A 44,168-nucleotide genomic window follows, 5' to 3' on the forward strand; every position below is an offset into this window, starting at 1 on the left:
AGTAAAACATAGATTCATTGTTTTCTAGGAAGATTTACAAATAAAACGTTCATATCACATGAACTGATGAAACCGGTGTCATTACAATGATTGAAAATATAGTAAACAGGAAAACCCCCATTTACCTCTCTCGTCACTCGAGAAGAGAAGTAAATGGGGGTTACTTGTTTCTTTATCCCGCTATTAGTGCGCGGCCATACTCAGCTGGGAATAGCCCCACTGATTACAGTTTAACTTTATTATTTCATCATCTGCTTGATCAATTCACGATTTCTCTTCTTAAATACTTCATTATGCGAAGAAACCATTCCGTACTCACTTGCATCAGGTTGAATAAATTGTTTCGCTTTATTTACAGCATTTCCAGCATCTTGGAATGCTCCCGCAATTAAGTGTAATTTCCCTTCGTGCTTTAAAATATCTCCCGCAGCATATAATCCATCTACAGAGGACTCACTATTCGCATTACCTGCAATATAATAATTATCTATAATTGCAACGTCTAACTCACTATTTTCTAATAACGTAATGTCACGTTCATATCCATGGTTAATAATCACTTCATCAATAGGTAAATGTGAAATTTCACTTGTTTCATGATTCGTTAATTCTACATATTCGATCGCTTCATGATTATCACCAGCAATGAGTTTTGTAATCGATGTATTAAAGAAACACTCCGCCGAGCTGTTCAGCAGTTGTTTTACTTGTGCTTCATGACCAGATAATTCTTCTTTTCTATATGTTACATACACTTTTTTCGCAATTGGTTCTAATTCATTTGCCCAATCAACAGCAGAATTTCCTCCGCCGGAAATAATGACCGTCTTACCTTTGAAACGCTTTAAAGATTTCACTGTATAATTTAAATTAGATACTTCAAATCGCTCAGCACCTTCAATTGATAACTTTTGAGGCTTCAATATACCACTTCCAGTTGCGACGATAACTGTTTTTGAAAAATGTTCTTCTCCAGTGCTTGCTTTTAACGTAAAAGTGCCATCTTCGTTACGAATAATCGATTCTACTTTTGTATTTAATACCACTTCTGGCTTAAATGTTAGCCCTTGCTGTACAAGTTGTTCAATTAATTTATCACCTGTAACTGGCAGCAGCCCTCCTACATCCCAAATCATCTTCTCTGGATAAACATGTATTTTTCCACCTAACTGTGGTTGAAATTCTATTATTTTCGTTTTCATCTCTCTGAGTCCACTATAAAAAGCTGAATAAAGCCCTGCAGGCCCTCCGCCTATCACAGTTACATCAAACAATTCTTCTTGATTCATTCGTGTCACTCCTCAGCTACTAGTCATTGATTATCATTCTCAATAAAATATAACCTGTTTCCGCAAAATTTACAATCAAAATTACTATTGACAATACACCTATATAAAATTATATTATTTAAAGAATCAATAGTGATAATCATTATCATTTTGTTAATAATTAGTAAATTTGAGATTACATCTTCTTTTATTAATATGGTTAATACTATATTGTAGAATCTCATATTCAAGATTTTTAATAAGCATTTTGCATTACCACTACTCTTTCAAAAAGATTGCAGTTAAACAAATTATTATATACAAATATCATCTATGTTAAAGGAGAAAGACAATGAAAAAGTTATTTATTTCACTAACAGTTCTTTTCGTTCTTGTTATGAGCGCTTGTAGCAATGGCTCTACAGACAAAAAGAACGATGCAAAAGGTAGTAAATCAGAAACAATTACATACCAATCTGAAAATGGTAAAGTAGAAGTTCCTGCAAATCCAAAACGTGTTGTTGTTTTATCATCATTCGCTGGTAACGTGATGTCATTAGATGTAAATCTTGTTGGGGTAGATTCATGGTCTAAACAAAACCCACGCTTTGATAGCAAACTTAAAGATGTTGCTGAAGTATCAGATGAAAACGTTGAAAAAATCGCTGAACTAAATCCAGATTTAATCATTGGTTTATCAAATATTAAAAATGTTGATAAGTTAAAGAAGATCGCTCCTACTGTAACGTACACTTACGGAAAAGTTGATTACTTAACACAGCATTTAGAAATCGGTAAATTATTAAACAAAGAAAAAGAAGCAAAAACTTGGGTTGATGACTTCAAGAAACGTGCACAGGACGCTGGTAAAGAAATTAAAGCAAAAATCGGTGAAGATGCAACAGTTTCTGTTGTAGAAAACTTCAACAAACAGCTTTATGTATACGGCGAAAACTGGGGCCGTGGAACAGAAATTCTATACCAAGAAATGAAATTAAAAATGCCTGAAAAAGTAAAAGAAAAAGCATTAAAAGAAGGTTACTACGCATTATCTACTGAAGTATTACCTGAGTTTGCTGGTGATTACTTAATCGTAAGTAAAAACAAAGATACTGATAACTCATTCCAAGAGACAGAATCATATAAAAACATCCCAGCAGTAAAAAATAATCGCGTATACGAAGCAAACATGATGGAATTCTATTTCAATGATCCACTTACATTAGATTTCCAACTAGACTTCTTCAAGAAAAGCTTTCTTGGTAAATAATACAAACATGAGGAATTCTTAATTTAAGAATTCCTCTTCCTTTATTCTATGAACAGAAAAGATGTGAAACGAATGACAAAAGATCACGACAATCCACGTTCTATAGCTTTTACATACAAACTAATTTTGAGCATAATTGCATTCTTTCTTATTTTTATGGTAGCAATGGTATTAGGTGCTGCAGATACTTCAATAAAAGACGTATGGTTAGCACTTACTTCCTCCGCTAAAGGGGACAAAATATCTATTATTCGCGAAATACGTTTGCCACGTGAAGTTGCTGCTATTTTTGTAGGAGCTGGACTTGCTGTTTCTGGAGCAATTATGCAAGGATTAACACGAAATCCACTTGCAGATCCTGGATTATTAGGGCTATCTGGTGGAGCAAATGCTGCGCTTGCACTGACACTTGCTTTCAATCCTTCCATCAGCTATCTTTACTTAACATTTGCTTGCTTTATTGGTGCTGCAATTGGCGCAATTATGGTATTTGGAATTGGTATGGTGAAAAAAGGCGGGCTATCCCCTCTTCGAATTGTATTAGCCGGTGCTGCCGTTTCAGCATTTCTACTCGCAATTTCAGAAGGAGTCGGCATTTACTTCAAAATTTCACAAGATGTATCACTTTGGACTGCTGGGGGCGTAATTGGAACTACTTGGAGCCAATTAAAAATTATTATTCCAGTCATTTCAATTAGTATCTTTATCGCTATCTTACTAGCAAAAAAATTGACAATTCTTAGTTTCAGTGAAGAAGTGGCTATTGGACTAGGTCAAAAAATTATTGTTATTAAAACCATTCTATTTATCATTATTATCTTACTTGCTGGTGCTTCTGTAGCGCTTGTCGGAAATATGGCATTTATCGGTTTAATGGTACCTCACATGGTACGCCCAATTGTCGGTCCAGATTACCGATTTGTTATACCGATGTCAGCAATTGCTGGAGCTTCCTTTATGCTACTTGCAGATACAATCGGACGTACTATTAACGCTCCATACGAAACACCAGTTGCCGCTATTGTCGCAATTGTAGGGCTGCCATTCTTCCTATTCGTTGTACGTAAAGGAGGAAAAACATTCTCATGATGCAATCTATTCTAAGAAAACAACGTCTTATTATACTCGCTTTACTAATACTGACCATCACCACCATTGTAGTTGGAATGGGACTTGGTTCAGCATCTTTATCTTATGATCGACTACTCCCAACATTAATGGGACAGGGGACTTTTAAAGAGGAGTTTGTTTTATACTCTTTAAGACTACCTAGAATTGTTATTACATTATTAGCTGGTATGGCTCTCGCTTTATCAGGGGCTATTCTGCAAGGAATTACTCGAAATGATTTAGCTGAACCTGGTATTCTCGGAATCAACTCTGGGGCCGGTGTTGCTGTTGCTATTTTCTTTTTATACTTTCCAATAGATGTAGGTTCATTCCTTTATTTACTACCTGTCGTTGGATTTATCGGGGCTTTTCTGACAGCTGTTCTAATTTACGTATTTTCATATAGTAAATCAACTGGACTTCAGCCAATACGATTAACATTAACTGGTATCGGTTTTGCATTTGCACTATCTGGAATGATGATTGTCCTTATTTCATCCGCTGATCGTATGAAAGTGGACTTTATTTCAAAATGGATTGCCGGAAATATTTGGGGAGATGACTGGATCTTCGTTTTAGCAATGCTCCCATGGTTAATCGTATTAATTCCGTTCGTTTTCTATAAAGCAAATCGATTAAACATTCTAGCATTAAACGAGCCAGTCGCAATCGGTGTTGGAATTGAAATTGAAAAAGAACGCAGATACTTATTAGTTGCAGCCGTTGCGCTTGCAGCTGCAGCTGTTTCCGTAACAGGAGGAATTAGCTTTATCGGACTAATGGCTCCTCATATCGCGAAATCTTTAGTAGGTCCAAGACATCAAATTTTCATGCCTATCGCCGTTTTAATCGGCGGATGGCTATTGCTATTAGCAGACACAATCGGACGAAACATCGTTGATCCTAATGGCATCCCAGCAGGTATTGTCGTTGCTTTAATTGGTGCTCCTTACTTTATGTATTTGTTGCTTAAGAAGGCATAGAAACACCCTCAAGAGTGAAATCTTGAGGGTGTTTCTTCATTTACTGCTGCCCATACCCTTCAAACTTCTTCGCCAAATTCGCCATCTCATCTTCTGGCAATAGCTTCGGCTCTCCGACGCTTTTCGTTTGATAATAAATTTGCGCACAAAACTCAATTTCTTCTGCAACAGTAAACGCCATTTTTATGTTATTTGCACCTGCAATTAAACCGTGGTTCTCAAGTAAAACGGCACGGCGATCAATCATGCCTTCAAAAGCAGCATCCGCTAATTGCTTCGTACCAAATGTTTCATACGGTGCACAGCGTACATTCGGGCCTGCGAAAGCAATTAAATATGATACAGCAGGAAGCTCCCACCCTAATGATGCAATTGTCTTCGCATAAGGTGAATGTGTATGCACAAGCGCATTTATATCTTCACGATTTCTATAATATATAAGGTGCATATCGAGCTCGCTTGACGGTTTTCTCTCTCCCTCTACCACTTCACCATCTAAGTTTAATATAACTACATCTTCAGGTTTTGTTTCATAATACTCTAAACCACTTGGGCTAATCGCAACAAGACCTTGTTCACGATTGAAAATACTAATATTGCCGCCTGTCCCCTTTGTTAAACCGCTAGAAATCATTTTCTTTCCATACGCTACAATTTCTTCTCTTTCTTTTTGTAATAACATATACATCCCCCTAAGTATGAAGCTTATGATGACTGACTTTTTAAATCTATCTACTTATTGAAATAGCTTTTTTAAGTTCTCCGTAAACGGTGCTTTTACAATCCCTTTTTCCGTAATAATCGCTGTTACATTTTCATGTGGTGTGACATCAAATGCCGGATTATATACTTTACTTTCTTTCGGAGCAGAATATTGTCCGAAGCGATTAATCACTTCAGAAGCATCTCTTTCCTCGATTGGAATTTCTTTTCCTGTCGGTGTTTTTAAGTCGATTGTCGGTGTTGGTGCTGCTACATAAAACGGAATGTTGTAGTATTTTGCTAAAATAGATACGCCTAATGTCCCAATTTTATTTGCTACATCACCGTTTGCTGCCACACGGTCGCACCCAACGATTACCGCCTCAATCTTCCCTTGTGACATGACCATAGCTGCCATATTATCCGTAATGACAGTAACATCAATCCCCGCTCGCTGTAGTTCTAATGCTGTTAACGTTGAACCTTGTAATCTAGGACGTGTTTCATCCGAAAAGATTTTTAAGTCCCATCCTTTTTCTTTCGCTAAGTACATTGGAGCTGTCGCAGTCCCATACTTAGTCGTCGCTAACGCACCAGCATTACAATGTGTTAACACTCCCATTCCATCATGGAATAACGTTAATGCATGTTCTCCGATTTGACGGTTAATTTCTTCATCTTCTCTATGAATCTCTTTTGCCTCTTCTAGTAATCTATCTTTCAACTGGCCGATTGATAAATGTGAGTTCTCTGTCGCGACTGTCTCCATTCTTTCAAGTGCCCAAAATAAATTTACTGCTGTTGGCCTTGATGTTGCCAAATATGCACATACCTTTTTGACTTCCTCTATAAAGTCTTCCATCTTACTTTGAATAACTTCCTTTATTCCTAAACACACACCATACGCTGCCGAAACACCAATCGCTGGTGCTCCTCTTACTTTCATTACTTGAATGGCATCCCACACGCTTTCAGCTGTCTTGAAAGATTCATAGACAACCTCATTCGGTAATAATGTTTGATCTAATAAAATTAAAGAATCATCTTTCCACTGAATGGGTATTAATTGCTCTTCCATCATCTTCTCCCCTTACTTCGCGTAGTGCATTGACTGTTCTTTTAACGTTTCTACAAAACTTGTGCCTGTTTTATATTGATTAGCCCGTAAAATAAATTTCTTCGCTACTTGAAGACAAATACGTTCTGCTCTGGCACGTGCTTCCTCATTCTCGATACAAGTAATATCCTTTACTTTCGCTAGCCCAACAATACGACGAATTAACTCAAGACCCGTCACTGCAGCTGTATCCTCTAATACAGATTGTAAATATACTTCGTTAAAGCCTTCTTCCTTCGCCATAATCTCGGTCACATGAATATTCCAAGCATTTAAAAACTTCTTCTTAAATAAATCAATTACCTCTACCATTGTCGATTGTAGCCAACCCATATGCGCATCTTTCTCAGCCCCAGGCTTCATAGTCGCATCTGCATTCACCCAAGCAAACATTAAATTCGCCATTACATTCCCAACGTCATATCCCATCGGTCCATAAAAGGCAAACTCAGGATCAATAATCTTCGTGGAATCATTTTTCACAAAAACGGAACCAGTATGCAGATCACCATGAATAAGTGCCTGTGCATTCGTCATAAAAGAAAACTTACGTTTTGCTACTTCCATACGAAGCTCTTTATCACTATAAATATGCTCTCTAATCCATCCTTCATTTAGCGGAAATAACTCGTTACGCTTATTATGATTTGTAAATGGCTCAGCGTATACGAGGTCTTCTGTAATCTCACATAATTCAGGATTTATATAGTTTTTTACAAGCTCCTTCTTCTCTTTATGATTCATTACAACATCCGATGTTAATAAAAGTGTGTTTACCAAAAAAGTCGTTACATCGTCAGCAAGCCTCGGAAATATTTGATGATTTATAAGTGCTGTACGTAATATTGTGTGGTCTGATAAATCTTCCATTACGCAACAATTCATCACACTATCAAACAAATATACCTTTGGAACAAGCCCAGGTGCTAACTCCTCCTCTAACTGCAAAACATCTGATTCTATACGAATACGATTCGTCGACAACTTAAACTCATCTGAAATCCTTGCTGTATCCCCAGCTTGCTTTACAATGACAGAAATATTCTTCTGTTCATCCCAAACGCGGAATACATAATTTAAATTACCATCGCCTATTTCTTTACACTGTAACCCCTTTGCATCCTCAAACTTACATAATTTCTCTTTCACATATACAATCACATCATTAGCTTCCATTAAAAAATACTTTGTGAACTTAGACATGGTTTCCCCTCCACACTAATTGTAAGCGTTTTCTAAAGGTCATAAAAAATAATAGGGTGAAATTTTTTCATCCTATATTATATCTTCTTTTTGAAAGGTATATCTAGATTTTATTATATCTTGTTAGCACCTTGAGTCAATCTTTCTATATCACTGCAATATGCTTCCTAATTATATATTTGAGATGACAAAAAATGTTCAAAAAGATTCTAATTCATTTTATTTTATTTATCGCACAATTCTTTGTAAAATAGAAATAAGCAATCCCTTTTCAAATCCACAACTTCTAAGAAATATTCCCTTCCTAACAATTTATACTTACACCATGTCTCTAACATACGCACTACTCTTTTACATACTCGTTGAAAATCGATTACATGAAAACTACCTTTTAATTCTCTAACAACCTTAATTGAGAATAAATATTAATTAAATTGATATAAAGTTGGTTTATTCTCTTGACAAAATAACCACTTCTATATGATAATTAATATCGAATTAGAATTATTATAGTTAATTAAAAAATATATTTTATGAGCACACTATTTTTTGATGCTCAAAACCAACATTTAGGAGGAATTTTAATATGTTATTAATCGGCACAGAAGTAAAACCGTTTAAAGCTAATGCTTACCATAATGGAGAATTTATCCAAGTTACTGACGAAAGTTTAAAAGGAAAATGGAGTGTAGTTTGTTTCTACCCAGCTGACTTCACATTCGTTTGCCCAACTGAACTTGAAGACTTACAAAACCAATATGCAACTCTTAAAGACTTAGGCGTTGAAGTATACTCTGTATCTACAGACACTCACTTCACTCACAAAGCATGGCATGATAGCTCAGAAACTATCGGCAAAATCGAATACATTATGATTGGTGACCCAACTCGCACAATCACTACAAACTTCAACGTTTTAATGGAAGAAGAAGGTCTTGCTGCTCGTGGTACATTCATCATCGATCCAGACGGCGTTATCCAATCTATGGAAATCAATGCTGACGGTATCGGCCGTGACGCAAGCATTCTTGTTAACAAAATTAAAGCAGCTCAATACGTACGTAACAACCCAGGTGAAGTTTGCCCAGCTAAATGGCAAGAGGGTTCTGCAACACTTAAACCAAGCCTTGACCTTGTAGGCAAAATCTAAGGAGTTCGATCAAAATGATACTAGATGCAGATATAAAAACACAACTATCCCAATACCTTCAGTTAATGGAGAACGATATTTTACTTAAAGTAAGCGCTGGAGACGACGACGTATCTAAAGATATGTTAGCTCTAGTAGACGAATTAGCTACTATGTCATCTAAGATTACAGTAGAAAAAGTTGAATTAGAGAGAACACCAAGCTTTAGCGTAAATCGCCCTGGTGAAGACACTGGTGTCGTATTCGCTGGTATTCCATTAGGACACGAATTTACTTCATTAGTGTTAGCTTTACTACAAGTAAGTGGACGCGCTCCAAAAGTTGAACAAAAATTAATCGATCAAATTAAAAACATTCAAGGCGAATATCATTTTGAATCTTATATCAGCCTAAGTTGTCATAACTGTCCTGATGTTGTACAAGCTCTTAACGTAATGAGCGTTCTAAACTCTGGTATTACACATACTATGATTGATGGCGCTGCATTCAAAGAGGAAGTAGAAAGCAAAGACATCATGGCAGTACCAACAGTTTTCCTAAACGGCGAATCTTTCGGAAGCGGTCGTATGACACTTGAAGAAATTTTAGCTAAAATGGGTAACGGTCCAGATGCATCAGAGCTTTCTGATAAAGATCCATACGATGTTCTTGTTGTTGGTGGCGGCCCTGCTGGTGCAAGTGCAGCAATTTATGCAGCACGTAAAGGCATCCGCACTGGTATCGTTGCTGAGCGCTTCGGTGGTCAAGTAATGGATACTATGGGCATTGAGAACTTCATCAGCGTAAAACGCACTGAAGGTCCTAAGCTAGTAGCAAGCCTTGAAGAGCACGTAAAAGAATACGACATCGATGTAATGAATCTACAACGTGCAAAACGTTTAGAGAAAAAAGAACTTATTGAAGTGGAACTTGAAAACGGCGCTATTCTGAAAAGTAAAAGCGTAATCGTTTCAACAGGTGCTCGCTGGCGTAACGTTGGCGTACCAGGTGAAGCTGAGTTCAAAAATAAAGGTGTAGCATACTGCCCACACTGTGACGGTCCATTATTCATCGGAAAAGACGTAGCAGTTATCGGCGGAGGTAACTCTGGTATTGAAGCAGCTATCGACTTAGCAGGTATCGTTAAGCACGTAACTGTTCTTGAATTCATGCCAGAATTAAAAGCTGATGCTGTATTACAAGAGCGTCTTAACAGCTTACCAAACGTAACTGTTCTGAAAAACGTTCAAACGAAAGAAATCACTGGTACTGATAAAGTAAACGGTATTTCTTACATCGATCGTGAAACTGAAGAAGTTCATCACGTTGAATTACAAGGTGTATTCGTACAAATCGGTCTTGTGCCAAACACAGACTGGTTAGGCGAAACAGTTGAACGCGCTCGCGGTGAAATCGTAACAGACAAGCACGGCGCTACAAACGTACCAGGAGTGTTTGCTGCAGGTGACTGTACAAATAATCCGTACAAACAAATCATCATCTCTATGGGTTCAGGTGCAAACGCAGCTTTAGGTGCATTTGATTACTTAATCCGTAACTAATTATATAGACGTGAGTAAAAAAAAGCAGGTGCCTTGGCACCTGCTTTTTTTATAATCTTAATGTATAAACTAAAAACCTCTCATTCCCATTCTTCTCATAAGCACCTGGCAACCTTACTTCTCTCTTCAGCTCAAACGTAGTCTGGTTCTCTAAGAAGAAAATATAATCTTCAGAAGGATAGTATAAAATAATATCTACTTCTCTCTCTGTTTCCTCTACCGAAAGCAAAATGTTATTTACTACGTTCATAAACACTTGTACAGAAAATGGATTAAAAAAATAAAACCGATTATCACGTGGATCAATCTCATATTCTTGCGCTAAACAGCATTCAAACCCAATTTTATCTTTACTGTTTCTTACCTTTCGTGCATAGCGCTCAAGATTATCCATTGCTTCTTTATAAAACTCTTCATTCATTTCAATTCCAACTGCTGAAGCACCACACTTATGGTGCATGTAAAAATTTAATCGTCCTTTTCCGCATCCAAAATCTACAACCCGGTCGCTACTTCTTATTTCATATTGATTCAATAACTCATCTAATCCGCTATATGGCGTCGGTTCATAACGGTGATAATGCATAGACTTGTTAAAACCCTTTTGCTCACCGACAGTTTTTATATGTAATACTGCATCGTAATATTGTTCGTTCATTCGTCTTCTCCTATTAGAAAATGGTACTTATTATTATACACCATGTACTGAAGACTCATTTTGCATCAAGTTAACTGATACGTGAAATTATATGAATGATTTTCTGAATATATCTATCGTAACTTAGAATATATCAACGATTTTTTCAATATATCGACTTAACGACACATTCCTACAAAAAAACAGGAGCTATCTAGCCCCTGTCCTCTAATACTTTCAATACAGTTTGTTTCAATATTTCTACTCCATCCATAATACAACTATGATCGAACTTCATATACGGATGGTGTAATCCAGGTTGTAGGTTGGCACCTAGTCCAAGCATGACAGCTTTTAAATGTGGTCTCTTCACTGTGTAGTAATGGAAATCATCGCTTCCTGTCGTATACAGTGGTCCAGTGCATCCCTCTTCCCCGTACACTTCAAGAATGCCTTTTCGCATAAAGCGCTCAGCTTCTTCTGACACTTCAGCTCCTGGTGCAAGGTCGATCCATTTGTATGAAGTTTTCGATCCCATAGATGCGGCCGATTCTATTACATGTTCTATTTTTTTCTTCAATTCTTCTAATAATGTATTACTCTCTGCCCTAACATCTAAGCTAAAATGGCCGTTACCCGGAATAATATTCAAATTATCCCCGCCAGCCTGGCACCTTGTCATCTTCACTGAATATGAGCTTTGCGGTGGTAGCCATATATTTTTCAAACCGATATTGATCATAGAAATGACATCAATTGCATTTATCCCTTGATGTGGGCGTGCCCCATGTGCATCATCTCCATGAATCGTTCCTTCTAAAAATCCTGCTGCTCCGTGACGAATAGATGGGGCAGCTTGTTTCAAAGGTAGTTCTTCAATCGGTCTTAGATGAACACCAAATAAGAAGTCAGCATCATCCACGGCACCCTTCTCTACCATCTTTAAAGAACCATTTCCTTTTTCCTCTGCCGGCTGAAAAATAAATCTAACCGTTCCACTATCCCATCTCATATTTTTCAATTGTAAAATAAGCCCCATCACAATTGTCATATGAGCATCGTGACCACATGAATGATTCGCTTTAAACTCTCCGTCCACTTCTTGCCAAAGTGCATCCATATCGGCACGAATTGCAATAACTGGATTTCCGCTTCCAATTTCAGCAATCACGCCTGGGCAATCATCAAATATTTTATATGAAATTCCTTCTTCTTTTAAAAAGTTAGTAATATACGCTGTCGTTTCATACTCTTTCCAACTCACTTCAGGGTTTTCATGTAAATGCTGAAAAATTTCAGTTAACCGCTCTTGTAGTTCTAATGTTTTCAAAGCTACATTCTCCTTCCCAAATTCCAAAACCATTCAGGTTAATTATACTTATGAAAAACAGATGTTTTTATGAACATATTGAATTTTAAGAAAAAAGTCAATTATTTATTTTTAAATACGATCGACAACTTATTTCCACTCACTTTATAACGATAGAACATTCCTTATTTTCTGTTTTTTTATTGACGCTCATATCAATTTTTAGTTATTATAATTTAATAACGTCTATTTTGCGACAATTCTAAAAATACAAACATACATAATGAGGAGGCAATTTATGAAAAAAGAAATACCTTTTGGCGTAGCAATAATCCCTATTATCATTACAGTTGCAGTTATGATGGTTACAATTGTTGTATTAAAACAAAGCCCTCACGTCCCACTTATTATCGGTACAACCGTTGCTTCTATCGTCGCTTGGCGTTACGGTTACAAATGGCACGATATTGAAGAAGCAATGTATAAAGGAATTCGCCTCGCATTACCCGCTATCGTTATCATTATTCTAGTAGGTTTAACGATTGGTGCTTGGATTGGCGGCGGAATCGTCGCAACAATGATTTATTACGGTTTAAATCTTTTAACTCCATCACTATTTTTAGTTTCAATTACAATTATTTGTTCTATTGTTGCATTAGCTATCGGTAGCTCTTGGTCTACAATGGGAACAATTGGTGTTGCAGGAATGGGAATTGGCCTAAGTATGGGAATCCCAGCTCCAATGGTTGCCGGTGCTATCATTTCCGGTTCTTACTTCGGCGATAAAATGTCACCGCTTTCAGACACAACAAACTTAGCCGCAGGATTAACAAATACAGATTTATTCACACATATTCGTCATATGTTATTTACTACAATTCCAGGTTTAATTATTACTCTTATCGTTTATGCATTCTTAGGAAGAAATTTTGGCGCTAACAATATTGATGCAAAAGGTATCGATCAAACGTTACAAGTATTGCAACAAAACTTTGTTATCTCCCCTTTCCTACTAATCATACCTGTAGTCGTTATGGTATTGGTCGCTAAAAAAGTTCCTGCTATACCAGCTATTCTCGTAGGTATAATTTTAGGATTTTTATCACAAGTCTTTATTCAAGGTGGTTCTGTCTCCGCGTCTGTCGGTGCACTCCAAAATGGATTTGTCATAGACACTGGCAACAAGCTAGTAGACGAACTCTTTAACCGCGGTGGCTTAAATTCGATGATGAATACAGTTTCGATGACAATTGTCGCTATGACCTTTGGAGGAGTATTAGAACATACTGGTATTCTTCGCGCAATTGTAAATCAAATTTTAAAATTAGCGACATCAGCAAAAGGACTTATCGCTTCTACTATCGCATCTTGCTTTGCAACCAACCTTACTTGCTCTGAACAATATATTTCGATTGTTGTTCCTTCAAGAATGTACGCAAATGCATACACAGAAAAAGGACTACATTCTAAAAATTTATCCAGAGCATTAGAAGATGGCGGAACATTAACTTCTGTTTTCGTACCTTGGAATACATGTGGTGTATTTATACTCGCAACACTTGGAGTTGGCGCATTCGAATATGCTCCTTATGCTATATTGAATTTCATCGTACCTATTATTTCAATCATTTACGGCATAACTGGTCTCACAATTACGAAACTATCAGACATTGAAAAAGCGGAACTACTAAAAAAACAAAAGGCTCAACTAGAAGCTTAGAGATACCGGTAAATTCATTTCATATATTGCGCGAGGGCGCCCTTGTTGATAGGGCATTTCCTCGCCGCAAATATGAGCATACCCATAATCAACTAGTTTCTTTAATAACCTTTCTGTTGATCGGCGAGTCACTTGTAAGTATTCAGAAAGATCCGCTGCTGTAAACTTCAATGATGGATGTGATTGACTAAATTGAATAATTTTTGACAAGTTGGCTGGACTAAGTTTCGTTTCCTTCGCTATTTTCATGAGTTCTGGGTTGTCATTCTTCAAACTTTGTACTCTCTGTTCTTTCGGGAACGGACCAAATAGTTCTTTATCACTTGTTAGTATATAAAAACAGTGGTCTATTGGATTATTCTTCGCGAAACTTTGAGCAATTTTAGCATTTTGCTCCGCTTCTTTTACAGTTTTTCCGTAACCAAATCCAATAGCTATTGTTCCTTCTATACTCGCAAATAAATTATTTATCATATTTGTTTTTATAATCGATTCAATATCACCACGAGTCGTATACAAAATGAACGTCATTTCATCAACTTTTTTAAATGAACCCCGTAGTTCTTTTGAAATAGCATCTAATTGCTCAAGCAAACCTTCTCGTAATTCTAAAGAAGAAATCATACAAGCACCAACAGTAGCTGAATGGCTTTTTGCTAACTCAGCTTTTATTTTCGCATCTTTTAACCCATGTATAATGGATTGCTTCGGATCTATCATACGCTCTGAAGGAATACCTATTTTTTGAAGTTCATCATAGACAGCGTGAATACTAGTTAAAGCTAAATGAGCATCTCCAGATTGATATTTAGCTACATGAAAATCAATAACTCTATTTATTTCATCTTTACTCCACAGCATATTTTCATAATCTAACACTTGTGGATTTTCTTTTATACCGATATCATGGAACACATTTGTAATGAATGAGCGGTCTACTAAATCAATTGAAATTTTATGTGGTTGAATACGTTGGTGATACATGACAGAAAGAATGGAAGATGCGACAGTTGTCTCGTCTTGCTGTAAGTACGTACTTGGAATTCGTAATTGTTCTCTTATTTCTTTTGCCATATAATAAGGTAAATCACCTGAGAAAAAGATGAAATCACAAGGCTTTAAACGCTTTAAAAGTTCAGAAGATTCCGCCGGATGAAGGTAAATATATGGATCAATCTCTATTTCTTCTAGTTTATGAGCAATAGGTAAAAGATTCTCCATAAACTCTTTTGAACCGACAACTGCAATTTTTATCATCATTTCTTTAACTCCTTATCATTAATTAACGACTATTTAACGTCAACTATATCAAATGTACAAAACTATTGTAAACAGGAAGGGGTCTCTACCTAATGAAAATTACAGCTATTCATCTTTACGCAATTCGTTTACCACTTCGCGATCCGTTTGTTATTAGTTATGGTTCTTATTCTGACATGCCTTCTATTATCCTCAAAATGGAAACAGATGAAGGCATTATCGGTTACGGTGAGGGCGTTGCTGATGATCACGTTACAGGCGAATCATGGGAAAGTACTTTCCATACTTTAAAACATACACTTGCTCCTGCGCTCATCGGGCAAAATCCAATGAATATCGAGAAAATACACGATATGATGAACAATACCATTTACGGTGTTCCTACTGCAAAAGCCGCAATAGATATTGCTTGTTTTGATATAATGGGCAAAAAACTAAATCAACCTGTATATCAATTAATTGGCGGACGCTACCATGAAGACTTCCCTGTCACTCACGTCTTAAGTATCGCCGAACCTGAAGACATGGCTGAAGAAGCTGCTTCCATGATTCAAAAAGGTTACCAATCTTTCAAAATGAAAGTCGGTACGAATGTAAAAGAGGATGTAAAAAGAATTGAAGCTGTACGTGAACGTGTAGGAAATGATATTGCGATTCGCGTTGATGTAAACCAAGGATGGAAAAATAGCGCCAACACATTAGCGGCACTTCGTTCATTAGGTCATTTAAGCATCGACTGGATTGAACAGCCTGTTTTCGCAGACGATATTGACGCAATGGCTCACATTCGTTCTAAAACAGACCTTCCGCTTATGATTGATGAAGGATTAAAAGGTTCTCGTGAAATGCGCCAAATCATTAAATTAGACGCGGCTGATAAAGTAAATATAAAACTAATGAAATGCGGCGGCATATATCCCGCTGTAAAACTCGCTCATCAAGCAGAAATGGCAGGCATTGAATGCCAAGTTGGATCCATGGTCGAATCATCCGTTGCCTCTTCCGCAGGATTCCATGTCGCTTTCTCGAAAAAAATTATTACGAGCGTCGAGCTAACAGGTCCATTAAAGTTCACGAAAGACATCGGAAACTTACATTACGACGTACCATTTATTCGCTTAAACGAAAAGCCAGGACTTGGCATTGAAATAAACCAAAATACATTACAAGAACTAACCGTCTTTCAAGACGTTGTACGCTAAAGGAGGACTAACGCATGACAGTTCTATACAAAGGATCATTAAAACAAAATAACGAACCATTTCACGTTACATTACTAACACTAGAGAACATTGAACAAACCTTATCACTACAAAACGTTGTAGTTGAGGCGCTAGAGGATAAAAGTCGCTTACAGCCACTCTCGCTAGAAGAATTTCAATACATTCTAGAAGGAAACGGCATGATGATCGGTGCTTTTATCGAAAACGAACTCATCGCATTTCGTGCCCTACTCGTTCCTCCTATCGACGACGAACATTTAGGACTTGATATTGGCATAGCAGAAAGCGAACTACATCGCGTCATCTATCAAGAAATTTCAAATGTTCACCCGAACAGCCGAGGAAATGGGATCCAAAAAATATTAGCAACAGTCATCATGGACGAATTACAAAACGAAGATAGCGAATACGATTACGTTTGCTGCACCGTTGCTCCTTTTAACATTCCAAGTTTAAAAGATAAGTTTTCGCAAGGAATGGAGATTGCTGCATTGAAGGAGAAGTATAGTGGTAGTATGCGGTATGTGTTTGTGAAGGAATTGCGTGGAAGCAAGAAAAGAAATTGGACGGATGTTAAGAGTGTTCCGATGAGTGATGCTGTTGGACAGCAAGCTTTACTTTCGAACGGTTATCGTGGGTATGGAATGGAGAAAGTAGACGGAGATTTTGTTGTGAAGTTTGGACGATGATTTATATACCTGAAAAAAAGGAGATGTCTGCTGTGACATCTCCTTTTACTTTCTCTTCATTGAACATATCGATTGCGACTCCAAATATATCAGCGATTTTCGATATATATCGGTGCAATTTCAAATATATCAGCGATTTTTGAATTATATCGACTTACCGACAAGTATTGACAATAATCGCAACCTATATAAATTTCCCCACTAAACCGTCATCTTCCAACTAGATAACGCTAACCAGTTTTCCATCTCCTTATAATCAGGCATTATCTTCCCGACAAGACGCCAAAAAGAGCGATCATGATTTAAATGAACCATATGGCACATTTCATGAACAACTACATAATCAAGTACTCGCTGTGGTGCCATCGCTAGCTTCCAATTGAATGTTAGCTGTAAATTTGAATCACAAGTGCCCCATGTGCGGCTACTATCTGTAATACGTATAGAACGCGGTTTTGTTTTGAAGTTACTTTGATGTGCTTTAATACTCTTCTCTACTAATGACTTACACTGCTTATAGTAAAATCGTTTTAACGCTTGTTGGATTTTCTCATCCTTAAGCTCTTTCACATAAATATGTAGCTTATCTTCTTCAAACACTGCATTGTCTTGCGTAATACTTGCATCTTGGGAGATCTGTATCGGATACGTATTCCCTAAATACAGAAAACCCTCTCCTTGATCATAATCCTTTTCCTGTGGTCCAAGCGCTCGCTCCTGCATTTCCTTACGTGTTTTCTGAATCCAATCCCACTTCTCCTCCAGCAGCTGGACTAAGTATTCAACAGGTGTCCCTTTCGGAGCCTGCACTTCCACATTTCCATACGAATCTACAAAAAGACGCACGGACTTTTTCTTTTTATAATTTATATGAAAATTAATTGTCTCACCTAAATATGTATGTACCATTTCATCACCTAGCGTATTATTTTTACAAATAAAAAAGAGTAGGATACGAACGCCCTACTCTACCTATTATATCATTTACCGCGTTAACCGACTCATTACCCTCTATACTTTACACCTAATCCCTTAATGAAATTCCTTGCGTATCTATCGCCGCACTCTTTGTAATTTTTATGGCCTTTTTTTCTTAATAGGGCTCCTAGTTCTCCCTTTGTTACCGTAACGCCTACGCTATCTAATATATCAAGTACATCCTCACTCGTTAAAGATAGTGCAATTTTCATTTTCTTTAGAAGAAGGTTATTCGCACTCTCTTTGCTTTGTACAGGTGCCGGTTGTCCTGGTTTCGGATCTTGCTTCCCTCTTTTTAAAGTAATAAATCCATTGAAAAATGCCTCTAACATCATCATATCGCATGTTTTTACGTACTCATCTTCGACCACATCATCATTTTCAGCTTCATACTGAGGTGCTCTCTTTATTTTTGTAAGCATATCAACTACATCTTCTTTCGTTACTTCCATACCACCAAGTTTAAAGATTTCTACCATATCTATATCTCTTATATCTAAAGCGTACCTTACTCTTTTTAATATATCGTTGTTGCTCATTGCCATTGTTTTGCCTCCTGAAATGTTGATTATAGTAATGCTTTTAGCATGTGTAAATTAATGTCGTTAAGTTACTACTTTAACATTTTAGGGGGAGGTTTTGTAGCCTTAGGTGGATTAATGGTTGTGGGGATGATTTTATTTATTATTAAGATACTTCTAATAACGAATTTATTGTATTAGAAATTAAGAAAGATCCTATCAATAGAAACGCCTTCAAATACTGTAAAAAGTATTTTAGTTGGTAGTGGGATAGCTCCTTCATTTAAGGATGATATTAATAAAGCAAAAAAGGATGGGGATTTACTATTAATTAACACACTTAAAAATGGACTAACCTAATATAGGTTAGTCCATTTCTTTTTATGCAACTCTAATTTAGTAGGCAACTCAAACGTGAATGTTACGCAAAATTCAGGTGAAATAGATTGATTATGTTTACTTAGGTTTTACTTTTTATTTGTGGTACGGTTCACCGTAACTAATCTAAATGAGGTTATTGTTCATTATTTTTATAATTAAATTTAACAAAAAATGTAGTGCCCTCCGATCCTGTTTGAATTTCTATTTTTGCATTATGACGGGCAGCAATGGCATAACATACACCTAACCCCAATCCAGTTCCATTATTTTTGGTCGTGTAAAATGGAGTACCTAGTTTCTCTAATACTTCAGGCCTGATACCTGTTCCTTGGTCCCGCACTGCAAGCACGACACAATCTCGACCTTCTTTATAGGTGCTAATGGTTAGAACTTTCTCTTTGTCCATCGCTTCTAACCCATTACGGTATAAGTTTATTAATAATTGCCGTACCTCATTACGATTTAAAAGTAATTCCGGAATGTCATTTGTATCGACTTGAATATATTTATTTTGATTATGCGTATCAATCTTTATTAAAGGAATAATATCGCGGATAATTGAATTTAAATCTAACATCTGCAAATCCGATTTCCTTGTATTACCCATTGAGAGAAATTCAGTAATAATAGAATTGGCACGGTCAAGTTCTTCAATCATTAAATTAAAGTGCTTATTATGTTTCTCATAGGTGGGCTCTTCTTTTAATAACTGCAAAAATCCTCGTACTGTTGTCATTGGATTTCTAATCTCATGGCTGATACCTGCTGCCATTTTCCCTATTAAATCTATGTTCGATAACCTTTTCAATTCCTGCTCATATTGCTTTTTTTCCGTTATGTTTTTAAAAATACAAGAAATACCATCATCATACGGGTATGCAATAACTTCGTACCAATATTCATCAGGGGCAGAAAAAAATTCAAAATACACTGTAGTTCGCTCTGACATTACACGATGAAGTTCCTTATACATGACTTCGTCAATGCTATTCGGGAAAATCTCCCATATATTCTTGCCTAATACATCTTTTGCTGTTTTTCTTTGTGGAAAATATTGATGCTTATTTACATACGTAAATTCCCATGTATTATTCAAAGTAAAAAATCCATCTGTAATACTTTCAATCACACTTGTAATTTTTTCATTAGCAACAGCTAGTTCTTTCGTTCGCTCTTCCACCATGCTTTCAAGTCGATCCATATATAACAAGTTTGAAAACGTAGGCGCTGTGGCATCAACGATAGATTTTGCCAGTTGCATCTGGGAATTATCATAATTATGAGCTTTTCCCTCTTTGTCAACGACGATTACCCCTAATACTTCTCCCATTGAAACCAATGGAATCATCAGTAGACCCTTACTATCTATATTTTTTGTTTGAATAACCTCTTGGATCTTAGCTTCATAGCTTTTCTCCATCCAATCCACTTCTGTCCAATCACAGTCCTTGCTTAACTTCGTTGTTTTAATCGTTGTTTTGTCTAGGGGGTCTAAAAGGTGGGCTGCCATGCTGTTACTCTCTAAAATCTGTCCTAAGTAAAAAAAACATTTATCAAAACTCTCCTGTATCGAGGAACACATTGATAAATCACGGGTAACATTTAGTAACAGCTGCTTCTCGGCAATAAGGTTTTCCTTTTGCGTTAAATTATTTGCGTTTTGAATTGCAACCGCAGCCATATTTACATAAGCTTCAACACTTTGAATTTCTGAATTTGTTAAGTTCATTGGAATTCCATAATCAAATAAAAAAACCAGACCAAATAACTCTTGCCCAAATGAGATAGGTAGAGCTAATAAGGACTTAATTTTGAACGCAGCAACTGGTCTCGGATCCGGCCGATGATCCTTTGATGTATCAGGAATATAAATGGTTTTTTGGGTTTCAATAACTTCTTTTGCCAGTAAGTCTATTTCAGGATCAATTACCTGAGTATCGAGCGTTACGCCATTTATTGTCTCTGGTTTTCCTGCAAACCCTCTAAATGTTCCATCTTCCTGGGGTAAATAGATTCCAACAGCGTTGCACTTAACAATCTCCTCTGATATCGCCATTGTTACACGCTGCAATACTTCACGTAGTTCTAATTTTGTATTTATTATTTTTGTTATATTCGCGAGCCTAGAATATCTCGCCTGATCACTTAACATTCACATGGCCTCCAATTATAGGCATAATAAAATAAACATGATACTATCATTGAAAATCAAGACCAACCTACCATTTTCACTTTTCTCCTGTATTCTTTTCTTACCCCTTTTTACATAGAATACCTCACTTACTTATGATACGGTTCACCTTAATTAAAATGAAACAGTGTAACTTTCAAAAGTTACACTGTTTCACTACCTTCTACCACATTCACACTCGCCTCAAACTTATCAAGTAATGCGCGTACTTCATCAGTTGATTTTGTGCTCATCAATTGATTTCTTAGTTCAGCAGCTCCAGGGAAGCCTTTTACATAAATTTTGAAGAAGCGATGTAGTCCTGTGATGGAGCGTGGTAATACTTCTGCATATTGATCTTGAAGATCGAGTTGTAGTCTTAAAAGATCTAAATGTTCTTTACTGCTATGCTCTCTTGGCTCTTTTTCGAAAGCAAACGGATTTTTAAAGATACCTCGTCCAATCATAACACCATCAATGCCGTATTTTTCAGCAAGTTCCAGTCCGGTTTGACGGTCAGAAATGTCTCCATTGATTGTTATTAGCGTATTTGGTGCAATACGATCACGCAATTTTTTAATTTCCGGAATTAGTTCCCAGTGCGCATCGACTTGGCTCATTTCTTCTCTTGTACGTAAATGAATAGAAAGGTTTGCGATATCTTGTTTGAAAATATGCGTTAACCAATCTTCCCATTCGCTTAACTCTTTAAAGCCCAGTCGTGTTTTTACGCTGACAGGTAGTCCGCCTGCTTTTGCTGCTTGAATAAGTTCTGCCGCAACGTCTGGACGTAGAATAAGACCACTACCTTTTCCTCTTGATGCTACGTTCGGTACAGGGCAACCCATGTTAATATCAATACCTTTAAATCCTAACTCTGCCATACCAATACTCATTTGACGGAAATATTCAGGATTATCTCCCCAAATATGCGCCACGATTGGTTGTTCATCTTCTGTAAAAATTAAACGGCCACGTACACTTTTCATACCTTCTGGATGACAATAGCTATCCGAGTTTGTGAACTCTGTGAAGAATACGTCTGGGCGACCTGCCTCACTTACTACGTGACGGAAAACAACGTCTGTCACATCTTCCATTGGTGCAAGTACGAAAAATGGTCGTGGTAAATCATGCCAAAAATTATCTATCATTTCAAATTCAAATCCTCTCACTATGAATACAATTTCAAACTCTCAATAAAGTGAAACTTTAATCAGTGGGGTTTTTCTTCATTCCCCACTGATTATTAGTTGAACCAATCGGACTTTTATGGGCAGTTGATCCCCCACCTAACTTCTTTGCTTTCGCTGAATTTTGAGGTGGGGGTCTTACTGCCCATTAAAGCGGGATAAACCAAAAAGCAGATGGTATAGATTCTCCTATATCAACTGCTTTCCTATTATACCAACTTCAGCCAAGCTACACACTCCACATGAGTCGTATGCGGGAACATATCAACAGGTTGTACTTCCTGCGTTTTATATCCGCCTTCTTCCAGTACTTTTAAGTCACGTGCTAATGTTGCTGGGTTACATGATACGTATACGACGCGTTTTGGTTTCATGTCGATGATTGTGTTTAGTAGTGCATCATCACAACCTTTACGCGGTGGATCTACGACCATTGTGTCGGCGATTATGCCTTCTTTGTACCATTTTGGAATAACTACTTCTGCTTCTCCTACGCCAAATTCAGCGTTTGTCATGTTGTTTAGTGCTGCGTTTCGGTTTGCGTCTTCGATTGCTTCTGGGACGATTTCAACACCGTACACTTTTTTCGCTTTTTGCGCTAGGAATAAGGAGATTGATCCAATTCCACAATAGGCGTCAATTACTGTTTCGTTGCCATCTAATTTTGCATATTCTAACGTTTTATCGTATAACACTTTCGTTTGTTCTGGATTTACTTGATAGAATGAACGTGCTGAAATTGCAAACTTAATGTCACCGATAAAGTCATAAATGTATTCTGATCCGTACAGTACTGTCGTTGTGTCTCCGAAGATTACGTTTGTACGTTTCGTGTTTACGTTTTGAACAATCGATTTTACTTCTGGGAATTTTGCAGCAATTTCTTCAATGATTGCTTTCTTGTTTGGTAATTCTGCTGTACGAGTAATGAAGACAAGCATAATTTCCCCTGTTACTTGTCCGTAACGAGCCATTACATGGCGAAGTGTTCCTTTATTACGCTCTTCGTTGTATGCCGAAATACCGTGTTTTTCACAAATACGTTTTACTTCCTGGATTAATGTATCGTTTTCTTCTGCCTGAATTAAACATGATTCCATATTAATGATGTCATGTGTTCCTTGGCGATAGAAACCAGCGACAAGTCCACCTTCACGTTCTCCAATTGGTACTTGTGCTTTGTTACGGTATACCCATGGGTTCTTCATGCCAAGTACAGGGTGCACAGGAACATCGCTTAATCCGCCAATACGCTGCATAACGTCACGTACTTGTTTTTCTTTCGCTTGTAATTGTCCTTCATATGTTAAGTGCTGAAGTTGACAACCGCCGCACTGATTGTACACTGGGCATTCTGCATCTTTACGATATGGGCTCTCTGCATGAAGCTTCATTAAACGACCGAATGCGAAGTTTTTCTTCACTTTAATAATTTTAATTTGTGCTTCTTCACCTGGTAATCCGTTTTTAACGAAAATAGGATAGCCCTTTACTTTCGCAACACCGGCACCATCATGTGTTAAATCTTCAAATACTACATCTATAAACTCATTTTTCTCAACTGGTGGCGTCATTTTTGTACTCATTTTCCGACCTCTCTTTTTCATAACACTGCGTTACATTTTATCATACTTATATGGTCTATTTCTATCGGAAGAAAAAAAGCTATTGACGATAGTTCTCCGTTAATGTTACGCTACTACTAATTTAATACGGACGATGTTACCTCATATATATTCGATAATATGGATCGAGAGTTTCTACCCGGCAACCTTAAATTGCTGGACTATGGGGAAAACTAATGAATATTAGCCTATGTGCAAAAAAAGACTCATATTGATTAGCTTTCTCTCATAGATGAAAGTGAATCCATATGGGTCTTTTTTTATTTTTATTTTTCTAAAAGGTCAGACATCTTACGTATGACATAAAACCTCTTTGTTTTATTTTTTGTAATATAACGAGCGTTTTATGTACAAACTTTATACGAACTTCTGAAAGGGGCAACTACATGCAATATGTAATGAGCATTATCGGTATTCTTGTCGTTTTAGGTTTATGCTTTGCTTTGTCAAACAATAGAAGTAAAATCAACTTCCGTGCAATTGCTATTATGATTGGTTTTCAAATTTTAATCGGTTGGTTTATGTTTGGCACAAAGATTGGTCAACAAATCATTATTTTCATTGGTAAAGTTTTCAACAAACTAATTAAACTTGGTACGACAGGTGTCGATTTTCTCTTTAATGGAATTCAAAGAGATTTTGTCTTTTTCTTAAACGTACTATTAATTATCGTATTTTTCTCAGCACTACTTTCTATCTTTAGTTATTTAGGTGTTTTACCATTCATCGTTCGCGTTGTCGGCGGTGCAATTTCAAAAATTACTGGTTTACCACGCGTTGAGTCATTCCACGCAGTAAACTCTGTATTCTTCGGTTCAAGTGAAGCGTTAATCGTTATTAAAAACGATTTACAGCATTTTAACAAAAACCGTATGTTTATCATTTGTTGTTCTGCAATGAGTTCCGTTTCTGCTTCTGTTACAGCATCATACGTAATGATGTTAGATGCGAAATATGTACTAGCAGCTCTTCCGCTAAACTTATTCTCAAGCTTAATCGTTTGTTCGCTATTAACACCAGTTGATACGAAGAAAGAAGATGAAGTGATTCAAAAATTTGATAGAACTTTATTCGGTGACAGCTTTATCGGTGCAATGATTAACGGTGCGCTTGATGGTTTAAAAGTAGCTGGTATCGTTGCCGCATTAATGATTGCCTTCATCGGTGTGATGGAAGTTGTAAACTACGTAATTAGTGCCGCTTCAGGTGCAATGGGATATGCTGTTACTTTACAACAAATTTTCGGTTATATACTTTCTCCATTCGCATTCTTAATGGGTATTCCAACTCAAGATATTATCCCAGCTGGTGGTATTATGGGTACGAAAATTGTATTAAACGAGTTTGTAGCAATCCTTGATTTAAAAGATGTTGCATCAACATTATCTCCACGTACAGTCGGAATCGTTACAGTATTCTTAATTAGTTTCGCAAGTATTAGCCAAATTGGTGCGATTGTTGGTACAATCCGTGCCCTTTCTGAAAAACAAGGAAGCATCGTTTCTAAATTTGGTTGGAAAATGTTATTTGCATCAACACTTGCTTCTATTTTATCTGCAACAATCGCTGGATTGTTTATTTAATAAAAAACTCCACCTTACTTCTCCTTTTCCAAAAGGAAATTTAGGTGGAGTTTTTTTACTTTCTTCTATATGTATTTTTATGTAAACCTCACCAGAAAAATATAAGGGTTTTTTCCGAATTATTCCAAAAATGTATTCCCCTCTATATTCTATAGTGATATGATGTACAAGGGTATAATTCAAATTTTTAAAATCGAAAATTTGAATTATTGTCACTTATACGAATGATAATTTCAAGACATAAGTGATGATAATTAAAACACAATAGAAGGATGATAGAATGAAAAAATATACATATATCGCTTTACTTTCTTCTGCTATTCTCGTAGGTTGTAACACTAGTAGCACTAGTGATAAACAAATAAAAGAAGCAACGGCGAAACAAACAGTTGAACAAAAAAAAGCGAAAGCGGTTGAACTGCCTTTAACACAAGGAATTATTACATGGGATCCGTATGAATATAACGCACAAAACACCACGCTTTATACAAAGGACTTAAGAGATTCATTCACACAAGTGCGTTACAATATTTGGCGTACTGCTGATGGTCCTGAAAGCAAACAAACTTTTACTTCACAAGAAAAAGAACGTGACTTTGCCCTCCCACTACATTTAAAATCATTTCATTTAAAACGTGGCGAATTTCAAATTGAAACAGTAGGAATCAAAGAAGATCATACTGAAACAACTCTAGTAACATCTAAAATTACATTCCAGCAACATGTACCCGTATTAATGTACCATGCGATTGAAAAATACCCTGGACCAAGTGATGGGGATTACGGCTTATACGTACCACCTGAGCAATTCGAAAAACATATGCAATATTTAAAAGATAACGGTTATACGATGCTTACATTTGAACGTTGGAATGATATAAATCGTGTAAATAAACCTGTTTTTGTAACGATGGATGATGGTCGAAAAAATAATATGAACGCTCTTCATATTTTACAAAAATTAAAAGATGATAGATTTCAACCTATGGCTACTGAATTCCTTACTGCAAATGAGATAGACAAACCCAATCGTCTATCAACAGATGAGATAAAACAAATGATGGATTCAGGCATTTTTTCTATTCAATCACATACTGCTAATCATACGATGATGGCTCATTCAAGCAATTATGATGAGGAATTACGTAGTTCGAAAGAAAAAATCGAAGCCCTTACTGGTAAAAAGGTCATCGCTCTCGCCTATCCAGTAGGTTCTTATAATGACCCAGCTGTTGAAGAAACAAAAAAACATTATGAGTTCGCAGTAACTACTGATCACGGTAATCACATTACAAAAGGGATGCCAAACGAACAGTACTTAATTAAACGCCACTTTGTAGGGCCTAATACATCAATGGAAAAATTCATATCTCTTATAAAGTAAAACTTGATCAGTAGGGGTTTTGTTCACCCCCACCTAACCTCTTTGCTTTTGCTGAATTCTGAGGTGGAGTCTTACTGCCCACAAATAGCGGGATAAAGTAAACTTTACTAAAAGATGATAGAAATAAGTCACTAACCTATCTCATTACTAAAATGATATGATGAACAAGGGTATGTCCCCACCTCTCTTACAGCGGTGGGGATTTTAAATATAAGTATGCAACATAATACACAATAGAAGGTGATTTTATGAGAAAATACGCAGCAATCGCTTTATGTACGTCTGCCATTTTAGCTGGCTGTAAAAGTAGCAATGTAAACCAGGAACCTAAAAAAGAGAAAAAGGTTCAAGAAGTTAAGAAACAAGAAGAGACTGTGCAAGAACAAGGTAAAATTTCTTATCATCCGATTACACACGAATCTACAAACACTACTATTCATATGACAGATATAAAAGATACTTTAAGTGAGGTACAATATAAAATTTGGCGCACAGCTGATGGGAAGGAAAGTGCTAAATCTTTTTCTTCTAAAGAAAAGGAGAAACAATTTACACTTCCTTTTGACATAAAAGAATTTGAAGGAAAACGCGGTGAGTTTCAAATTGAAGCAATAGGAATGAAAGAAGATGGGAAAAACATTCCACTCACAAAATCTACTATTACTTTCGAGCAAAAGATTCCCGTTCTTATGTACCATGCAATCGATGATTATCACGGACAAGGCATTAAAGATTTATTCGTATCACCTGCTAATTTTGAAGCCCAAATGAAATATTTAAAAGACAACGGCTATACATTACTAACTTTTGAACGTTGGGGCGATATTAATAAAGTAAATAAACCTATCTTTGTTACATTTGATGACGGTATGAAAAATAATATGAATGCATTTCATGTTTTACAAAAACTAAAAGACGATACGTTTAAACCTACAGCAACAGAATATATGATTGTTGATAACGTTGATGTAGAAGGATCACTTTCTACATCTGACATAAAAGAAATGGTTGATTCCGGCATTTTCTCTATGCAATCTCATACTGCAACACATGCAGACTTACCTAAGATTACAAACTATGAAGAAGAATTAAAAGAATCAAAGGAAAAGCTAGAGAAAATAACAGGTAAGCCTGTTATTGCAGTTGCTTATCCATTCGGTCATGTGGATGATAAAGTTGTTGCAGAAACGAAGAAATATTATCAATTTGCGACGACAACAAAACCCGGAAAGTTCATTACGAAAGGTGAACCCGATGAATTACTAAAAATGAAGCGTGTTCGCATACACAATTCGACGACTGTAGAACAATTTGCTTCTTCGATTAAATAACGATGAGAGCTCAATATATTTTGAGCTCTCTTTTTACGCTATATTTATATATATTTTTTGAATTTTCTTGTATTATATATAGTAAGAAATCTTTCAAATTAAAGGAGATTATACATATGTCATTTGAACAAACGTTAGAGAAATATGCTGCCCTTGCAGTCAATGTTGGTGTTAATATTCAACCAGGACAAACATTATCAATTAGTGCACCTCTTGAAGCTGTACAATTTGTACGCCTCGTTACAGAAAAAGCATATAAATCTGGTGCAAAACACGTATATGTGGACTGGAATGATGAGACGTTAACACGCTTAAAGTTCGACCTAGCCCCTGAAGAAGCATTCGCTGAGTTCCCATCTTGGAAAGCACATGCTCGTGAAGAATTAGCAAAAGAAGGTGCTGCATTTATGTCTATTTATGCAGAAAACCCTGATTTATTAAAAGGTGTAGAATCAACGCGTATCGCAACAGCTCATAAAGTAGCTGGTGAAGCAATGAAAGTATACCGTGATTACGTACAAGCTGATAAAGTAAGCTGGTGTGTCATTTCTGTTCCTACGAAAGAATGGGCTGCGAAAGTATTCCCTGACGTTGCACCAGAAGAACAAGAAGCAAAACTATGGGATGCTATTTTCAAAGCTACTCGTGCGGATTTAGAAAATCCTGTGGAAGCATGGAAAGAACACGATAAAACGTTACATACAAAAGTTGATTACTTAAACGAAAAGCATTATAAAGCCCTTCACTATACAGCTCCTGGAACAGATTTAACGATCGAACTTCCAGAAAAGCATGTATGGGCTGGTGCTGGTAGCTTAAATGAAAAGAACGTACCATTTATGGCGAACATTCCAACTGAAGAAGTATTTACAATGCCACTTAAAACAGGTGTAAACGGCCAAGTATCTAGCACAAAACCGTTAGCATTTGCAGGTAATATTATCGATAACTTCACGTTAACATTTGAAAACGGACGTATCGTAGACTATAAAGCTGAAACTGGTGAAGAGGCTTTAAAACATTTAGTAGAAACAGATGAAGGCTCTCACTTCTTAGGCGAGGTTGCTTTAGTACCTCATGATTCACCAATTTCAAATACAAATATTTTATTCTACAATACACTATTTGACGAAAACGCATCTTGCCACCTTGCAATCGGAAGTGCTTATGCTTTCAACTTAGTTGGCGGAAAAACAATGTCTAAAGAAGAACTTGCCGAAAATGGAGCAAACACTAGTATTACACACAACGACTTCATGATCGGATCCGCTGAGCTTGATATCGATGGTATTACAGATGACGGAAGACATGAACCAATCTTCCGTAAAGGTAACTGGGCATTTTAATAAAAACAAAAGGCTATCTTCCACACCGGAAGATAGCCTTTTATGATGCCGATGAAACCTTAAGTCCAATTACTCCTAAAACAATAAAAAGAATACAAAATGCTTGGAATAAGTTAATGTGCTCTTTGAAGAAATACACGCTAATAATTGTAATAAGTAATGTTCCTACACCAGACCAAATCGCATAAGCAATACTTAAATGAATTTTTTTGACAACGATAGCAAATACGCTGAAACAAATTCCATAAAATACGAAAATAAGTACACTTGGAACGAGCTTTGTTAAACCATTTGATAGTTTCATCGCAATTGTTCCAGCTACTTCAAAAATAATTGTAACAAGTAATAATAACCAATATACCATACTAGAATCTCCTTCTCTGTTACCTTATAGAGATTCTAGTATACTACTTATAGTCCTAATGAAATATATTTAATTTCTAAATATTCCTCGATACCGAAATGCCCTCCTTCACGGCCAATACCACTTTCTTTAAAGCCACCAAACGGTGCTTGTGCAACTGATGGAAGTCCATCATTTAATCCGATAATACCATACTCTAATGCCTCGCTAACTTGGAATGCTTGACTAATATCTTTTGTGAAAATATAAGCAGCTAAGCCATATGGTGTATTATTTGCACGTTCGATTACTTCTTCAACCGTTTTAAATTTCGCAACTGGTGCTACTGGTCCGAATGTTTCTTCATTCATACAAAGCATCGTATCGTTCGCCAATCCAATTACAGTTGGTTGCATAAAGTGTCCATCTAGCTCTGCAACCTTATGACCACCAAATAAGACTGTTCCACCCTTTTGAATAGCATCTTCAATATGTTCCTGTACTTTCGAAACTGCATTCTCGTCAATAAGTGGTCCTACAGTCGTTCCATCACCGAAACCGTCTCCTACTTTTAACTGCCCTACTGCCTTTTGAAACTTCTCTGCAAATACTTCATACACTTCTTCCTGAACAAATACTCGGTTTGTACATATACACGTTTGTCCTGCGTTACGGAATTTCGAACCGATTACCGCCTCTACCGCTTTATCTAAGTCCGCATCATTCATAACAATAAACGGCGCGTGACCACCTAACTCAAGTGAAACCTTTTTCATCGTTTGTGCAGCACTAGCCATTAATTCTTTCCCAATCTCAGTTGATCCTGTAAAGGAAACTTTTCGAACACGCCCATCTTCCATCCACGTATCAGCAATTGCTTTCGCACTACCTGTTACAATATTTATTACGCCTTTTGGAATGTCCGCTTCATGGGCTAATTCAGCTAATTTCAAAGCAGTTAAAGGCGTTTGGCTTGCCGGTTTTACAACTGCCGTACATCCCGCTGCAAGCGCCGGGGCTACCTTTCTCGTAATCATAGCAGCCGGGAAGTTCCAAGGTGTAATAGCGGCCATAACTCCAACCGGTTGTTTCATAACTAAAATACGTTTATTCGGATGAGAAGCAGGAATCATTTCGCCATATACGCGTTTACCTTCTTCTGCATACCATTCAACAAAGCTATTGGCATAATTCACTTCACCAAGTGCTTCTGCAAACGGCTTTCCTTGTTCTCTCGTCATAATCGCTGCAATCTCTTCTTTATTTTCATCGATAAGTGTGAACCATTTTTTTAACTTCACTGCACGGTCTGCTGCTGTTAACTTAGACCATGATTTAAAAGCTTCATGAGCAGCATCAACAGCTTGCTTTGCCTCTGTTACCCCACCCTTTGGTACCGTCGCAAATATTTCTTTCGTTGCTGGATTATTTACTTCGATTTGTTCTTGCAATGTAATCCACTCACCATTTATATACATCGCCTTTTTCTCTACATTTACAAATGTCGCTTTTTTATCCAATGTGTTCTTCCTCCTCTATAAGTTTCTTTATCTTCCTAGTGGCAGCAGATTGACTTATTTTTAAAAACTCCGCTACTTTATAACTCGATCCATATGTTTTATATGCTTTCAAAATAATATTCCGTTCTACTTCTTCTAACATTTTATAGAGACTTTGGCCGGACTGTTCAACCGTTGATTCTTGCATCGCTATTGGCAAATCTTCTATCGTAACGATATCATCAGCAGTTATAACAATTCGCTCAATCACATTTTCAATCTCTCTATTATTTCCTTCCCACGGGTAACCAACAAACATTTGCAATGTGCTAGGCGCTAATTTTACATTCCGGCCATATTTTTCGTTAAAGTGCTGTAAATAATGATAAATGAGTGGCAAAATGTCTTCAGTTCTTTCCCTGAGTGGTGGAATTACAATTGGAATGACATTTAGACGATAATATAAATCTTTCCGGAATGTTCCTTGTTTCACCATCATACTTAAATCTCTATTTGTAGCCGCTACAATTCTAACGTCCACCTTTTTTAATTCTCTTCCGCCAATAGGACGAAACGTTTTTTCTTGCAACACTTGCAAAAGTTTCGCTTGAATTTCAAGTGGCATTTCGCCAATTTCATCTAAGAAAAGAGTTCCTTTATGAGCTGATTCTAATAATCCCTTTTTCCCTTCACGATTCGCACCTGTAAAAGATCCACCTGAGTATCCAAAAAGCTCTGATTCAATTAAATTCGTTGGCAATGCCGCACAATTAATTTCATAGAAACTTTCATTCTTCCTGTTACTCACTTCATGTAAATGACGTACTAATCGACTCTTCCCTACTCCTGTCTCACCTAAAACGAGAACTGTACTATCTACCACGGATACTTTCTTGATTGTCTCGACTATTTTTTGCATAGCGATACTTTTAAAAATAAGTCCTTCATGTTCATATGTTTCTCTTAATTCTTTTTTATATGTTTTTAACTGATTATCCATTTCCTCTACCTTTTGACGTAATTGGTAGAGCTCTGTCAGATCACGTGAATAACTAATTACTCTTCTTAAATTTCCCTCATTATCAAAAACAGGCCTTGTACGAACGTGTAAATACTCTCCTGATTTTGTCGTTTGAACGAGTTCAATCGGTCTCTTTTTTTCAATTACTTCTAACGTTGCCGATGGATAAAAGATACCATCCTTCTGCAATTCTTTCACATGCTTACCTACCAACTCTTTAGCAGCTAGTTGATAGTGCCTTTCACATGTACTATTTACACGCACAACGATTCCCTTTTCGTCAGTCACAAAAATTTCGTCAAACGCATATTCAAATACATCTTGTAAATCCATTAACACTCGTTCCTTTTCTCCAACCATCCTAGCCACCCCTAACTTCCAATCCATCGATTCACTTCACTACCTTTATTATAAAGTGAATTTTCTGTATTTTATATAGAGTCAGCTAGAATGTTTGCGATTTATTATTTAACTTTTAAACACGAGCAGTATTCGCTTTCTCATAACAGACTTGCAATGATTCTTCAATTATATTTAATCCTTCTTCAAGTTGCTCACCTGTAATAACTAATGGCATTAACACACGAATAACATTACCGTATGTCCCTGCTGATAGTAGGAGTAATCCGCGTTTATTTGCCTCTGCGCACAAATTAGCTGTTAACGTTTTATCAGGTGCTTTCGTCTTCCGATCTTGAACAAGCTCGAATGCACACATTGCTCCTAAACCACGCACATCACCGATGCAATTATATTTATTTTTCATCTCTTCGAATCGATTCATTACAACTTTTCCTAATTCTATCGCTCTATCATTTAAATTCTCTTTTTCTATTACATCAAGCACTGCTAATGCTGCTGCACATCCTAGTGGGCTTCCTGCATACGTTCCACCAAGCTCTCCCGGCGCAGACTCATTCATAATTTCCTTGCGCCCAATAACACCACTAATCGGTACACCAGCGCCTAATGATTTAGATACCGTAATTAAATCTGGAACGACATCATAATGATCAATGGCAAAATATTTTCCTGTACGACTAAATCCTGTTTGAATTTCATCCGCTACAAATAAGATGCCGTGTTCTGAACAAATATTGCGTACTTCTTGCACAAACTTCTTACTTGGAACGATAAATCCGCCTTCCCCTTGAACAGGTTCCATTACAACGGCTGCAATTGTTTCTGGTGCTACCTCTGATATGAAGAAATTCTTAAACTCTTCAATCATAAAGTCATCGTACTGCTCTTCCGTTAATCCTTCTGGGCGGCGATATTCGTACGGGAATGGTGCTTTATAGACTTCAGGCGCAAATGGACCAAATCCAAATTTATATGGTTTTACTTTACTTGTCATCGTCATTGTCATTAATGTACGCCCGTGGAATCCTTTAGAAAATGCAATAATACCAGGTCTTTTTGTATATTTACGAGCGATTTTCACAGCGTTCTCAACTGCTTCTGCACCACTATTTAAAAATAGTACTTGCTTATCAAAACTTCCCGGCGCTAATGACGCAAGTTTTTCTGCTAATTCAATATATGGCTCATACATCATGACATTAAATCCAGTATGAATGTATTGATCTACTTGTTTATGGAGCGCCTCTTTAACAGCTGGATGACAATGCCCTACGTTAATTGTTCCGATTGCTCCCGCGAAATCAATGTACTGATTGCCATCAACATCTGTTACAAGAGCACCATTTGCAGATTGTACAAACGTTGGGATGCCGTTACTTACTCCTTTTGGTACTATATTTTGGCGGCGTTCTAATAAAGACGCTGCTTTCGGTCCAGGAATTTGTTCATTTACTTTAGCAAATTTTTTTGTGTTCATTACGTACCCCATCCTTTTCTTTACATTGTTTTCTCTTTTCATTGCAAAATGTATGCCAACGTTCTTTCCCAGCATTCATCCTGCATACCTTCTATGTCGACATAAAAAATAAGTCTATAAAGACTCATCAAGAGTCCTTATAGACTTATTTTTCTTACACATTAGACTTTCCTTGTTCCCAAATCAACTCACCCGAATGAGAAATAAACTCCCCAACAGATTGTACTACTAAATCTGCAAGTGGTTCTAACGTTTGACGATCTCCTGTACCAGACAGTACTCCAATTGCATAGCAATTGCCACCATTTCTCGCTAAATATAAATCAGTTGGTGTATCTCCAACGACGGCTACTTCACATGCTTCTAAATGAAACTTCTCACAAAAAAATTCTACAATTCTTTTATCTGGTTTTTGTGCCGGAAATGTATCTGAAGCTACAACATAATCAAAAAAGGACTCTAATTGATATTGTTTCAAAAATAATTTTGTTGGTGCAAAATCATCAGCTGTCACAACACCTAAAATAAATCCTCTATCCTTTAAACCTTGTAAAATCCTCGGTAAATCCGCCGTCATTTTCATATAGGAGCGGTGTTCATACATAAGAGAAAATAATTTTTCACTTACCCACTCATGCATTTCCTCTTCCTTAGATGACGTAATATACTTACAAAGCCCCTTTGCTACATCGAGGCTTGTTCCAGCAGCTATTGCACTACGAGGATGAACAAATGCCCCATCCACACCGATTTCTTTTAATAAAGCCTGCTGCATTGACTGTGGGAGTTGATATAATTTTATACATTCAGCAACAAGCTCTTCAGCCACTTTTATCCAAATTGAATGAAAATCCATTAATGTCCCATCTTTATCAAATAGTATTGCCTTTACCTTCTCCATAGCATCCTACCTCTCGTTTCTTATCTCCTCCAGTGTATCAATAAAGTATGGATATAAAATAAACGAATTGTAAAAATACCATAAAAATCAAACTAACTTCCAATTTACAATTCCTCTATATAATAAAAAGGATGCCTTTACAGGGCATCCTCTTGTTGTTCAGGAACAAATAGTTCAAGACAATGATATATATTTTCGAATTCCATCGGTGCATCTCCACCGTATTCACCGTCTAAGTTAATCATTAGTTTATCTGGTGAATGCACTTTAATTCGATTTGCTTGTGTGTATAGTACTTTTGGATTGTTAATATGTTCACCACGCTGCGCTTGTGTTGCTGCTTTAATTAAGTCAGCAATAGAACCTTTTTTCAGTACTAATAAATCAAATAATCCATCGTTAATCGATGCATATGGTGCTACCTTTTCAAAGCCGCCCACTGAACGAGTATTCGTAATTAAAAACATCGTAATTTCTTCTTGTAGTAATTTCCCATCATACTCAATTTCAACATATGTTGGATGTAATGACGGTAACATTTCGATTCCTTTTAAATAGTAAGCAAGTTGGCCTAATACCGTCTTTAGCTTGCTTGGCACTTCATATGTTAATTCTGTAATACGGCCGCCACCAGCGATATTAATGAAATATGTATCATTCGCTCTACCAAGATCTAACGGAACTGTTTTCCCTTCACAAATAATATCCGCAGCCTCTTCAATAGCACGAGGTACACCGATCGCACGCGCAAAATCATTTGTCGTTCCAACTGGAATAATTCCAAACTTTGGACGATGTTCATGTCCTACTAAGCCGTTCACCACTTCATTTAATGTACCATCACCACCAGCTGCGATAACAACATCAAACTTACGATCCGCAGCTTGCCTCGCTGCCACAGTCGCATCTCCAGGACCAGTTGTCGCATGACAAGACGCTTCATATCCAGCTTGTTCTAATTTTTGTAATACTTCCGGTAAGCTCTTCTTAAATAGCTCGCGCCCAGAAGTAGGATTATAAATAATTCTTGCTCGCTTCATCATTTATTAGCACAGGAAATTTCTTTATATATTGAAAAAGAACATACCGAACTTCTATTCAGTATTCCCATGCCTACCTCCTCTCATCTTCCTATCCTTCTTTTATCTCGCTCAAACAGGCAGTAAGAACCCGATTCGTGTAGTCCATCAAAAGTAAATATTCATTTCAATGGTTTTGTTTTATTTGACAAAAAATTTATGTCCATCTATTTCCTCACAACAATTTACATATAACGAATAATAATTATCTATTATTTCATGAGATGAAAAAAACCTCTATGTCTAGATTTATCATTATTCCCACCTTTTTGCAACTATCATACCATAGTTGCTATACAAACATTTTTACACTTTTGACAGTTAATCAAACGTTTGTTTAAACGATCTTCTCTCATTTAAACAAACGTTTGATTAACCTAGAAAAACACCCATGTACGGGTGTTTTTCTGCTTAATCTTTACAAGTTACTATTATTATCGCTTATTAATCTCTTCAAGTAAGATTTTGTTAACAAGCGGCGGATTTGCTTGTCCTTTTGTAGCTTTCATAATTTGACCAACTAAGAAGCCAATTGCACGGTCTTTACCGTTTTTAAAGTCTTCGATAGATTGCTCATTATTATCAAGAATTTCTGTTACAACTTTACGAAGTGTACCCTCGTCAGAAATTTGAACAAGACCTTTTGCTTTAACGATTTCCTCTGGGTCTCCACCTTTTTCAATTAACTGGTTAAATACTTTCTTCGCGATTTTAGAAGAAATTGTACCTTTTTCAATTAATTGAACCATTTTAGATAAACCAGCAGGCGTTAATGCAACGTCTTTTAATTCTTTTTGTTGTTTGTTTAAGTATGCAAGCACTTCACCCATTAACCAGTTTGATGTTAGTTTCGCATCTGCTCCATCTTCAATTGCTGCTTCAAAGAAATCAGACATCTCTTTCGTTAATGTTAATACGTGTGCATCATAAGCTGGTAAGCCAATTTCTGCAACGTAGCGAGCTTTACGTGCATCTGGAAGTTCTGGAATCGAAGCACGAATTTCTTCTTTCCACTCATCATCGATGTAAAGTTCAACTAAGTCTGGCTCTGGGAAGTAACGGTAATCGTCAGATCCCTCTTTCACACGCATTAAGATTGTTTTCTTCGTTGCTTCATCATAACGACGTGTTTCTTGTTGGATGATACCACCAGATAACAATTCTTTCTCTTGGCGCACTTGCTCGTGCTCAAGACCTTTTTGTACGTAAGTGAATGAGTTTAAGTTTTTCAGTTCCGCTTTTGTACCGAACTTCTCTTGTCCAACTGGACGAAGGGAAATGTTCGCATCACAACGCAAGGAACCTTCTTCCATCTTACAATCAGATACGCCAGTGTATTGAATGATTGATTTTAACTTCTCTAAGTATGCATATGCTTCTTCTGGCGTACGCATATCTGGCTCAGATACGATCTCGATTAAAGGCATACCTTGACGATTGTAATCTACTAATGAACCATCAGCTGTATGCGTTGATTTACCAGCATCTTCTTCTAAATGAAGACGTGTAATACCGATACGTTTCTTTTTACCGTCTACTTCAATTTCAATCCAACCATTTTCACCAATTGGCTTATCGAATTGAGAAATTTGGTAAGCTTTCGGATTATCTGGGTAGAAATAGTTTTTACGGTCGAACTTCGTTTCCGTTGCGATTTCACAGTTTAATGCCATTGCAGCTTTCATTGCAAAGTTAACTGCTTCTTTATTTAAAGTAGGAAGTACCCCTGGGTATCCTAAGTCAATTACACTTGTTTGTGTATTTGGCTCCGCTCCGAATTCTGTTGGACTCGCAGAGAAAATTTTCGAATTTGTTTTTAACTCAACGTGAACCTCTAAACCAATAATTGTTTCTAAATTCATCTATGCTCGCCTCCTTACAGACTTGCTTTTTTTGTATGATAGTCTGTTGCTTGCTCAAACGCATGTGCAACGCGGTAAATTGTCGCTTCATCGAAGTGTTTACCAATGATTTGTAGACCAAGTGGCATGTTGTTAGCACCGAATCCACATGGAACAGAAATCGCTGGAACACCCGCTAAGTTTACTGGGATTGTTAAAATGTCATTTGCATACATTGTCATTGGATCATCAACTTTTTCGCCCACTTTAAATGCCGGAGTTGGCGTTGTTGGTCCAATAATAACATCGTAGTTAGCAAATACATTTTCAAAGTCGTTTTTAATTAATGTACGTACTTGTTGTGCTTTCTTGTAGTATGCATCATAGTAACCAGAGCTAAGTGCAAATGTACCAAGCATAATACGACGTTTTACTTCATCACCAAAACCTTCGCTACGTGTGTTTTTGTAAAGGTCTAATAAATTATTTACATTATCAGAACGAACACCGTAACGTACGCCATCAAAGCGTGAAAGGTTAGCAGATGCTTCAGAAGAAGATAATAAGTAATATGTTGCTAGAGCGTATTTAGAGTGTGGAAGAGATACTTCCTCCCAAGTTGCGCCCATACCTTCTAATACTTTTAAAGCAGCTAGTACTGACTCACGAGCTTCTTCGCCAACACCTTCTCCTAAATATTCTTTCGGTACAGCAATGCGTAAACCTTTAACGTCGCCTGTTAAACCAGCTAAGTAGTTTCCTACTTCAACGTTAGCAGAAGTTGCATCCATACGGTCAATACCTGAAATAGCTTGTAATAAGTATGCATTATCTTCTACTGTACGTGTAATCGGTCCGATTTGGTCAAGTGAAGATGCGAATGCTACTAATCCGTAACGAGATACGCGTCCGTAAGTTGGTTTTAAACCTACAACGCCGCAATATGCAGCTGGCTGACGGATAGAACCACCCGTATCAGAACCTAGAGAGAATAATACTTCTCCTGCTGCTACAGCTGCTGCAGAACCACCACTAGATCCGCCTGGAACGTAATCTAAGTTCCATGGATTTTTCGTAGCGTAGAAACCTGAGTTTTCATTTGAAGAACCCATTGCGAACTCGTCCATATTTAACTTACCGATTGTAACTGTGTCAGCAGCTTTTAGCTTTTGCACAACTGTTGCATCATAAATTGGATCAAAGTTTGCTAACATTTTGCTCGCACAAGTTGTACGAAGACCGTTAGTTACAATGTTATCTTTTACACCAATTGGCATACCGAATAATAAACCATTATCTTCAGCACCAATTTTCGCGTCTAATTCTTTCGCTTTCGCGCGTGCGTTTTCTTCATCTAATGTAAGAAAAGCTTTTACGTTATCTTCAACATCCGCAATACGTTTGTAAGATTCTTCTACTAAATCCGTAACGGAAATTTCTTTGTTGTTTAACTTCTTATGTAACTCTGATACGGAATGATCAAATAATGACATCGAAATTCCCCTCCTCTATTCTAATACTGCTGGAACACGGATTTGATTATCTTTGTGATCCGGTGCATTTTTTAATACTTCTTCGACTGGTAAACCTTTTTCTGGTACATCTTCACGCATAACATTTTTCATAGTTAATACATGAGTTGTTGGTTTTACATCAGTTGTATCTAATTCATTTAACTGTTCTGCAAATGTAACAATTGCATCTAGTTGTTTTTGAAATTTTTCAGCTTCTTGATCAGTAATTGCAAGACGTGCTAAATGTGCTACGTGCTTTACATTCTCAACGGAAATTCTTGACACGGCTAGGCCACCTCCATAATATATCGTTCAATCTACAATACTATTGATGATACCAAATTTTCAGTACTTCAAGCAAGTCAACACACGGCACTTACTGCATTTTTACATAAAAAAAGAAAGGCAAATGCCTTTCTTTACGATTTACTCTTTATCTAACGGTTTATTTTTCGGAAATCTCTCGTTATCTTCTTCATTATCACGAATTGTTTTTTGTAATACAAAACAAGACATCGTTAAAAATAATGTTCCAATTAAATAATATCCTTTTACACTAAGCGTTTCATCTAACGTATAAATTCCAATTAGCATACCTGAAAGTGCACAAACAAATGAAGTCCATTATCTATAAAAATCAAGATTCCTAAAACCGCAACAAACCGCTATATTACGCCATTTTGTACTATATCTGAATTTATAAACGGAAACATATTTCTGGTTATTTGTATCCAAATTGTTACCGCAAAAACTCAAAATTTAACTAATAAAAAACAAAAGAGTACAGCGTGTTAATAAAGTGGTGACACACTCTATTAACCGTCCGCCTAACCAACCTAGGCAAACACTTGCTGTAACTCTTTATGTACCCCATTTTACCGTACATAAGGGTTCCTCCGCAACAGTTTGCTTACATTCTGTGGCATTCTGTTGCTTTTTTGTTTTCGGAGGAGACGAGCTCTTATGAAAAAATTGACTGCCTATAATGCAGATGTTCAAAAATATATGCAACAAAATCGTTTAAGCACACAAAAGAAATATGAAATTATTGATGCTATGAGAAAACATATCTATAATACAAATCAAAGTTTTGAAAGTTTATTTCCTTCTCGATCTAAACGAAAAGATGTGATGGATTATATTATTTATTTACTTTCAGGAAATGGCATCTGCAAAATTTCTGCTGAGACATTAGCTGATAAAGCTGACTGTGCCGTAAGAACTGTGACCGCTACTGTTCGTGCATTAAAACAAACAGGGGAAATCCTGGTTGCTGGATTAGCTGATGGTAAGAATAAATATGTATTTGTATTAAAAACGCACCCTACTTTCACAACTATCATGAAAGAGGTATTTTACATAGATGCCGACCAAATTGCCGAACTGACTGCCGAACAGAAAAATGCTGAATCCCTTGAGACTGTAGGGCTAGAGACCGAAAAAACGGATTCTAACGATACTAACTCTATTAACTCTTCTAATTCTTTAAAACAAGAAAAAAATAATGATAAAGTATCCTTAATGGAATCCATTGAAAACGAGCTAAAAGAAGCACAACATGATAGACAAAAAGAGTTCAAAAGAGTCCATACGTATTTTGTGAATGCATATCAAGAAATGATGTACCATACAATCAAAGCTGGCACGTATCATCCTGTTCTAAAAACGAACGCATCGATTATCGGATTGCGTGTAGGTAGCAACTGTGATAAAAGCCTATTTCGTCTTGCATTCAATGCGCTAGGGAAGATTGATAGATTCCTAAAAAACAACGGTATTCTTACGGACAGTGTACAAGCCTTATTCACTAAAGTTTATACGACTAACATCCAGTTATCAAAAATGCCTAAAAAAATGAATGCAAGCCCTTCTGATGTACATAACCAAAAAGCGCCATTCGTTTTTTATAATTGGCTAGAAGATACTGGCCCAAAAGAGCCATCCACAAAGACAATAGACAGCTCTCTGGTTCCAGGTGTATATTACAAAATATCGAAAAAAGAAGCTGATGAGATGGGGTTGTATTAAATGTGTAAGCATACTAAAAACGATATATATGACAGAAGAGAGAGGAAGTCAAGAAAGAAAATGAACTCAACTTTCAAATGTTCCACATGTGGTGAAAAAGTAAGTATCCAAACACAATCGTACCCTTATTCCGCCTCTTTTTCTGTTTGTTTCGCCAGGAGCTCTCGCAATTTGCGCTGCGTTTCTTCATCCGGCAGGTACGTCAGTACCTGCTCATAATGGTGAATCGCCTTGTCAAATTGTTGTAACTCTTCATAGCATAATCCAAGTTCTTTATGAGGGTACCATGTTCGAAACACAATTTTATCCTGAGACCAAGAATACTCCACAGGTACTTCGATGGCAAGTTGGTACCAAAAAATAGCCGTTTGAAAATCTTGTTTGTTTTTAAAATATTCACCCAGCCGGCAACAAAAAACAGGTTGGGGTGTACGATACAAAAAGGATTGGAGGATTGTTTCTTGTTCGCGTTGCGTATCTTGTATAAAGTTGTAACAAGATGTTAATTCATTTAAAATAAACAGATGAAGTTCAGGAGAAATATGTGGCGTGTCTAAATATTTCTTGAACACAGAAATCGCATCTTTGTATCGATTATGGAACAATAGCTCTCTTCCGTAATGAAATAAATCATGTGGCGTTAATTTATTTCCACTGTCAAGATACCTTTCATACAAATCCAGGTTTCGGGGTTATGTTTGGTGTCATCATCATGCTATTACCTGATATATTAGAATGGATTATAACAGAGAATGTACCCGAAGTAATGTTTCATTTTTAGAACAAGGAGGCGGCAACCGCCTTGTTTTTTTCTCCTACTACACCACGTACACAAACGCTTCATTTGCAGTTATATAGAATGTTTTACCTTTCCTATTGTGTACCTTGTATTGAGGTGAACCATTTACACTTACTTTCGCATCAATTACAAATCCTAATCCTGCATTTACAGCTCCAGCAACATCTTTATCTTGCCAAGATGGCGAATGATAGAATCGTAGATTATTAACTTTAGAGATTACACGCGTCCCTACAATAGAGGCATCTACTGTGCTTTTCTTTTCAAACTTCACATAAGATGGCTCATATTTCATCCATTGCTCTCCACCAAGGTTTAACCAACCATCCTTTTCAGTCCACACAACATAAGATTCTGGTTTATTTAGCTGGCGAACCTTAGAATAGCTTGTACCAGGTCCTTTACGTACGTTCACGTTGTAACCTTCCATATAAGCAATACCATCTGTTACAGCCGCCCTGACTTCCGCCGGTTTAGATGGCTTCTCCGGCACAGAAACATCCACACTAGAATGATTGTATGCACGCCCGACATCAGCTCTAAATTGCGCTTCTGAAACTCCATGACTACGTAAATAATCAAGTGGATCTTCATGATCTGTTCCACCAAGGTATTTCGTTACATCGTAGTGAGTCCAAAGTCCTTTTTCCACTGATAGCTTATTATCTTTTAAGATTTTCGCTAAAAGTGTTACATATTTCTCATAGGAACGCTTGAACTTTGTATCATCTGCTGTCTCACACAATTCTACATGAACAAATCGTTTATTCGCTCCTGGTCCCGCTCCATACGCAATGTATTTAGTATCAGCAATTTGAATGGTTTCCTTCCAATCGACTGCATAATGAACGAATGCTGAACGCCATGTACGAGACTCATATTTTTGAATATGAATAGCTGGAGCTTCTGGAGTTGCCGTTGAATGAGCAACAACGCCTTCATAAGCACCTACGCCATAACGGTATGGTTGTTTTGGTAAATCAGGAATAATAAGCGTTCTATCAGCAAAAGTACTTGTTGCCATCGAAAATACAAGACACAATGTGAACAATATCCCTAGTAATCGTTTCATTTCTTTTCTCCTCCAATAGAAAAAGCACCACCGATTGGTGATGCTTCTCTTTATATTTTTATTTATCTGTTAACGTTGTTCCCCCATGATCACTCCAAATCCCTAGTGAAACACCAAAGGTGAAGATGTACGGTAATATTTCATCAATAAAACTCTTTGTTTCTATCAATCCTGCCTTCGCACAAATGAATCCTAGAAGGGATGCAAGTGCCACCCCTGTTTTCCAGTTACGGAATCGTTTTTGGATGTTTTCTTTTGTCATGTCTAATCCGTCTCCTTTTCGATTGTATCTAAACGTTTATGCGCTTGTTTCGTACTTTCCTCCACTCTTGTCACGCGTTCCCCGAGTGCTACCATTTGTTTTTCGCTTGCCTTTAAATCAATACGGATATCATCCACTCCTTTCCGAATATATCCCAGTTCCGCTTTTACCTCTGCACTTTGTTGTCCATCTGCTTTGATGGATTTGGACTTATTCAGTGCATAACCAAAATAACTGATGGCAAGTGATAGTACTGCAATCAGTACGCCAATTTC

At 36.9% G+C, this 44,168-nt stretch carries 38 protein-coding genes, 1 pseudogene and 1 riboswitch; of the genes and pseudogenes, 13 read left to right on the forward strand and 26 right to left on the reverse strand.

All coding sequences use genetic code 11. The annotated features are described in order from the left end of the window. Positions 1-239 precede the first annotated feature (239 nt). Complete coding sequence (locus JDS99_RS13350) at positions 240-1,289, reverse strand: NAD(P)/FAD-dependent oxidoreductase (RefSeq protein ID WP_001070939.1); 1,050 nt, start codon at positions 1,287-1,289, stop codon at positions 240-242. 331 nt (positions 1,290-1,620) lie between these two features. Between JDS99_RS13350 and JDS99_RS13355 the strand changes: the two genes are divergently transcribed. From JDS99_RS13355 to JDS99_RS13365, 3 genes are read left to right on the forward strand one after another with little or no spacing between them, the layout of a single operon-like run. Continuing rightward, a complete protein-coding gene (locus JDS99_RS13355; RefSeq protein ID WP_000732569.1) occupies positions 1,621-2,538 on the forward strand; it encodes an iron-hydroxamate ABC transporter substrate-binding protein in 918 nt (305 codons plus the stop codon). Positions 2,539-2,586: 48 nt separating this feature from the next. Beyond that, entirely contained in the window at positions 2,587-3,627 is a 1,041-nt protein-coding gene (locus tag JDS99_RS13360) for a FecCD family ABC transporter permease (RefSeq protein ID WP_142293504.1), read from the forward strand. Further along, positions 3,624-4,631 carry a FecCD family ABC transporter permease gene (locus JDS99_RS13365; protein ID WP_088061572.1) on the forward strand — a complete coding sequence of 336 codons (1,008 nt, stop codon included), beginning with the start codon at positions 3,624-3,626 and terminating at the stop codon, positions 4,629-4,631. The genes JDS99_RS13360 and JDS99_RS13365 overlap by 4 nt, the downstream gene beginning before the upstream one ends. Before the next feature lie 40 nt (positions 4,632-4,671). On the opposite strand, the gene JDS99_RS13370 is transcribed toward JDS99_RS13365, so the two are convergent. The 3 genes from JDS99_RS13370 to mtnK are packed head-to-tail and all read right to left on the reverse strand — an operon-like array spanning position 4,672 to position 7,653. Further along, on the reverse strand, positions 4,672-5,313 hold the full coding sequence (locus JDS99_RS13370; protein WP_000926561.1) for an L-fuculose-phosphate aldolase: 642 nt from the start codon (positions 5,311-5,313) through the stop codon (positions 4,672-4,674). 54 nt (positions 5,314-5,367) lie between these two features. Then, positions 5,368-6,411, reverse strand: coding sequence for an S-methyl-5-thioribose-1-phosphate isomerase (gene mtnA, locus JDS99_RS13375; protein WP_141542812.1), 1,044 nt, complete (start codon positions 6,409-6,411; stop codon positions 5,368-5,370). 12 nt (positions 6,412-6,423) lie between these two features. Beyond that, positions 6,424-7,653 (reverse strand): S-methyl-5-thioribose kinase, encoded by a 1,230-nt coding sequence (gene mtnK / locus JDS99_RS13380; RefSeq protein ID WP_098133552.1) that lies wholly within the window; start codon positions 7,651-7,653, stop codon positions 6,424-6,426. A gap of 586 nt (positions 7,654-8,239) precedes the next feature. Here mtnK and ahpC point away from each other — a divergent pair. Both ahpC and ahpF read left to right on the forward strand, forming a co-directional pair. Continuing rightward, a complete protein-coding gene (gene ahpC, locus JDS99_RS13385) occupies positions 8,240-8,803 on the forward strand; it encodes an alkyl hydroperoxide reductase subunit C (protein ID WP_000924420.1) in 564 nt (187 codons plus the stop codon). 14 nt (positions 8,804-8,817) lie between these two features. Then, positions 8,818-10,344 carry an alkyl hydroperoxide reductase subunit F gene (gene ahpF / locus JDS99_RS13390; protein ID WP_000599491.1) on the forward strand — a complete coding sequence of 509 codons (1,527 nt, stop codon included), beginning with the start codon at positions 8,818-8,820 and terminating at the stop codon, positions 10,342-10,344. A gap of 49 nt (positions 10,345-10,393) precedes the next feature. On the opposite strand, the gene JDS99_RS13395 is transcribed toward ahpF, so the two are convergent. Together JDS99_RS13395 and JDS99_RS13400 are read right to left on the reverse strand one after the other, a co-directional pair. Then, complete coding sequence (locus JDS99_RS13395) at positions 10,394-11,002, reverse strand: SAM-dependent methyltransferase (RefSeq protein WP_098133551.1); 609 nt, start codon at positions 11,000-11,002, stop codon at positions 10,394-10,396. A 193-nt stretch (positions 11,003-11,195) separates the two neighbouring features. Beyond that, positions 11,196-12,311 carry a M20 peptidase aminoacylase family protein gene (locus JDS99_RS13400; RefSeq protein ID WP_088061565.1) on the reverse strand — a complete coding sequence of 372 codons (1,116 nt, stop codon included), beginning with the start codon at positions 12,309-12,311 and terminating at the stop codon, positions 11,196-11,198. A 277-nt stretch (positions 12,312-12,588) separates the two neighbouring features. Between JDS99_RS13400 and nhaC the strand changes: the two genes are divergently transcribed. Further along, complete coding sequence (nhaC, locus tag JDS99_RS13405; protein ID WP_088061563.1) at positions 12,589-14,010, forward strand: Na+/H+ antiporter NhaC; 1,422 nt, start codon at positions 12,589-12,591, stop codon at positions 14,008-14,010. Here the strand turns inward: nhaC and JDS99_RS13410 are convergent. Further along, on the reverse strand, positions 13,999-15,270 hold the full coding sequence (locus JDS99_RS13410; protein WP_199695211.1) for a transcriptional regulator: 1,272 nt from the start codon (positions 15,268-15,270) through the stop codon (positions 13,999-14,001). The genes nhaC and JDS99_RS13410 overlap by 12 nt on opposite strands. Before the next feature lie 92 nt (positions 15,271-15,362). Between JDS99_RS13410 and JDS99_RS13415 the strand changes: the two genes are divergently transcribed. Further along, the gene (locus tag JDS99_RS13415) at positions 15,363-16,472 is read left to right on the forward strand and encodes a mandelate racemase/muconate lactonizing enzyme family protein (RefSeq protein WP_199695212.1); all 1,110 of its coding nucleotides are present in this window, start codon (positions 15,363-15,365) and stop codon (positions 16,470-16,472) included. Positions 16,473-16,486: 14 nt separating this feature from the next. Next, positions 16,487-17,182: a GNAT family N-acetyltransferase gene (locus JDS99_RS13420; RefSeq protein ID WP_098133549.1), complete on the forward strand. Its 696-nt coding sequence runs from the start codon at positions 16,487-16,489 to the stop codon at positions 17,180-17,182. A 201-nt stretch (positions 17,183-17,383) separates the two neighbouring features. Here the strand turns inward: JDS99_RS13420 and JDS99_RS13425 are convergent, their stop codons facing one another. From JDS99_RS13425 to rlmD, 5 genes are all read right to left on the reverse strand, one after another. Then, positions 17,384-18,091, reverse strand: a complete 708-nt coding sequence (locus tag JDS99_RS13425) for a M48 family metallopeptidase (RefSeq protein WP_097889282.1) — start codon at positions 18,089-18,091, stop codon at positions 17,384-17,386. A gap of 95 nt (positions 18,092-18,186) precedes the next feature. Next, on the reverse strand, positions 18,187-18,705 hold the full coding sequence (locus JDS99_RS13430) for a YehS family protein (RefSeq protein ID WP_097889281.1): 519 nt from the start codon (positions 18,703-18,705) through the stop codon (positions 18,187-18,189). Positions 18,706-19,195: 490 nt separating this feature from the next. Next, positions 19,196-21,214, reverse strand: a complete 2,019-nt coding sequence (locus JDS99_RS13435) for a GAF domain-containing sensor histidine kinase (RefSeq protein ID WP_097889280.1) — start codon at positions 21,212-21,214, stop codon at positions 19,196-19,198. 182 nt (positions 21,215-21,396) lie between these two features. Further along, on the reverse strand, positions 21,397-22,386 hold the full coding sequence (locus tag JDS99_RS13440; protein ID WP_199695213.1) for a tRNA dihydrouridine synthase: 990 nt from the start codon (positions 22,384-22,386) through the stop codon (positions 21,397-21,399). Positions 22,387-22,634: 248 nt separating this feature from the next. Continuing rightward, positions 22,635-24,011, reverse strand: a complete 1,377-nt coding sequence (gene rlmD / locus JDS99_RS13445) for a 23S rRNA (uracil(1939)-C(5))-methyltransferase RlmD (protein WP_097889278.1) — start codon at positions 24,009-24,011, stop codon at positions 22,635-22,637. Between the two features lie 121 nt (positions 24,012-24,132). Continuing rightward, positions 24,133-24,234, forward strand: a riboswitch (purine riboswitch). A 202-nt stretch (positions 24,235-24,436) separates the two neighbouring features. On the opposite strand from rlmD, the gene JDS99_RS13450 reads away from it, so the two are divergent. From JDS99_RS13450 to JDS99_RS13465, 4 genes are all read left to right on the forward strand, one after another. Next, positions 24,437-25,633: a NupC/NupG family nucleoside CNT transporter gene (locus JDS99_RS13450; RefSeq protein ID WP_001200509.1), complete on the forward strand. Its 1,197-nt coding sequence runs from the start codon at positions 24,437-24,439 to the stop codon at positions 25,631-25,633. 280 nt (positions 25,634-25,913) lie between these two features. Continuing rightward, positions 25,914-27,017 carry a polysaccharide deacetylase family protein gene (locus JDS99_RS13455; protein ID WP_097889277.1) on the forward strand — a complete coding sequence of 368 codons (1,104 nt, stop codon included), beginning with the start codon at positions 25,914-25,916 and terminating at the stop codon, positions 27,015-27,017. Positions 27,018-27,265: 248 nt separating this feature from the next. Beyond that, positions 27,266-28,348 (forward strand): polysaccharide deacetylase family protein, encoded by a 1,083-nt coding sequence (locus JDS99_RS13460; protein ID WP_097889276.1) that lies wholly within the window; start codon positions 27,266-27,268, stop codon positions 28,346-28,348. A 116-nt stretch (positions 28,349-28,464) separates the two neighbouring features. Next, on the forward strand, positions 28,465-29,694 hold the full coding sequence (locus tag JDS99_RS13465) for an aminopeptidase (RefSeq protein ID WP_048553277.1): 1,230 nt from the start codon (positions 28,465-28,467) through the stop codon (positions 29,692-29,694). Positions 29,695-29,734: 40 nt separating this feature from the next. On the opposite strand, the gene JDS99_RS13470 is transcribed toward JDS99_RS13465, so the two are convergent. The 10 genes and pseudogenes from JDS99_RS13470 to JDS99_RS13515 all read right to left on the reverse strand — a co-directional run. Further along, complete coding sequence (locus tag JDS99_RS13470) at positions 29,735-30,058, reverse strand: DMT family transporter (protein WP_000263259.1); 324 nt, start codon at positions 30,056-30,058, stop codon at positions 29,735-29,737. Between the two features lie 47 nt (positions 30,059-30,105). After that, positions 30,106-31,557: an NADP-dependent succinate-semialdehyde dehydrogenase gene (gene gabD / locus JDS99_RS13475; RefSeq protein ID WP_199695214.1), complete on the reverse strand. Its 1,452-nt coding sequence runs from the start codon at positions 31,555-31,557 to the stop codon at positions 30,106-30,108. Beyond that, positions 31,550-32,917 carry a sigma-54 interaction domain-containing protein gene (locus JDS99_RS13480; protein WP_097907330.1) on the reverse strand — a complete coding sequence of 456 codons (1,368 nt, stop codon included), beginning with the start codon at positions 32,915-32,917 and terminating at the stop codon, positions 31,550-31,552. Before JDS99_RS13480 ends, gabD begins: the two co-directional genes overlap by 8 nt. 115 nt (positions 32,918-33,032) lie before the next feature. Continuing rightward, positions 33,033-34,397, reverse strand: coding sequence for a 4-aminobutyrate--2-oxoglutarate transaminase (gabT, locus tag JDS99_RS13485; RefSeq protein WP_199695215.1), 1,365 nt, complete (start codon positions 34,395-34,397; stop codon positions 33,033-33,035). 154 nt (positions 34,398-34,551) lie between these two features. Next, complete coding sequence (locus tag JDS99_RS13490; protein WP_199695216.1) at positions 34,552-35,298, reverse strand: HAD family hydrolase; 747 nt, start codon at positions 35,296-35,298, stop codon at positions 34,552-34,554. A gap of 137 nt (positions 35,299-35,435) precedes the next feature. Next, complete coding sequence (locus JDS99_RS13495; RefSeq protein ID WP_000977669.1) at positions 35,436-36,341, reverse strand: diacylglycerol kinase; 906 nt, start codon at positions 36,339-36,341, stop codon at positions 35,436-35,438. Positions 36,342-36,811: 470 nt separating this feature from the next. Continuing rightward, positions 36,812-38,239 (reverse strand): Asp-tRNA(Asn)/Glu-tRNA(Gln) amidotransferase subunit GatB, encoded by a 1,428-nt coding sequence (gatB, locus tag JDS99_RS13500; protein ID WP_199695217.1) that lies wholly within the window; start codon positions 38,237-38,239, stop codon positions 36,812-36,814. A gap of 14 nt (positions 38,240-38,253) precedes the next feature. After that, on the reverse strand, positions 38,254-39,711 hold the full coding sequence (gene gatA / locus JDS99_RS13505) for an Asp-tRNA(Asn)/Glu-tRNA(Gln) amidotransferase subunit GatA (RefSeq protein ID WP_000051449.1): 1,458 nt from the start codon (positions 39,709-39,711) through the stop codon (positions 38,254-38,256). Positions 39,712-39,726: 15 nt separating this feature from the next. Continuing rightward, on the reverse strand, positions 39,727-40,017 hold the full coding sequence (gatC, locus tag JDS99_RS13510; RefSeq protein WP_000086999.1) for an Asp-tRNA(Asn)/Glu-tRNA(Gln) amidotransferase subunit GatC: 291 nt from the start codon (positions 40,015-40,017) through the stop codon (positions 39,727-39,729). A 141-nt stretch (positions 40,018-40,158) separates the two neighbouring features. Then, positions 40,159-40,356, reverse strand: a pseudogene (locus tag JDS99_RS13515) (YiaA/YiaB family inner membrane protein); the annotation flags it as partial. Positions 40,357-40,695: 339 nt separating this feature from the next. Here JDS99_RS13515 and JDS99_RS13520 point away from each other — a divergent pair. Further along, positions 40,696-41,760: a cytosolic protein gene (locus tag JDS99_RS13520; RefSeq protein ID WP_199695218.1), complete on the forward strand. Its 1,065-nt coding sequence runs from the start codon at positions 40,696-40,698 to the stop codon at positions 41,758-41,760. A gap of 125 nt (positions 41,761-41,885) precedes the next feature. Here JDS99_RS13520 and JDS99_RS13525 read toward each other — a convergent pair whose 3' ends face one another. The 4 genes from JDS99_RS13525 to JDS99_RS13540 form a co-directional block, all read right to left on the reverse strand. Then, positions 41,886-42,365, reverse strand: coding sequence for a tetratricopeptide repeat protein (locus JDS99_RS13525; protein WP_199695219.1), 480 nt, complete (start codon positions 42,363-42,365; stop codon positions 41,886-41,888). 213 nt (positions 42,366-42,578) lie between these two features. Further along, entirely contained in the window at positions 42,579-43,631 is a 1,053-nt protein-coding gene (locus JDS99_RS13530) for an N-acetylmuramoyl-L-alanine amidase (RefSeq protein ID WP_199695220.1), read from the reverse strand. A 58-nt stretch (positions 43,632-43,689) separates the two neighbouring features. Next, the gene (locus JDS99_RS13535) at positions 43,690-43,893 is read right to left on the reverse strand and encodes a hypothetical protein (RefSeq protein WP_199695221.1); all 204 of its coding nucleotides are present in this window, start codon (positions 43,891-43,893) and stop codon (positions 43,690-43,692) included. A 2-nt stretch (positions 43,894-43,895) separates the two neighbouring features. Continuing rightward, the coding region (locus JDS99_RS13540; RefSeq protein ID WP_199695222.1) for a hypothetical protein at positions 43,896-44,168 on the reverse strand (273 nt) is incomplete at its 5' end.

It is taken from the genome of Bacillus cereus group sp. N6 (genome assembly GCF_016483705.1).
Lineage (GTDB): Bacteria > Bacillota > Bacilli > Bacillales > Bacillaceae_G > Bacillus_A > Bacillus_A wiedmannii.

Bases quoted from the DNA above. Each gene is read 5' to 3' on its own strand.
- ahpC (WP_000924420.1), top strand. From the start codon at position 8,240: ATGTTATTAATCGGCACAGAAGTAAAACCGTTTAAAGCTAATGCTTAC.
- nhaC (WP_088061563.1), top strand. From the start codon at position 12,589: ATGAAAAAAGAAATACCTTTTGGCGTAGCAATAATCCCTATTATCATT.
- JDS99_RS13490 (WP_199695216.1), bottom strand. From the start codon at position 35,298: ATGGAGAAGGTAAAGGCAATACTATTTGATAAAGATGGGACATTAATG.
- JDS99_RS13415 (WP_199695212.1), top strand. From the start codon at position 15,363: ATGAAAATTACAGCTATTCATCTTTACGCAATTCGTTTACCACTTCGC.
- JDS99_RS13465 (WP_048553277.1), top strand. From the start codon at position 28,465: ATGTCATTTGAACAAACGTTAGAGAAATATGCTGCCCTTGCAGTCAAT.
- gatB (WP_199695217.1), bottom strand. From the start codon at position 38,239: ATGAATTTAGAAACAATTATTGGTTTAGAGGTTCACGTTGAGTTAAAA.
- JDS99_RS13450 (WP_001200509.1), top strand. From the start codon at position 24,437: ATGCAATATGTAATGAGCATTATCGGTATTCTTGTCGTTTTAGGTTTA.
- JDS99_RS13425 (WP_097889282.1), bottom strand. From the start codon at position 18,091: ATGGTACATACATATTTAGGTGAGACAATTAATTTTCATATAAATTAT.
- JDS99_RS13435 (WP_097889280.1), bottom strand. From the start codon at position 21,214: ATGTTAAGTGATCAGGCGAGATATTCTAGGCTCGCGAATATAACAAAA.
- rlmD (WP_097889278.1), bottom strand. From the start codon at position 24,011: ATGAGTACAAAAATGACGCCACCAGTTGAGAAAAATGAGTTTATAGAT.
- JDS99_RS13355 (WP_000732569.1), top strand. From the start codon at position 1,621: ATGAAAAAGTTATTTATTTCACTAACAGTTCTTTTCGTTCTTGTTATG.
- JDS99_RS13480 (WP_097907330.1), bottom strand. From the start codon at position 32,917: ATGGTTGGAGAAAAGGAACGAGTGTTAATGGATTTACAAGATGTATTT.
- JDS99_RS13360 (WP_142293504.1), top strand. From the start codon at position 2,587: ATGAACAGAAAAGATGTGAAACGAATGACAAAAGATCACGACAATCCA.
- JDS99_RS13455 (WP_097889277.1), top strand. From the start codon at position 25,914: ATGAAAAAATATACATATATCGCTTTACTTTCTTCTGCTATTCTCGTA.
- JDS99_RS13530 (WP_199695220.1), bottom strand. From the start codon at position 43,631: ATGAAACGATTACTAGGGATATTGTTCACATTGTGTCTTGTATTTTCG.
- JDS99_RS13395 (WP_098133551.1), bottom strand. From the start codon at position 11,002: ATGAACGAACAATATTACGATGCAGTATTACATATAAAAACTGTCGGT.
- ahpF (WP_000599491.1), top strand. From the start codon at position 8,818: ATGATACTAGATGCAGATATAAAAACACAACTATCCCAATACCTTCAG.
- JDS99_RS13350 (WP_001070939.1), bottom strand. From the start codon at position 1,289: ATGAATCAAGAAGAATTGTTTGATGTAACTGTGATAGGCGGAGGGCCT.
- gatA (WP_000051449.1), bottom strand. From the start codon at position 39,711: ATGTCATTATTTGATCATTCCGTATCAGAGTTACATAAGAAGTTAAAC.
- JDS99_RS13430 (WP_097889281.1), bottom strand. From the start codon at position 18,705: ATGGCAATGAGCAACAACGATATATTAAAAAGAGTAAGGTACGCTTTA.
- JDS99_RS13370 (WP_000926561.1), bottom strand. From the start codon at position 5,313: ATGTTATTACAAAAAGAAAGAGAAGAAATTGTAGCGTATGGAAAGAAA.
- gabT (WP_199695215.1), bottom strand. From the start codon at position 34,397: ATGAACACAAAAAAATTTGCTAAAGTAAATGAACAAATTCCTGGACCG.
- JDS99_RS13440 (WP_199695213.1), bottom strand. From the start codon at position 22,386: ATGATAGATAATTTTTGGCATGATTTACCACGACCATTTTTCGTACTT.
- JDS99_RS13535 (WP_199695221.1), bottom strand. From the start codon at position 43,893: ATGACAAAAGAAAACATCCAAAAACGATTCCGTAACTGGAAAACAGGG.
- mtnA (WP_141542812.1), bottom strand. From the start codon at position 6,411: ATGGAAGAGCAATTAATACCCATTCAGTGGAAAGATGATTCTTTAATT.
- JDS99_RS13460 (WP_097889276.1), top strand. From the start codon at position 27,266: ATGAGAAAATACGCAGCAATCGCTTTATGTACGTCTGCCATTTTAGCT.
- JDS99_RS13495 (WP_000977669.1), bottom strand. From the start codon at position 36,341: ATGATGAAGCGAGCAAGAATTATTTATAATCCTACTTCTGGGCGCGAG.
- JDS99_RS13470 (WP_000263259.1), bottom strand. From the start codon at position 30,058: ATGGTATATTGGTTATTATTACTTGTTACAATTATTTTTGAAGTAGCT.
- mtnK (WP_098133552.1), bottom strand. From the start codon at position 7,653: ATGTCTAAGTTCACAAAGTATTTTTTAATGGAAGCTAATGATGTGATT.
- JDS99_RS13520 (WP_199695218.1), top strand. From the start codon at position 40,696: ATGAAAAAATTGACTGCCTATAATGCAGATGTTCAAAAATATATGCAA.
- JDS99_RS13420 (WP_098133549.1), top strand. From the start codon at position 16,487: ATGACAGTTCTATACAAAGGATCATTAAAACAAAATAACGAACCATTT.
- JDS99_RS13410 (WP_199695211.1), bottom strand. From the start codon at position 15,270: ATGATGATAAAAATTGCAGTTGTCGGTTCAAAAGAGTTTATGGAGAAT.
- JDS99_RS13365 (WP_088061572.1), top strand. From the start codon at position 3,624: ATGATGCAATCTATTCTAAGAAAACAACGTCTTATTATACTCGCTTTA.